Source organism: Halalkalibacter sp. HAAS-P014, from assembly GCF_056619965.1.
On the sequence record NZ_JBWQTV010000021.1, the window covers coordinates 173,014 to 227,953 of the forward strand.

A 54,940-nucleotide genomic window follows, 5' to 3' on the forward strand; every position below is an offset into this window, starting at 1 on the left:
CATCATGATCGGAAATTCCCCAGCCATAAAGTGACCCGCTGTGATTTCCACTCCATCACGCAACTGTGCAAAGAAGATGTTTAAATCTCCATATACCATATTTCCTGCGAGGGTTTGATAAGATCCAAATTCAAACCAGAATGGAGCATGGAAAATATGATGTAGTCCAAACGGGATTAATAAACGTTTTATGAAACCGAATGCAAAAACGGCTATTCCCATGGCTTCTTCCATTAAGAACAAAGAAAATGAGTTCATGCCTGTTTGAATAAACGGCCAAACGAAGTACATTGCGATCCCGACAAAGAATGCAGAAAAGGCTGTGACAATTGGGACAAAGCGTTTTCCAGCAAAAAACCCTAAAAATTGAGGTAGTTCAATATCGTAGTACTTGTTATAAGCCCAAGCGGCAAGAGCACCGATAATTATCCCACCAAATACCCCAGTTTGAAGGGTTGGGATACCAAGTACTAGTGCATGGGCTGGATTACCTTGTTCAAGAACTCCTTCAATGGTTAATCCCCCGATAACGCTCATTGTCATGTTCATGATCAGGTACCCGACTAAAGCAGCAAGTGCAGCGACACCAGAACCGTTGCTTAATCCAATGGCAACACCAAGAGCAAAAATCAGAGCTAAGTTATCAAAAATAATGCCACCAGCTGCTTCCATCATTGTTCCTAAACTTACGAAGAAATCGTTCGCTAAAAATGGCATGAGCGAAATCATGTTGTCATTACCCATCGCGTTACCAAAAGCAAGTAACAAACCAGCAGCTGGCAAAATGGCGACAGGTAACATTAGAGATTTACCAACTCTCTGTAAATTACCAAATGCCTTTTTAAACATTGATTACAACCTCCTTAAAATGACTTAAAAGTAGTATGGATGGAAAATGAAGAAAATATCAAAAAAAGGCATGAGTGACAAGGAGATCGCAGGGTTTAACCCCTTTGCAATCGTTTCCTTTTTCACTCATGCCTGCTGAACAGTAACACGTAAAAAGAATTTTATTGTTTGGATAGACGTTGAAGATGTAATGTTAAATATACGGCTTCAGCGTCGGGTATTGTCTTTTTTAATGTTTGTTGCATAATTTTCATCAGTTTCCATGCAAGATTGTAGCACACTGGATATTCTGTTTGCAACACTTGTTTTAACGAATCCTGATTATCGTAATATTCTCCCTTATTAATGCGCTCGATGGCATGGTGGAGGTGACGGACAAGTCGTAAGTAGTTCATATCCTTGCGATCAATTGAGATATTTAAGGTGCTTTCGACTATTTCAACAAGTTGACTTATTAATTGTGTATGAAGATTTACTTCCTTTAAAGACCGGCGTGTTAAAGCGCTATGAATATGTAATGCGACAAAACCGATTTCGCCAGGAGGGATCTGTATATTTAATTTTTCGTTTAAAAAATCAATAAGGTCACTTGCTACAGAATATTCTTTTGGATAAGATAGCTCAGTTTCAGATAGAAATGGATTTTTCACATCTAAGCCCTGTTTCACACGCTTAACTGCATAGTAAAGATGGTCTGTTAAACCAACATGAATATGCTCGTGGAGCGTAACAGAAAACCTATCTTCAACAATTTCTATCATATCGTTCATTAGGGCAATGAATTCTTCATCGATATAACCGAGAAGTTGTTTATATTGTTCTTGTTCTTTTTCTTCTTTTAATACAAAAAACTTTTCGGCTTGTTCATCAGCAACAAGGTCTCCAGCCTTTTTGCCAAAGCCAAGTCCTTTTCCGATTAAAATTACTTCATCATAATTTGGATGTGCTGCAACTAAGACGTTATTATTAAGCACTTTTTTAACCGATAACACGTTTTTCCCCCTATCAACGAAAACCGATAATTTTGTCGAAATATGTATCATATACGCAATAATCATATCGATAAAAAAAAAGAACGTCAATGAAAAAACACGTATAAAAGGAATGAAATAGTTCCCATTTTTAAAACGGTAGGTGTTCAAGTAAAAGCCATACTTTTTGAAGAAGATCTAAGAAGAGACAATTGGCTTAAAGACAAGGGCACTCGTAGAATAAGAGTTAGTGGTGGAAACAATTAAGTATTATCATTTTTGAAGAAATTGGAGATGAAAAGAAGCATTATACCTATGATGATTGCTGGTATTGAAAAAGAAGAGAAAACCCCAGGGGAATCTGTAATGATGCCTAGCTTCTCATTAAAACCGATTCCTAATATAAATAATAAAAAACCTAACCAATAGATTGCCTTACCAAGTGGAGTATGTTTCTTCATTCTTTCCTCCTTAGACAGAACTGTCATCCATTACTCTGTACTCTGTCACCATAATTCATTCTAATTTTACCAGAAAAACTCAAAAGTAACTTATTTAGAGAATCTTTTTTTGAGTGACCTTGTTTAAAAACGGTCGCTTTTTTCCTCGATTTCTACTAGTATAAGTGAGAATGCTGCTAAGGAGTTGTGGGAAGTGAAACAAGTTAGAACGTATGACGAGATGAAAGTAAAAGTTGAGCAAATTAATCAACGTGATTATCATTACGAAGAACCCTTTTTTGATATAGTAGATAAAGTTTTAGATGAGAGTGAAGGGAAGCATGTTCAATCCGTTTTAAACGAAGCATTTGTATCATTGCTGTCCCAAGTAAATAAAGAGATTGAGAAAATAGAAGCTGAAATGACTTTATCACCTGCCTGTCAGGCTGGGTGTGCCCACTGTTGCTACTTCCCTATTATTGTTACAAGGCTAGAAGCGAAATTGATGTTGCATTATATTAATCAGCTTCCTGGAGAAAGAAAGCAAGCGATTATGAATCAAGTAGCAACATATATAGAAAAATTTTCTTCGAGACTTGAAGAGATCGAAACTATTGATTTTCAATCTGATGAACGTTTTAAGCAAAAATATAAAGAATTGAATCTTCCATGTATTTTCCTTGATCAACAGACGAATAAATGTATGGCGTATGAAGTTCGCCCCATTCCGTGCCGAACTTATATCAATTATATGGATCCTTCTGTTTGTGAGTTGGAGCATTTTCCGAAAGAGCCAATCAGCTATGAATTTTTGTATCGCTTTTATGTTCAAGGAATGAACGAAGTAATCCTTGAAATTTTAGAGTTTGTGGAAGACAAAGATCTTGGCCTTTCCTATCCGGATGATGCGAGCGATCTAAACTTTTTACCATTGTTACTTCAAGAAGAGATTCAAATTCTACAGTCATAAAGGTCAATTCCGAAATCATTCCATTTTTGAAAAGAATTCACATTTTTGATATTACATTAATTTTCTAACTATTTTCCATTTAGTATAGGCTCTTCTCATGGTATTATTAAAGTGATATTTAATATTAATCTATTCTTTATCTAGAGAATCTTGCATAGTGTATAATGACCATCACTAAGTTCTGTAAGTTGTATTGATAACTTTAGATAAAAAGTTTATTGGGAGGGATTACAGATGGAAGAGAAAGAAATTCATGCGTATTTTGAAAAACGAGTACTAGAGGCGAAACGACAATTTGAGCGTACTGTTGATTGCAAGCACACGGAATTTGATGATCTGTATCCGTACATGACAGAGCAACCACAGTTTTTTTGGTATAAACGCTACGTAGCATGGCAGGAATTACTCACGGTGGTGAAAATTGCTGAGGATATGGAAGTAGAATGGAAAGGTCTGTTCTTAGATAAGCAAGCTACTTTCATTGAAGGAAGAGTGCTAGATGCAAAAGTTCTTGACGATTGGTATGAAGAATCAGAGAAACATGAAAAAGAATCATCAAAAAATGAGTAATAGTATCCCCCTAAGTTAATGCTCTTAGGGGGATAATTGTTTTGAAAGGAAGGAACAAATGAAGTGGTTTCAACTTATCCTAATCGCTGTTGTGGTTATTTTTGGAGCATGTCAATTTGAAGGTACAAAAGAGGAAAATGAAGAAAAAGTAGTCATTGAGGAAGAATTAAAGCAAGAGGATGAAGTGCGTGAAGAAGTTGAAGTTGAGGAAGAAGAGTCGGACGAGAAAGAGCTGGATTTAGCCCAGTTTGAAGATCGCAAGCCACAGCAATGGGGAGAAAATGTTGCTGGAGTGAAGACGCGTATTGATACAGGTGAGCAAGTGATTGCATTAACGTTTGATGCATGTGGTGGTCCTTATGGAAATGAATACGATGAAGAGCTTATTCAGTTTTTGCGTGATGAACAAGTTCCGGCAACGTTATTTATAAATGAGCGTTGGATTAAAGAGCATGAAACACTCTTTTTAGAGCTTGCCAGTGATCCACTTTTTCAAATTGAAAATCATGGTACAGAGCATGTGCCTTTATCTGTTACGGGCCAATCAGCCTGGGGGATAGAAGGGACGGCAAGCGCAGCTGATGTGAAAGAGGAAGTGGTCGGGAACCAAGAGACAATTGAACGTTTAACAGGACAAGCTCCAACACTATTTCGTTCAGGTACAGCCTTTTATGATGAAGTCGCTGTTGAAATTGTTAATCAGTTGGGATTGCAAGTTGTAAACTTTGACATTTTAGGCGATGCAGGAGCTACGTTTTCTGCTAGCGAGGTTCATCGGGCATTACTTGAAGCTTCTAACGGCTCGATTGCTCTTTTGCATATGAACCAACCTGACAGTGGGACAGCAGAGGGTGTGAAATTAGCAGTTCGAGATTTAAGAGACAGAGGTTATACCTTTGTTACATTAAGTGAGCAGAATTTAAAATGATGTTGTAGGCTGTTGAAGAGGAAAGGTCATCATAAAGCCGATGAAGACTGAATGAGAGCAGAAATGAAGAGGAAAGGTCATCATAAAGTGGATGAAGACCGAACCAGAGCAGAAATGAAGAGGAAAAGGTCATCATAAAGTGGATGAAGACCGAATGAGAGCGAAAGCGCAGAGGGAGAGGTCATCATAAAGCCGATGAAGACCGAATGAGAGCGAAATGAAGAGGAAAGGTCATCATACTAGCATCTTCCATCTCCTATCAGGGTTTGCCAAGCTACGCACATGGCACACAGCAAAGAGGCAGTTGAAAAAAGGTGAAAACCATCCTTTTTCAACTGCCTCTTTAATTCAAAGTAATGTGTGAGTCTTTGTGTTGGTAAATGCCATCTAGTTTCTCTCCGACGTCTTCTTCAATTTCTTGATTGGTTGGAAGTGAATCATAACTTTGGATAATTGAGAATGTCTTAAGACAGAGGAGATGATAAGGGAACTTTTCTCCACTGTCTTCAATTATGGCATATAGTTTATTCTTTTTCGTGCTAATAAGGTCACCAGGCTCCTTTACTGAACGTTTGCGATTGATCGTCACATCCATGCTGGATTACACCTCTTTTTAGCATCATTATTGGAACTTTTATTGGTAATTATTCACTAAATTCCAAAGTTATTTTTTATTTTTATCGTTCGCACGATTGCTGCCATTATCAATCATTTCACTTGCTACATCTTCATTTAGTAAATTTTCTTTCGGTGTTTGGTTGTTAGTGAGTGCCTTGCCTTTTTGCCTGTTGCGTTTGTTCATGCTGAACCCTCCTTTATATTGTCTAATGATGGTTTCACTGTTACTATTTCTTTAGATCAAAATCTTATGCAAAGAGTAGGTGTCGTTGTGGCGAAAAAGAAGTTTTATGTTGTTTGGAAAGGCCGGAAACCAGGAATATACACGACGTGGGCAGAGTGTGAGATGCAGGTCAAGGGTTTTACTGGAGCTCGGTTTAAATCATTTCCGACTAAAGAAGAAGCTGAAGCAGCATATAAAGGGAAAGGGAGTCCGGCTAGTCCTAAGAAGAAAGCTTCAGAAGCTGCAAGTTCTGAAGAGGTAGATTGGAACAGTGTTTCTGTTGATGTCGGCTGCCGTGGAAACCCTGGAATTGTTGAGTATAAAGGTGTTGATACAAAAACGGGCGAAGTGTTGTTTGCTCACGATGAGATTCACATAGGAACAAATAATATGGGAGAGTTTTTAGCAATTGTTCATGCGCTCGCTTATCTAAAAGAACAAGGCAGCAACAAAACAATTTACTCTGATTCGATGACAGCAATAAAATGGGTAAAGCAAAAAAAGGCAAAATCAACGTTGGACCGGAACGAAAAAACCGCCTATATTTGGTCTTTGATGGATAGGGCCGAGAAATGGTTACAAGATAATACGTATAATAACAAAATTGCAAAATGGCATACGGAAAAGTGGGGAGAAATCAAAGCTGATTACGGACGTAAATAATGCAGTGAGGGGTATCTACGTTTATATACTTACGAATTAGGAGAGTTGTCCGTGGAAGAGAGTGTCGTACAAAAACAACGAGAGTATTTTTATCAAGGACATACAAGAAGCCTAGCGTTTAGACTTCAGCAGTTGAAATTATTAAAAAAAGTGGTAAAAGAACGTGAAAAAGAGTTCTTGGTTGCTTTAAAGAAAGATTTAAATAAATCAGAAGAAGAGGCTTTTCTTACAGAATTAGGGCCATTATATCAAGAGATCTCTCACATGGTGAAACATTTACCAAAATGGGGAAAGCCTCAAAAGGTAAAAACAGCTCTTTCGCATATCGGATCTAGGGGCTATATCTATCCTGAACCCCATGGAGTAACATTAATTATAGCACCTTGGAATTATCCATTACAGTTAGCGTTCGCCCCTTTAGTTGGGGCGATCGGTGGGGGAAACTGTGCAGTGATAAAGCCTTCGGAATTAACACCCCATACGTCAATGTTAATTTCAACTGTCATCAAAGAGCATTTCCAAGAAGACTATATAACGGTAGTAGAAGGTGATGCGAGCGTGAGTCAATCGTTGTTGGCAGAACGTTTTGATTACATCTTCTTTACCGGAAGTGTGGCTGTTGGGAAGATCGTGATGGAAGCTGCGTCTAAAAGATTAATACCTGTGACGTTGGAACTTGGGGGCAAGAGTCCAGTTATTATTGATAAAAGTGCCAAGCTAGAATTGGCAGCGAAGAGAATAGCTTGGGGGAAGTATATAAATGCCGGGCAAACTTGTGTAGCACCCGATTACGCTTTGATCCATAAAGATGTAGAAGAAGAGTTTCTTTCTCATTTAACAAAACAAATTGAGAATCTATTTTATAATAAATTTAAAGAAGGACTTTACCCAAGAATTGTAAGTGAACGACATTTTAAGCGATTACTCTCATTTTTTGAAGACGGAGACGTTATCATGGGTGGGGATTCCGATCAAGAGCAATTAACAATTTCTCCGACGGTTTTAAAGAATGTTAGTTGGCAGGCCCCTGTGATGCAGGAAGAAATCTTTGGACCGATTTTGCCCATTTTTTCGTTTGAGGAGTATGATGAGGCAATTGCTTTTGTTCGGGAGCGCCCGGACCCGTTAGCTCTATATGTTTTTGCTGAAGATAGTATCGTCCAGGAAAAGTTTATCCGAGAACTATCCTACGGTGGTGGGTGTGTAAATGATACGATTATGCATTTAGCTACACCACATTTGCCATTTGGTGGGAAGGGTGAAAGTGGAATGGGATCCTATCATGGTTATGAAAGTTTTGCAGCTTTCACAAATAAAAAAAGTGTCTTAAAACAATCGACGAGTTTCGATATGCCTTTGCGCTATAAACAAGACAAAAAGACGCTTAAGTTGTTACGCAAGATTCTCCGTTAAACAAACGTTTATTTAATACCTTTTTTCAACGGGACTAAGTAAAATGAGAAAAAATAATGATACTTCCTTTTTGGCCCTATGGAATCGCAATCCATGGGGTTTTTTCTAGTTGCGACTTATTAACTTTAATTCTTAATTTAAAATAATTATCGCTTAGTGTTGACAGAGAATGAAAGGTCGGATAAAATGATAAACATAATCAATTAATAATAATTATAAATAAGGAGTTGCTATAAATGACTGATAAACGAATGGTAGCTAAACAAGCACCAAGATTTGAAATGGAAGCAGTAATGCCAAATAAAGAATTTGCAAAAGTGAGCTTAGAAGAAAATATGAAAAAGGATAAATGGACTGTTTTATTCTTCTATCCAATGGACTTCACATTTGTATGCCCAACAGAAATTACATCATTAAGTGATCGTTATGATGAGTTTGAAGATTTAGATGCTGAAATTATTGGAGTGTCGACTGATACAGTTCATACCCATAAAGCATGGATCAACACTTCAAGAGATGAGAATGGACTTGGTGAGTTAGCCTATCCATTAGCTGCAGATACGAACCATGTTGTTTCACGTGAATACGGTGTTCTTGTTGAAGAAGAAGGAGTTGCACTTCGTGGACTATTCATCATTAGCCCGGAAGGCGAATTAATGTACTCTGTTGTCAATCATAATAATATCGGACGCGATGTAGATGAGACACTACGTGTATTACAAGCTTTACAAACTGGTGGTTTATGCCCAGCGAACTGGAAACCAGGTCAAGAAACACTTTAATTATTAGTTTTTTAGAAGAGCAATCTATTTACAAATGTACTAGATGGATGATAAAAAATAATAGAATTGGAGTGGGGAAGTATGAAACTACGTGAAGAGATGCCAGAATTAACAGGTGCTACGGCATGGTTGAACGAAGAGGTAACAAAGGAAGAGTTGCTTGAAAGTGGAAAGGCAACACTTATTCACTTTTGGTCTGTAAGTTGTGGTTTGTGTAAAGAGGCAATGCCTGAGATTAACGAGTTTCGTGATGAGTATGATGATGAGTTAAACGTGGTTGCCGTTCATATGCCACGTTCGGAAAATGATTTGGACATGTCTGTAATTGAAGCGATGGCGCAAGGGCATGATATCATTCAACCGACTTTCGTAGATAGTGAACATAAATTGACAGATGCATTCGAAAACAAATATGTTCCGGCTTATTATGTATTTGATGCTGAAGGCAAACTAAGACATTTCCAAGCTGGTGGAAGTGGGATGGACATGTTGCGTAAGCGTGTAAATCGTGTTCTGGGCAAAGAAGCAAAGTAGACTATCTGTCGTCGTTGTTCAAGTGAACAACATTGCTTAGATATTAATTGACACCATATATAGAGAAAATGATATAGTTAGACTGAAAAGAGGCAGCTCAAATTTTGAGATTGCCTCTTTCTATTTTTAAAAAAGTGTACGTATTTTTGTGGAAGTGTCTAAAGTTTAAGACCGGTTCGGCTTTTGAACCGTCTTAGTAAGATGTGGCTCTCAACTCTTGTGATACCTTTTAAGGCGTACAGTTCTTCATTTATAAACTGTTCAAGCCTTTCAAAGTCTTCAACGAGTACGTGCATATGAAGGGTGCTTGGTCCAGTCATCTGATAACAGCTGGCTACTTTTGGATTTTCTGCTAATGTTTCAGCAACAGAGACAAGTGAAGTTGGTTCACAATCAACTTCAAAAAAAGCCGAGACTTTCTTTCCAACTTTATCAGAATTAATGACTACACTGAATTTTTCTATGACTTCTTCTTCGATTAATTGATTGATTCGTTCTCTTATCGCTACTCGAGAAAGACCAAGTTCTTTAGCAATATCTACATATGACATTCTTCCATTAACGGATAGGAGTTCCAATATCCGTCGGTCGGTAGAATCTATTTTCATTTCATCACACCTTTAATGTATTGTTATATACTTCTATTATAAATCAAATTAAATCATTGAAACACGAATGATGATCAAAAGGTGTGAGGATATATAACGATTAAATTTCAGTGGACTCATATAGAACGCTGATGGGCAGGCATCCTAAGGAAGGCACTCCTTAAAAACAGGAAGGAGATCATTGTGAATCTACTCGTTCAAAACGTACAAATTTATGCAGAGGAAGGAATCATCGATAATGGCTTTATAAAAATGCGAGACGGTGTGATTGTTGAAATTGGTTCAGGCGATCAACTAACGAGTGAAGATGATAGCCAAGTCATCTCCGTTCCTCCAAAATCGAAAGTCATTCCGGGGCTGATTGATATTCACATTCATGGCGTGAATGGTGCTGATACGATGGATGCGACAAAGGAAGCGTTGGAGCAGATGGCAACGTCTCTTCCGAATGAGGGAACGACCAGTTTTCTTGCAACGACGATCACGCAAGAAACATCAGTGATAGAAAAAGCCCTGAATAATGCTGGTGATTACATTGAAGTTTCTAATGCGCCCGGAAAAGCAGAAGTGATTGGAATCCATTTGGAAGGCCCTTTTATTAATCAAGAAATGGCCGGGGCACAGCCTCGCTCTTATATAAGAGAACCAAATATTGAATTATTTAATAAGTGGCAGACAATAGCGAACAACCATATTAAAGTCGTAACACTGGCACCTGAAATAAACGGTGGTATGGAATTTGTTCACTATTTAGTGCGAACAGGGGTCGTTGCCTCAATCGGGCATTCAAATGCTACATACAATGAAATGAAGGAAGCAATCGAAGCGGGGGCCTCTCAAGTGACGCATCTTTTTAATCAGATGAGAGGAATGCATCATCGTGAGCCTGGAGTAGTCGGAGCAGCCCTTCTTCATGAGGAACTAAAAACAGAGCTGATTGCTGACGGCGTTCATGTGCAACCGGAACTGTTAAGTATCGTACTTAAACAAAAAGGCCATGAAGGCGTGATTCTCATTACTGACTCGATGCGAGCAAAATGTTTAAAAAGTGGCTTGTATGAACTTGGTGGTCAAGAGATCAAGGTTAATGATGGAAAGGCGACGTTAGGGGATGGAACCTTAGCTGGAAGTATGTTGGAGCTAGGACAGGCTCTACGAAACATTCTCAGCCACACAAACTGTTCCCTTGAGGATGCGATTCGTATGGCTTCTACTATTCCAGCTAAACAATTACAGTTATTTAACCGAAAAGGCAGCATTGCTAAGGGCAAGGATGCAGACCTTGTCGTACTTGATGAAAACCTTGATATTTTGATGACGTTTTGTAAAGGTAAATTAGCTTATCGAAAGGAAGGTGAGAGCATTGAAAATAAAAGTGGTTAAGGAGTATGAGGAAGTGAGTCGAATGGCAGCTGATTTCATTATCGGTAAAGTCCATGAGAATCCTAACATAACTCTAGGCTTAGCTACTGGCAGCACACCAGAGGGAACGTACGAACAGTTGATTAAAGATCATAATGAAAATGGCACATCTTATCAAAAGGTAACAACGTTTAATCTCGATGAATACAAGGGACTATCCAAAAATCACCCGAACAGCTATCGATACTTTATGAATGAACATTTGTTTGATTATATTAACATAAAGAAGGAAAATACGTATGTTCCACAGGGTGATGTGGAAGATGGTGAAAAAGAATGCGCTAGATTTGAGCGGATGTTAGAGAAAAAGGGAGGAGTAGATCTCCAAATTTTAGGGATAGGCGAAAATGGTCACATTGGCTTCAATGAGCCCGGTACTTCTTTTTCGTCTCAAACTCATGTTGTCGAACTTGCTCCTTCTACACGCAAAGCGAACGCGCGCTTCTTCCCTAGCTTAGAAGATGTTCCCACACATGCAATCACTATGGGAATCGCAAGTATTATGAAAAGTAAAGAAATCCTGTTGCTCATCTCAGGAGAAGGGAAAAGGGAAGCAGTGCGGTGTTTATTAGATCAAAAGGTCGACGAAAGCTTTCCAGCATCTATTCTGAAGCAGCACCCGAATGTAACGGTCATTGTTGATGAAGCGGCAAGAGGGTAAGTGTTTTGTCTGTTTCATTAAAAAAGGCTGTTTTTGTAAAGGTTGTTGCTATTAGGAAGTTTTTACTCGTAGTGAAATGAAGCGAAAGTCATTCGACTCCTGTGGGATTTAGAGGTAGGGACGAGACCCGACAGGCGCAGCCGAGGAGGCTCGGCACCTCCTAGCGGGTGCGAGTGACTGAAAGCGCAATGGAACGAACATGTGAATACACATAAGCCCAAAAACAACAAAGTATGCGAGTCAGCCTTAAAAAAAGAGCGAGATACCTATGTCGGTAATCTCGCTCCTTTTATTTTGTGAGTTTACTTTCTTGTTTAGATGCTTCGCTAGTTGATCTTTCATCAATTCTCTCTTCGATTTTCGCTAATGCTTCAGGATCATTTAATAATTGCTTTTTATTTTCCATCACCAATTCTTCAAATGAAAAGGATTGTCTTCTCATGGTCTTATCCCCCTCTTATGTTCTATATGACTTTCTATAACTAGTATATCAGTTATTATATTAAATATAATATAGAATTGTTACAATCTTTCGAAAAAAAGAAAATTGTTAGAGTTTGTCGAATGACCTAATTTCAACTTAACATAACGAGGGTTATTAACATATTAATAGTGGTTATACACAGGTATCACAAAGTTATGCACAGTTCTGTTGATAAGTATGTGTATAACTTCATTGAAGTGTAAATATTTCAAACAATTAAAAAAGTGGTTTACAATAGTCTGAATTATTGTTAGAATATTTTTAACGTTAAAAAAGCGTTTTTTATTTATAACGAAAGTGAGCGACTGCTCAATCACTTATCAAAGAATAGAATAGATTAAAAGGAGAGAGTTATCATGACAGTTTCAGAAAAGAAAATGATTGAAGAGATGCAAAAGAAGTTGGATCGATTGGCTAGTGAATTAGATGAACTTAAGAAAGCAAGTCATGATGGCTTTGAGAAACTAGATACAGATGACTTTTTAACACAAGCGTATAACTAGCGCGTGTAAGAGAGAAAACATATAGTATTGTTGAGATTTATTGAGTGAATCTTTCGGAAAATAGATTCGCTCTTTTTTGCTTTCTCATTTATTAAGTGTAAAATATTGTATGCGTGGACGTGAGAAAACGTCCCTAATGAATTAAAAAGGAGGGTACATATGTGAGCTCAGAGGAAATTCATCAATTGACAATTCCAACACCATTTCTTGTAGGCCCTGTGCACGTTTATTTAATATGTGGGGAAACGTTAACTCTTTTGGATACAGGACCTCATACCGAAGAAGGAAGAAAGTCACTTGAACGTCAAATAAATCAACTCGGATTCTCTACAATGGATATAGAACAAGTGATTTTATCGCATCATCACCCTGATCATACTGGACTTACTCATTTATTTTCTCATGCTAAAATAATCGGTCATCGATACTTACAACCATGGATAACAAAAGATATGTCATTCTTAGAAAAAAGCAAGTATTATCTTAATGACTTATACAGAGTTAATGGTCTTCCAGTTGAGTTAATGAAGCAGATTATGATGGCCAATCAAAGCTATATGAACACCCTTGAACCGGTCGAATTAGATATTTTTGTACAGGATGGTGATATTGTACCTGGCCTTTCAGGTTGGAGGGTTGTCGAGGTTCCTGGGCATGCCCAAAATCAGATTATGATTGTTCGTGAACATGATCGGGTAGCAATTGGAGCAGACGTTTTGTTAGCAAAGATCTCATCGAATGCAATTATTGAAGCTCCTATGGAGGGGGAAGAACGTCCAAAAACATTGTTGCAATATCGTCAAACGTTACAAAGAGTTAAAGATTTACACTTATCTTTAATCATGCCAGGGCATGGAGGGATGGTGGAAGAAGTTTGTAAGCTGGTTGACGAAAGGTTGCAAGAGCAGTGGAATCGGGCTATGTCTATAAAAGAGATTATTTCCAACAGGAAAATGACTGTACACGATATTAGCTTTGCATTATTTAAACAAAAGCACCTGCAGCAACCAGATTTAACATTTTCAGAGACGCTTGGTCATTTAGATTTGTTGGTCGAGTCAGGAGAAATTACTGTAAAGATGGACGGTCATTATTATTTTTATCAAAATGAGTGAAATCCAACTGTAAAAGTTATATCCTATTCTTTCCTTTTCCTTACCTTTATTGATAAAATAACTGTTAAGACCGATATAAGGAGGGGCAATAATGGAGAATAAAAACAATTCATTAAAACTGATCTGGATCTTTGGCGTAATTTTTATCTCAATCGTTTTACTTAAGAAAGAGTGGAGAACGAAGATGTTGGCCGAGCTGAAGGAACTAAGAGAGGGAACAAATAACGCTGTACAGTTTATTCGAGAAAATAGAGAACAAATTGTAGACCAAGTTAGAAGTACGGCTAGTGAAGTTTCAACAGTAGTAAGAGATATTTCAAAGGATGTTAAGATCATTGGAGAAACAGCCTCACACTTGAAGGAAAGCTCTGAGGAGATTGTAAAAGCAACGAGAGAAGCAGCTGAAGATTTTAAAGGGTTAAAGAAATAGTTTACATACAATGATGAGAGGTGGTCACCTCTCATCATTTTTATGGTTCTAGTGCGTTTTGTGGAAGGATACGAATAGAAAAATGACAAGTAACATTGAACCGATAATGACAAAGAAGCTAACTCCTTCGATCGTTTGAATAAATAGCCCACCTAAGTAAGGACCTAAAAGGCTGCCGAAGCTAAAAGCGATGCCACATAGAAGGTTACCTGTTGGAAGAAGTGATTTCGGTGTTAAGTCGGTCATGAAGCTAATGCCAAGGGAAAAAGTAGATCCAACTAACATGCCTGAAATAAATAATAAACTACTTAAACCAATGAATGATTGTTCGAGAAAACTTGCTAAGAAAAACATAAAGCTTCCTGAAAGCAAAATAAAAGATAATATTTTCTTCCTGCCGTATTTGTCGCTTAATATCCCAAGTGGAAGTTGAAAAACAATCCCTCCAATTGCAAAAGATACTAAGAGAATGGATACGCTCGGAATATCGTAACCGATACGCAAAGCATAAATAGGAAAACTGCCATTTAAAGAAGCTTCTAAAAAGCCGTAGCCTAAAGCAGGTAATAAAGCTACCCATGAATAGCGTAAGGCTTTTTTGAAACGACTAGCTGTATCCCTGAAAGAGCTAAGTTCAATTGATTGCTCTGGGAAGTCATTTTCAAGAAAAAACAAAAATACCCAAGCAAGTAAACAAAGTAGAGCAGAGATGATAAAAGGTAGAGCTTCATTAATGGAGATTAGTGGAGTCATCAGTGGCCCAACAGCAAAGCCCACACCAAAGAAAAGGCCATAAATGCTAATATTACGACCTCGTCGTTCTATTGGAGATGTTGAAGTGATCCACGTTTGTGTACCGAAATGTAAGGCATTATCGCCAATTCCTATACATAATCTTAAGAAGAACCAGAACCAAAATGACTTCCATACAGGAAATAAAAGCAAAGCGATAATGACAATGAGACCACCCGTAATAATCATAGGTTTATAACCGAATTTTCTTAAAGGTGGTTCCATAAAAGGAGAGATTAAAAGAATACCTATATAGAGAGCTGTGGCGTTAAGGCCATTTAATGTTGCAGAAATTCCATCTTGTTCGAAAATAACCGAAATAAGTGGGAGAAGCATCCCTTGGCTAAATCCACTTAATGCCACAATACTTACTAAAATCCAAAAGTGAAAATGGTTCATAGAAAACCCCTTACTTTCTTTACCAGTCTGGTTTATTGTAGCTTTTTCTTATTAAAATGACTATATGTAATGTTGTTTAAAACATGACGTTCGGATGAGAGACTGATACAATAATAAGGCGTGTACAAAGAGGAGGCGATTAATGATGGAATTTATAATGAAGGAAAATAGTTTCGTTTCAGAAATTGAATTTGGACAATTAGAAATATCGGGAAATGAGGAATTTGGATTTCGTCCTTATCAACTTCTTGTGTCCTCAGTAGCTGTATGCAGTGGAGGAGTTCTCAGGAAGATATTAGAAAAGAAGCGAATGGCTTATGAAGATATCCAAATAAAAGCAAATGTAACAAGAAGTGAAACGGGAGCAAATGAAATTACCGAAATCCATCTGCATTTCACTTTAGTGGGAGTCAATGCTACTAATGAAAAGTTGGATAAGATCTTTGAGCTTACGAGAAAAAATTGTTCTATGTATCAATCAGTGAAGGATTCAATTCGAATTACAGAGACATTTGAATGTAAAAACACTCAATAATATTCTGATTTATGAAAAAAAGCATAAAGCCAAGAAGGGGGTTGTCTCGAGAATTTCTATTTTAGAAACGCAATATGATACTACTTGCGTTTTAACGAGACAATTTCCTTCTTTCCTTGTTTAATAAAGAAGGGGATACATATGCCGCAATCAAAGCAAATTGATTTCACGAGTGGCCATATAACGAAAAATATGATTTTATTTTCATGGCCAATTTTTCTTACTAACTTACTTCAAGCCTCTTATCAATTTATCGATTCTTTATGGGTCGGAAATCTTTTAGGACCAAGTGCTCTAGGGGCAATTACGATTTCGGCAACGGTTGTTTTCACAACACTTTCATTTATAATAGGACTAAATGGAGCGACTTTAACAGTTATAAGTCAAAGGCGTGGGGCAAATGATGAACAAGGGTTAAAAGACTCCCTAAATGCGTTTGTATTTGTATTAGGTGCATTAGCTATTTTACTCGGTTTAATCGGCTTTTTTTTCTCGGGGACGATATTGCGAGTTATGGGAACTCCGGATGAGATTTTACCAATGGCTCAATCGTATTTGCAAATTAACTTTATTGGGATTTTGTTCTTATTTGGTTATAATTTTATTGGTACGGTTTTAAGAGCATTGGGAGATAGCAAGACGCCGATCCGGTTTATTTTGCTTGCTGTTATGCTAAATGTAGTGCTAGACCCGTTATTTATTCATGTCTTTCAATTAGGGATTAATGGAGCTGCTTATGCAACCATTGTTTCCCAAGGAACAGCCTTTGTCTATGGATTATGGTATTCTATTAAGAAAGCCAATGTTCCGTTTCAAATACCGAAGCTACCTGAAAAAAGGTACTTCTTAGTATTGTTTAGAATGGGACTGCCAGCAGGCTTATCCATGATGGTAATATCCGGAGGGGTGTTGGCGATCATGACCGTTGTTACTGGATTTGGTGAAGAAGTTGTTGCTGGATTTGGAGCCGCACAAAGACTGGATAGCCTGATTATGTTGCCTGCGCTTACTTTAGGTTCTGCTGTGAACAGTATGGCAGGTCAAAATATCGGAGCGAATCTTTGGGATCGAGTTAATGCGATTGCCAAAAAGGCTTTATTGCTAATTACTATCGTATCACTAACAATTAGTACGATTATCTTTTTGGGTGCTGAATTTTTTATAAGAATGTTTGTAAAAGATGAGGCAACGATACAATTTGGGGCAATGTATATAAAGACAATTGCATTTTTCTACCCATTTTTGGGAATTAATTTTGTATTGAATGGAATAGCTCGGGCAGCTGGAGCAATGTTTCCCATTTTAATCTTAAATGTTATTTCATTTTGGATTTTACGCTATCCTTTAACAGTAATGTTCTCTGCATGGATTGGGGAGAGGGGAATTGCTCTGGGAATCGGTGTGAGTTTTATCATCAGCAGTCTCATTGCGGTTGGTTACTATTTCCTCGGAAATTGGCGGAAAATAGGCGTGGAAATTGGAGAAAAAACAGAGAACAAAGAAAAGGGACAAGAATGAAGAATTGAGGGTTATGTATGAAATCTTTTTTAATTAGAGCATTAAGTTATACGGGTGGTCTAATTATTGTATCTTTTGGTATTACTTTAACGATCGTTGCTGGGCTGGGAGCAGGAGCTTGGGATGCTTTGAATGTGGGCTTGGCGATTCAAACGCGTTTTTCCGTAGGGAATTGGGTCATATTTGTGGGTATTGCTTTAATAATCATTAATTCGCTTCTCACAAGGTCTCGACCGGTAATTGTTTCGTTAATCACGATAGTTATAGTTGGATTCTTTATTGATTTTTGGTTGCTTGTCGTATTTCCAAATGTTTTATTTGGTGATTTGGTTTTACAGATGGTGACGTTGCTATTAGGGATTGTGATATTAGCTTTTGGTGCATCAATCTATATGCAAGCTAAATTTGCGTTAATCCCAATAGATGGACTTATGTTTGCATTAAGAGATGTACTTGGTGTAAATTTAATGGTCGCAAAGACAATTGGTGAGGTAACAGCTTTAGTCTTTGCTTGGTTAGTGGGAGGGCCAATTGGAATCGGAACGCTTTTGGTAACATTCTTAATAGGACCTCTTATCCAATTCTTTTTTCCAAGAGTTGAAAAAAGAATTAATTGGGAAATGGCTAAATAAGTCAAAGGTCAGATGTCCAGCTCAAAAAGCACTGAAAAAGGGAAATACCCTTTTTCAGTGCTTTTCTAGTTCATGCTTCATTTTCTTTGAAGGAACTATGCTGTTTGCCCTTTTTTTAGTTTAATCCTGAATTTTTCGCATGCTGGTTTGTTGCTAGAACAGCTTTCTTAATAGTGGTGAAAAACTCATCATTCTCAAGTGACGCAATACCCTCAGCTGTTGAGCCTCCTGGTGATGTTACTTGTGCTCGTAACATCTTAGGATCTCGATGTTTCTCGAGCATAGCAGCACTTCCAATTACCATTTCAAGAACAAGTTTCCTTGCTTGGTCTGACGTGATTCCATAAGAGGTAGCGGCTTGTTCAAGAGCCTCGATAAAGTAATACAGAAAGGCAGGGGCACTTCCAGTGATCGCCGTTAGGTCGTGAACTTGTTGTTCGTCGAGTTCTTCTGAAGGTCCAATGGAAGAGACGATCTTCTCGAATAATGTTTTGTGCTTTTGCTGAACATGCTTGCCGAGTGCATAAATGGACATCGACTTTCCAACATCAGCAGAAGTGTTTGGCATCAGCCAAGCGACTGGAGTTAAGTTTGGTAAGGCTGCCTCTAGAGTTGAAGGGCCAATGCCAGCTGCTACGGTTACGACAAACTGTTCTTTATGTAAAAGTGGGTGTAATGTCGCAAGAACCTCTGGATGTTCATTAGGTGGACAAGCTAACAAAATAACATCGGCTTCTTTTACTGATTTCGTCCAGTCTTGCGTAATTTCGATTGAATATGTCTCTTTCAAATAGGCAAGTCGTTCTAAATTTTTCTGATTAGCTGCCGTAATGGACACATCAGTATTCTTGTGAAGAATTCCTGAAATGATTGCCTCAGCCATTCTTCCAGCTCCGATAAAAAGAATATGTACAGGTTCCATCTTATTCCTCCTTACGATATTCCTCTAAAACGATCCATAAGTAATTTAAACATTTCGTGTAAATTAGTAATGAACGAACGTTTTTGAAGAATCTCTTTAACGTTACCAAAAAATGAAAGCTTTCGGTAGTGAAGGATAATATTTTTTCAAGTGCTTACACTATGGTAAAACAATGTCCCTAAAAGAAATGAGGAGGTTTTAAGATGAAGCGGGTGATTATAACATTAATCGCAGTGCTGTTATTAGCAACGACTGTACAAGTATTTGCAGAAGATGAAGGGAAAAAAGGTAAGGAAAAGGATTTTAAAATCCCTGATTCTGTTGTCAAAATCGCTAAAGAAAATACGTACACAAACCCAACTCAAGATTTGCCGTACTTACAGCCGAGTGAGTTAGCCAAAGAATTATTAGCTTCAACCGATGTACCAATTGAAAATCCTGATTTGATTCGTATTTTAAATGAATCAACAATTAATGATTCAAAATTAGCTTTAGGATTTCGTGCTTCCATTTACCTTGGAGAGTGGCCTTTAGCCTATCAGTCAGAAGGTACTGAAGTGAATTGGGAGTATCAAAAAGTAAATACAAATTATTCAGATAACCGTGGAGGTCGCTCACCACAGAAGCTCACGTATAATCAAGAACAGCAAAAGAAGGTTAGTGGTGGACTAACTGCAAAAATTCCTAATAGTGAAGCTGTTAAAAAAATGATGATGATTAAAGCGACTGAGCATACGGATTTGCCGTTAGCGTTTGAGACGGTGATTGGACAAGGCACAAAAAAGAATAACACTTATAACATTGCACCAAAGCAAGTAGGGTACTTGCATAGCTTTGTGCCAGCTGCAAATGAAAAAGGGAAGGTAACTTACGGAGAAGTTTATTTGACATTTAAAGGTGGCAAGCGTAAGTTGGAAATCAAGAATGTTACACAACAAGGGATAGGAGCATGGATTCCTGTTCAAGATCACCTTAAGTTTGCCTTTGTCGCTTCCAATCAACCTAAGTAGTTAAGAAAAGTGCTGTCTCACAATCACGTACCTGAATGTGAGACAGCACTTTTGTGCTTAAATATTTGATTTTCGTTTCGTAAAGTCAACATTTTGATAATAGGCATCCTTAACCAGAACATTAGGTCCCAAACACCGAACAGATGGACAGTGACAATTAAGCGATTTTGCTAGGTCTGAATGTTTCCATGTGAAATAAGCATCAGGTAAAGATGTTGTTTGAATATTCCCTAATGCGGGGGCATCTCCAAAATCAGTCACAATGATATCCCCATCAAAAATATTAACATTTAACCTAGAGCGCCCGTCCGGGTCGTTACGAACCGTTACATTCTCACTTGAATATAAGCGCTTTTGTAAAAGCAAATCTTCTTCATTATCACTACAAGGGTAAAATGGCAAAGTGCCAAACAGCATCCAAGTATTAGGGTCTTTTGTATCTAATAGACGATGAATTCCAGAACGTATTTCATCAAGGGAGGCTACCTCTAACGCGCTTGCAAAATCGCTAGGGTACATAGGGTGCACTTCATGACGCTGGCAGCCCATCTCGACAATCTGTTCGTGTATCCTTTCAAGGTTTGGTAGCGTTCGTTTATTGATCATTGTTTCTGCCGAGACAATAACACCTTGGCTTGTAAGAGCCTTTGCGTTTTCTACCATACGATTAAAAAGCTTTGCTCGCTGTTCAAAGCTAGGTTTACGGTCCATTACGGCAAAACCGATTTCAGCAAAGTCATCAACGCTTCCGTAATTATGTGATATATGCAAAACATCCAAATAAGGGGTGATTTTCTCATATCGCTTCAAATCAAGTGTCAGGTTGGAATTGATTTGAGTGCGAACACCTCGATTATGGGCATACTGCAAAAGAGGTACAACATAGTTATCGACTGATTGCATCGATAGCATTGGTTCGCCACCGGTTATACTAAAGGCACGCAGTGTTGGAATTTCGTCGAGTCTTTTGATAAGTAATTCCAATGGTAGTGGTTCTGGGTCTTTCGGTTTCAGGGTATATCCAACAGCGCAATGTTCACAACGCATATTACATAGTGCGGTTGTCGTAAATTCTATATTGGTTAATGTTAATTCTCCAAACTCTTCTATATCTTTGTATGCTTCCCAAGGATCATTACTTGGAGTTAATTTTGGAAAAATATCAATCACAAAGGTCGTGCTCCTTTATTTTCATACTTCTTTCATCATAACGTAAAAGCCGGTGTTTCAAAAGAGGCGTTTCGATCTTTTAGGGCTCAATTGTGATGAAAGAAAGAATCTGTTACACTTTAGTGGGTTTAGCAAAAAGGTAACTTTAGTCCGTATAGTAATGAGAGTAAATATTGAATGGTATTTTTAAAGGAGCGAAAAAAGGTGAATAAACCACTATATAATAAAAAAGAACAAATGAATGAACTACACAACAGTCTTGATCAGGTGATGTCAACACTCGAGTCGATGAAACCTGAAGAAGCTGATGTTGAAGACATAGATCGTCTACTATCGATGTTAGATGAGATCGAGGTAAAGTGTAAACAGTACCGTCATGACTGGTCAGAATAAGGAGTATTAGGAATGAACTTATATTTAATCCGGCACGGAGAATCAGAAGGGAATCTAATGGGGAAGATTCAAGGCTGTATGGATTATCCTTTATCTGATTTAGGGAAGCACCAAGTAGAATTAGTTGCAGATTATATGAAGAACTTGCCACTCAACTATCTATATAGTAGTGATTTGACGCGCGCCTATGATACAGCCCAGGCGATCGGCAGAAAAACGGGTACTACCGTTCATAAATGGGAAAAGATAAGAGAAATATTTCTGGGACCGCTGCAAGGCTTGTCTCGATCGGAAATTTATGAGAAATATCCAAGCGCTTCGGAAAAGTCTATCTTAACATCAGGGGTTGAAGGTACCGAGTCGATAGAAGAATTAACGAAGCGCTGCCAATTTGTAGCCCAGCAAATGCAGCTAGCCCATAAAGATGACCATGTTGCTATTGTATCTCATGGGGGATTTATTTCTATTTTTCTCATGTACCTTTTAATAGGTGAAAATTGGCATTTATTTCATCGTCCATTTCAAATTGAGAACACAAGTATTACACATATAGAGTGGTCAAAAAAGACTAACAAACCGGTCATTCATTATACAAACAGAACCGCTCACTTAGAATCACTAGCAGAGCTTCATACAAAAAAGAATTTATCGTAAGGCCTAAAACGTTTTTGGGTCTTTTTCTTTTATAAAAATAGATCACTATTTCATGTAATAGTGAACGCGCTTCCAGTTTAGACTTTCGGAATTTTAGGACTAGCATTATAATAGTATATGAGTAGGATATGTTTGTTGGAAAGGGAGATGGATGAAATGAAGAATTTAGAAGAAAGTATGTACCAACTGATTGTTGAAACATCTACGAATCTACCAAATGATGTGCGTCGCGCTATTGCTGAAGCAAAAGTAAAAGAGAATGCGGGTACTCGTGCGGCTTTGTCACTTTCAACGATCTCAGAAAATATTGCAATGGCAGATGACAACGTTTCACCGATCTGTCAAGATACAGGGATGCCAACATTTGAAGTGAAAGTACCAGTTGGTGTGAATCAAATAGAAATGAAAAAAGCTATATATGCTGCTGTGGAAAGAGCGACAAAAGATACAAAGTTGCGTCCGAACTCAGTCGATTCCCTAACAGGAAAGAACTCAGGAGATAACCTGGGTGAAGGGACTCCTGTCATCCATTTTGAACAATGGGAGAAAGATGTTATTGATGTCCGCTTAATTTTAAAAGGTGGTGGCTGTGAGAATAAAAATATTCAATACAGTTTACCGGCAGAATTAGAAGGTTTAGGACGTGCTGGGCGTGATTTAGATGGAATTCGCAAATGTATCATGCATTCTGTGTATCAAGCTCAAGGACAAGGCTGTAGTGCTGGCTTTATCGGTGTTGGTATTGGAGGAGATCGCACAACAAGCTATTCGTTAGCAAAAGAGCAGCTTTTCCGTACAGTGGATGATGTAAATGAAAATGAAGAGCTTAAGAAACTTGAAGACTATGTGCTTGAAAATGCAAATAAGCTAGGAATCGGAACGATGGGATTCGGTGGAGAAGCGACTTTATTAGGTTGTAAAATCGGAGCTATGAACCGTTTGCCTGCTAGCTTCTTTGTTTCTGTGGCATATAACTGCTGGGCGTATAGACGTTTAGGTGTAGTACTTGACCAAGAAACAGGAGATATTCAAGAATGGCTCTATAAAGATGGAGAAAAGATAGATCTCAATGAAATTGGCAAAGAAGTCGCGGCTGCTCAAGAAGAAGATGGTGTACGTGAAGTTGTTCTAGAAGCACCGATAACTGAAGAGCAAATTCGTGAACTGAAAGTAGGAGATGTCGTCATTATTAACGGTATGATGCATACTGGTCGTGACGCAATTCACCACCATTTAATGGATCATGAAGCTCCAATTGACTTAAATGGCCAAGTTATCTATCACTGTGGTCCAGTTATGATGAAGGACGATCAAGGCGAATGGCATGTAAAGGCTGCTGGTCCGACAACAAGTATTCGTGAAGAGCCTTATCAAGGTGATATCATGAAGAAGTTCGGTATCCGTGCTGTTATCGGTAAAGGTGGAATGGGTCCAAAAACGCTTAAAGCTCTAGAAGAGCATGGTGGTGTATACCTAAATGCCATTGGTGGTGCAGCTCAATATTATGCAGACTGTATTAAGAAAGTAAAAGGTGTCGATTTAATGGAGTTTGGAATTCCTGAAGCAATGTGGCATCTTGAAGTAGAAGGATTTGCTGCAATTGTTACAATGGACTCTCATGGCAACAGCTTGCATGCAGATGTTGATAAATCCTCACTTGAAAAGTTAGCTCAATTCAAAGAGCCAGTATTTAAATAAATAATAACTGTTTAGAAGAGGCCCTTTTATATGGGCTTCTTCTTTTTTTTTGCATTTTCTACCAACACTCATTGCATACATAAACGTTTTTTTCGGTGATAAACTAACAAAAAAATGAGGGAGATTGATGCAAATGATAAAGAAGACAACGGTCGTAATGACACTCATTTTTGCCCTGTTAGTGGGGAGTAGTGTTTCTCTGGCTGCTGCTTATAGCAATACTACACATAACTGGAGTTATAAGCCAGAGAAAGACAATAAGCCGGTCACGACAGAACCTTTATATTTGGAATTACTTGAGAAAACAAATGGGTTCTTTATCGGAGATACAACAAAAAAAGAGTTATATTTAACATTTGATAATGGGTATGAAAATGGTTATACCGAAAAAGTTCTAGATGTGTTGAAAGAAAAAGAAGTACCGGCGGCATTTTTTGTGACAGGTCATTATTTAAATGATGCCGAGGATTTAGTAAAACGTATGGTTGAGGAAGGCCACATTGTTGGAAACCACTCGTGGCACCATCCAAGTTTGCCGGAAGTAGGAGATGGCCGTCTAACAAACGAGTTAAATAAAGTTAGGGATAAATTCACAGAAATGACTGGCGTCAAAGAAATGAAATATCTTCGCCCACCAAGAGGGCAATTCAGTGAGCGCTCTTTAGTTCTTTCCGAAAAGCTTGGCTATACGAATGTGTTTTGGTCTATGGCATATAAAGATTGGGAAGTAGACAACCAAAAGGGTGGAGATTATGCTTATGAACAAATAATAAAGCGAATCCACCCAGGTGCGATCATGTTAATTCATTCCGTATCAAGTGATAACGCTGAGGCTTTACCTCGAGTCATTGATGATGCAAGGAAACAAGGTTATGAATTTAAAAGCCTTGATGATTTATTATTTAAAAAGCAAACGGAAGAGTTGCCATTTCCTTAAGTACGACAAAAAAAGGACCAGTCATTGCAGTAATGACTGATCCTTCCCTTTAGTTTGCAAAGCTTTCTTGACCGATTGCTGAAGCAATCGTTTCTAGTGTACTAACATCTGTTACATCAAATGCAATGGGCTGACGGCTACGCACGACCATCATCCCAATTTCCTCTTCACTTGAATTGGTTATTGGGAATTTTAATTCTCCATTACACTCCCATTTTAGGTCATCTTCAAAGGATGAAGCAGCAACCAATTTGTGATCTAGGTTCTCATATAAATAGATGCCGACCCAATCAATATAAAGTACTTGTTCTACAAGACTTTCAACAGTTTTATTAAAAATTGATTGTAGGCTTTCTCGCTTATAAACATGAGCCATAATTTGTAATGATGCTACATCTGTAGGTATAGACAAAATAATCTCTCCTCTTCATACTCTTCTGATCCTATTTTAGCAGATGTAATGAGATTTTCGGTCTAGTAAGTTTAGGAAGAAATGTGGGATCATGCTATAATAGGGGCGCAGAAAAGGACGGAGTTGAACGTGATGAAACAAAAACGAGTAGAGCAATCAGTTACGATGAATAAAGGGCAACAATTTCCCCTTACGATAAAGAGACTAGGCATTAACGGTGAAGGAGTAGGCTATTTTAAAAGGCAAGTTGTCTTTGTCCCAGGTGCTCTTCCAAATGAAGAAGTGGTTGCAGAAGTGACAAAAGTAAATCCCAGGTTTGCTGAGGCGAAAGTGGTGAAAATCAGAAAGGCCTCCAAAGAAAGGGTTGAACCACTATGTCCTGTATACGATGAATGTGGAGGCTGTCAGCTGCAGCATATGGATTATCAAGCAACTCTTAGAGAAAAGCGCGATATCGTAAGGCAGGCCTTTGAACGACATACAAAGTTGGATGTGAAGCAATTACGAATTCATGAAACAATTGGGATGGAAAACCCATGGGATTACCGTAATAAAAGTCAACTTCAATTAGGTAAAAGAGGAGAAGAGGTTATTGCAGGTCTTTATGCAATGAACTCACATAAGTTAATTGACCTCTCGGAGTGTAAGGTACAACATCAAGCAACAAATAAAGTAACGAAAATAGTCAAACAGATCTTACAAGACTTGAATATATCTATTTACAATGAGCGTAAACATAAAGGTGATGTTCGAACAATTGTGACACGCGTCGGGTTTGCAACCGGACAAGTGCAAGTGGTTCTCGTCACAAAGGATGAAACACTTCCACGTAAAGGTGCGATTGTAGCAGAAATTAAAAAAAGGCTACCAGAAGTAACATCAATTATTCAAAACGTAAATGGCCAAAAAACATCGATTATATTTGGTGAAAAAACAGTTCATTTAAGTGGAGAGGAAGTCATTGAAGAAAAATTAGGGGACTTATCTTTTTCCTTATCTGCTCGTGCCTTTTTTCAACTGAACCCGACTCAAACCGTTAAGCTTTATAATGTTGTAAAAAGAGCAGCGAAGTTAACGGGACAGGAAAGAGTAGTGGATGCTTATTGTGGAGTTGGAACAATTGGCTTATGGCTTGCTAGTGATGCCAGTGAAGTTCGAGGGATGGATGTGATTGAAGCTTCGATTGAAGATGCCAGGGAGAATGCGAAAAGTCACGGGTATCATCATGTGAAATATGAAGTAGGCAAAGCAGAAAAGTTGTTGCCGCGTTGGCAAAAGGAAGGGTGGAAACCAGACGTTGTTGTTGTTGACCCACCACGAACAGGTTGCGATGAGAAACTGCTTCAAACCATTATTGAGGTGAAGCCAAAAAGAATGGTCTATGTTTCGTGTAATCCTTCTACGTTAGCTAAAGATGTTGACCGGTTAAGTAAAAAGGGCTACATGGTAAAATCAATCCAGCCAGTAGATATGTTTCCTTGGACTGCTCAGGTTGAAAGTGTAACGGAGCTAGTGAGAAAAAAATGATTGAACAGTCAATAGAAGAAATAAGGTTAGAGAGCAAACCTTTCGGTGAATCTTCGCGACATATCGATGTTTATAAACAATTTTATGATTTATCATATCGAGACTGTGTGCATCGATACGGTTATACGAAAGTACATGGGTATCAATTATTTGTTCAGCAGTTTAAGCCAAAAGTGAAAATTGGAACGGTGTTGTTACTTCATGGTTATTTGGACCATGCAGGGTCATTAAGTTATACAATTAGAAAGCTGCTTCAACATCAGTATGAAGTCATTTGTTACGACTTACCAGGACATGGTCTCTCTAGTGGGGAACGTATGACAATTAATCGTTTTGAAGACTATTTTGAAACATTTAGAGCGATTTATAATGAACATGTGTTACCAGAGACGAAAGAGCCTTGTCTTGTTGCACACAGTACTGGTGGAATGATAGGTCTTGAATCTCTAACTAAACATAGAAACCTTTTTAAGAAAGTGGTGTTAGTCGCTCCGTTATTTCGTCCTCACTTATGGAGAACCTCTAAATTCGGACTGAAGCTAACAAGACCATTTATAAAAAAAATCAAAAGGGTTTTCTCGCAAAATTCTTCCGATCAAAAGTACTTATCCTTTACTAAACAGGATCCATTACAAGAAAAGTTCTTACCGATAAGTTGGTTGGGGGCACTCGATGATTGGCTCTATCATGCAAAGGAAGTAAAACGAAAAGACATCACGTTTTTGATGATCCAAGGGAGCAAAGATAAAACGGTTGATTCAAGGTTTGGATTAAGAAAAGCCTCAGAATTGTTCCCAAATAGTACTATTGTCTTAATGGATAATGGCGATCACCAACTTTTAAATGAAGAGCGAGTGATTAGAGAACAAACAATGTCTCTTCTATTGAAGTATTTAGCAGATAATAAGGACGAGGTGCCCAAAAAGGTATGACTTTCACTTTTTCGGACACCTCTGTTTTGGATACCTAGTCTCTAGTGGATTGCATATTTAGTCTTTCTGCTTGGCGATAGGCATCTATCATGCCCCAAACCCACATAATGGGGTAAGTAAAGAATCCGATAATGATGATCATTAGAAGTGCGTTAATAAACTGAATTATCATAAATGCAATCCCTTTACCGATTTCACCATTGTAGATTTGCCCAAGACCACACCAAAGGGCACTCAAAACAGCTGCTAAACCAGGGCTTTTAAGAGGGTGGTTAGACATGGTTTTTCACCTCCTTAGTTGCTCTTTTAGACTATTAGTGAATTTCAAAATAAATGACTTTCTTTTAAAAAAAGTATGAAGATAATGAGGAGAGAGAAGATGCAACGTGTCGAATTAGCAAAAGATTTAAGTTTTTCTAGGCTTATTTATGGGTTATGGCGCTTACATAAATGGAACGAATCAAAACAGGAAACGCTAAAACGAATTCACTTTGTTTTAGAACAGGGCATTACCACTTTTGATCATGCTGACATTTATGGAAGCTATACGTGCGAGAAGTTATTTGGAGATGCGTTAGCATTGGAGCCATCGCTAAGAGAGAAAATTGAAATTGTGACAAAGTGCGGGATTGTTTTGCCATCGTCTAATCGACCACATCATCAATCTCATCATTACAACACAACGAAACCACATATTATTGAATCTGTTGAGAATTCATTAAGAAGCCTACAAACGGATTATATTGACGTATTATTAATCCATCGACCGGATCCGATGATGAATCCAGAAGAGGTTGCTGAAGCCTTTACGTTATTAAAAAAGCAAGGAAAAGTAAGGCATTTTGGTGTATCCAACTTTAAACATCACCAATATACAATGTTGCAGTCGTACTTGGATGAAAAGCTTATCACAAATCAGCTAGAATTATCACCCTATCAATTAGAAAATATTGAGGATGGCACATTAAACTTTTGCCTAGAGCATAAAATTTCACCGATGGCCTGGTCACCATTAGCAGGAGGGGCATTGTTTCATTTGGAAACTGACAAAAGCATCCGATTACAAAGAACTCTAGAAAAAATAAAAGAACAAGTAGGAGCAGAAATGATCGACGAGATTGTTTATGCTTGGTTACTAGCACATCCTGCAAACATAATGCCGATAATCGGTTCTGGTAAACGAGAACGAATCGAATTAGCAAGGAAAGGTCTAGATTACCAGTTGACGCTCGATCAATGGTTTGAGATTTACCAGAGTTCCCTTGGACATAAAATACCATAGTTTTTGTAGGGAGTTGGTAGTAAGGAACTCGACAAAGTGTGATGAAGTTAACATCCAATACTAAAAGGTAGAAGGATTTCCTTAGATTTTGTCGAAAAGTGTAACATACATAAGATGTCAAGTTGATCAGTGAGGAGGGGGGAAAACATGAACCTTTATAAAGCGCACATTGTTCATCCACATACTCATGTCCCACTAATTGTTTACTTTAATCAAAGTAATGGGCATGTAACGTTTGAAAAAGATAAAGAAGTAATTGAAATATTAATGAATCTGCAAGAGGACTTAGCTCAAGATAAAAAATTCCTTCAAGATATAAGCCGTACCTCGAACCTTTGTGAAACACAATATCCTGTCACGTCTTTTGATGAAGTATATGAATTCCTTGAAAAGCTTGGTGTTGAAAAAGAGCGCATATCATTTCAACAGCTTTATGTACATTAATGAAGGAAGGGGAGGAGAGTTTATGAAAGTTGTTGTTACTCGGAAACTTCCTAGCGAAATCATTAATCATTTACAAGAAAAATTTGATGTGATCATGTGGGAAGAAGAAAATATACCAATGCCACGCAAGCTTTTGCTCGAGGAGATAAAAGATGCCGATGGTTTGTTTACGAATGTAGCAGACCAAATTGATAAAGAAATAATAGATCATGCTAGAAATTTAAAGGTTATAAGTACGATGGCTGTAGGATATGACAATATTGCAGTCAAGGAAGCTAGGAAAAGAGGGATTTTAATTGGCCATACACCTGGTGTACTTACAGAAGCTACAGCTGACCTTACGTTTGCGCTTTTAATGGCAGCAGGTAGACGACTAGTAGAAGGCATGGATGTAATTCGCCAAGATGAGTGGAAGAGCTGGGGACCGTTCTTTTTAACGGGGCAAGAAATCTACGGCAAAACAATTGGCATTATCGGTATGGGCAGAATTGGATTAGGCGTTGCTAAAAGGGCGAAAGGCTTTTCAATGGATGTACTCTATCATAATCGACAAAGCCACCACCTAGCTGAGGAAGAGGTAGGGGCTACCTATTGTGAATTAGATGAGTTACTGGAAAAGTCAGATTATATTGTTTTACTAACTCCTTCGACTAAAGAAACCTTTCAAATGATTGGAAAAAGCCAATTTGAAAAGATGAAGAAAACGGCTGTTTTTATAAATACATCTAGGGGAACAAATGTCGATGAGACTGCCCTTTATGAAGCTCTTGTCTCTGGAGAAATATTTGCAGCTGGTTTAGACGTATTTGAAACGGAGCCGATTACCTCTAAACATAAACTTTTAACCTTACGTAATGTCACGGCCTTACCACACATTGGCAGTGCAGCTGTTGAGACCCGATTAGAGATGGCGAAGTTAGCGTGTGATAATTTAGTAAATGGGTTGGAGGGAAGACCGTTAGTTCATCAGGTGTAGAGAGGGGGTAAAAAAGGTTCTGACTTTTTAGTTTTTAGAAAGCCAGAACCTTTTTTATCATTACATATTGACTTTTGGGAGGGAAATAGTAAAGCAAGTACCTACTTCAAGTTTGCTATCTACTTTTATTTCTCCTCGCATTGCTTTGATAATACTAAATACGACCATTGTTCCTAGACCAGTCCCAGATGTTTTCGTTGAGTAATAAGGTGTCCCTAAACTTTGCACTTGGTCAACATTCATGCCACACCCGGTGTCTTCAATGGAAATCATAACGTTTTCTTCGGTTTCCCAAAGAGTTATGGTTAACGTACCATGGCCGTTCATGGCTTCAATGCCGTTTTTGGCAATATTTATAAAGCATTGATGCAGCTTTTGCTTCTCTCCTGCGACAAAAACATCCTTACTTGTATCCATGATAATATCAATATTACTCATCGTGGCATAGGGAGTAATAATTTTTTTGACATATTCTAATTCCTTATTTAAATCAAGCAGTTCAATATTATCTAATGAAGGCTTTGCAAATGTTAAATAATCAGAAATAATTAATTCAGCTCGCTCTAATTCGTTGAGAGAAAGTCGTATATAAAAATCCTTCTTCTCATCTGCAATATCTTTATCTAGTAGTAGCTGTAGAAAGCCTTTTGTAACAGTAAGTGGATTCCTAACTTCATGAGAAATACTTGCTGCCATTTCACTTACCACTTTAAGCTTTTCCAGTTCTTTTAACTCATTGAGGACATGATTTTCTGCTTTGGCTCTTTCAATAAAGTGAATAAAGATGACCATAACAACAACCTGTGATGCATAAAACAGCGATAATGAGACCCAGCCTGTTATCGATAAATTCACACCAAACAAGTTTGTTGTAATAAGTACGATAATAGCTGATAAAACGTTTGCAATAATTGCATAGATAACTTTAAGTTTAACCTTTGTTGTTTGTTGGAATTTAGGTATTAAATAATAAAGTATTATGTACGATAAGCTATATATAACAATCGTTGAATAAAAACCAGGTCCATGGTCAATTAAGAAACGATACGAAAGCAGTACAACTAGTAAAAACAATCCAACTTTTCGGCCACCATAGAGAGCCCCTATAATAAACGGTATTTGACGGAAATCATACAAAAACCCAGGACTAGGGGAGATAGAAAAGGTAATACAGAGAATGATCGATATCGCTGAAATGACGCCTAATAAAAGTTCATTTGAGAATTTACTAAATTTTCCTTCTATGTATTTGTGGTAAATAAAGAATAAAAGAAATACAAAAGAGAGGTTTAATAAAAAGACTTGAATGTCGAATAGCTCTGGCACAATATTCCCTCTTTTTCTACAAAGTTTTTAGGTTACTTCTACTTCTTTATTACTAGTCTGATTTCCTGCTTTTTCCTTTCGTCTTTTTAGAAGGCTGACTCGCATACTTTGTTGTTTTGGGCTTACGTGTATTCACATGTTCGTTCCATTTCGCTCCAGTCACTCGCACCCGCTAGGAGGTGCCGAGCCTCCTCGGCTGTGTACTGCGCCTGTGGTGTCTCGCCCCTCTCTAAATCCCACAGGAGTCGAGCGACTTCCGCTTCATTTCACTACGAGTAAAAACTTTCTAATAGCAACAATCTTTACGAAATAGCCTTTTAGAATAAATAAGGGATGTGCCAAAGGCACACCCCTTATTTATGATTATTTTGTTGTTTCTTAATCTTCATCAACTGGATAAACACCGTTTTCATCATGAACTTCTAATCCAGAAAGTGGAGGGTTAAATACGCATACCATGCGCATGTCGCCCTTTTCACTTGCACGAAGAAGGTGCTCATCATGTTTGTCCAAAATATAAATTTCATCTTTTTTAATCGGCCAAACTTTTCCGTCTGCTAGTGTTTCTACTTCACCTTCACCTTCAATACAATATACCGATTCAAGGTGATTTTGATACCAAATATGAGTTTCAGTTCCTGCTTTAATGATTGTATCGCAAACAGCATAGCCCATACCGTCTTTTTTCAAAACAAGGCGACGACTATTCCAGTTTCCTCCGTCAACATCATGCTCAGTTCCAATTACATCTGCTAGTTTAACTACTTTCATGTTTATTACCTCCAAGGTTTCCTGTTGTTATATTAAAAAGAGAGGAGGAAGTATCCTCCTCTAGAGAATTCCTATTATGACGTTACTAATTCTTTTGCTCCTAGAACAGCTTTTACACTGTCTTCGATGATTTTGAAGCCTTTTTCTAAACCTTCATCATCGATTGTTAATGGTGGGAATAATTTAAATACTTCATCTTTTGGTCCAGAAGTTTCCATAATAAGACCACGTTCGAATGCTTCAGCAGCAATTTGACCTGATAGTCCTTCAATCTCAGAAGCAATTCCGACCATATAACCACGGCCACGAGCTTCGCCTTCTAATTCAGGGTAATCAGCAACGATTCGTTCTAAGAAAGAGAAGATTTTCTTTGATTTTTCTTCAATATTCTTTTCGAAACGATCATCTTCCCAATATGATAGGGCAGCAGTTGCTGTTACAAAAGCATGGTTGTTTCCACGGAATGTTCCATTATGCTCACCAGGCTCCCAAATATCTAATTCAGGGCGAATGAGTGTGATCGCTAGTGGCAGTCCGTATCCACCAATGGACTTAGACATACAAACGATATCTGGTTTAAGACCTGCTTTTTCAAAACTAAAGAATGTTCCAGTACGACCAACACCTGCTTGAACATCATCGACGATAAGCAGAATGCCCCAACGCTTACAGATTTGTTCTACACGTTGTAACCACTCGAAGCTTGCAGCATTAATACCGCCTTCACCTTGGACTGTCTCGAGGATCATTGCAGCAGGGATTTCAACTCCGCTACCTCCATCCTCTAGGAAACGCTCGAGATACTCCAGAGTGTCGAGGTTGTCGTTAACAAAGTTATCATAAGGCATTGTTACGACATTTTGTAATGGAATTCCAGCACCTTTACGTTTGAAAGCATTACCTGTAACCGAAAGAGCTCCGATTGTCATACCGTGGAAGCCATTCGTGAAACTAATAATATCTGTACGTCCAGTTACTTTACGAGCTAGTTTTAAAGCACTTTCTACTGTATTTGTACCTGTAGGTCCAGGGAACATAACTTTATAATCAAGATTTCTAGGTTTTAAAATCACATCATTAAATGTTGTTAGGAACTCAGCTTTAGGAGCTGTAGCCATATCAAGTGAATGTGTGATGCCGTCACTTAAAATATAGTCAACTAATTTTGATTTCATCTTAGGGTCGTTATGACCATAATTCAATGCACCTGCACCTGAAAAGAAATCAATGTACTCAGTTCCTTTTTCATCCCACATTTTATACCCTTTAGCTTTTGTAAAAACGGTTGGGAAACTACGGCAATAACTACGTACCTCTGATTCTAGCTTTTCAAAAATAGACATATCTGTTTGACTCATCGTTTCTTTCTCCTCCTATTTACCTATACCGGGTAATGTATTATTGTCTTTTCACTTACACTTAGCTTAATCGTGTTACTATTTATTTAAAGGACCGATTCTATAAGTAAGTTCTTCTTCATGCCCTTCTTCAGGGAATAAATCTTCAGAAAAGCATTCGCTTACTTCACAATTGGTGTCATAACTACGAGCTAAGCGATGGAATAGAGCCTGTGATGCTTCGTTTGATGGAGTGATTGTAGCTTCAACGAAGTTTACATCTTTGCAACCTTCGCGTTTCACTAGTTCGTGTAACAATTTCGAAGCCAATCCTTTTCCTCGCTGAGAAGAATGAACGCCGACCTGCCAAACAAATACAACATCTTGTCGTTCTGGTGGAATAAAAGCAGTGACGAATCCAACAACTTTATTGTCTTCCTTCGCAACAACACACGTTTCTGCAAAAAACTCACACATCATAATGTATTTATAAGCAGAGTTCTGATCGAGTGTTGACTCATTTACCAATTCCCACATCGCTGCTCCATCTTCAACAGTAGGTTTTAGAAATTGTACCGAATCTGTTTTTATCGGAGCAGGAGCCATTTGACTTTTAATGTTGGTATCCCCCTTCAACCAAATTTTGTTTACTGTTTAATCATAGACGTAGTCAGAAAAGGACGCAACTTAGCTTAAATGGGATTAATTAGCGTAAGGAACGCTTAGCTGTGATTAAAGTATATAGGAGCAATCATTGCAGAGAATGCTACTGAATGGTTAAGTTTTCTAACTAATTGAAAAAGACAGACTAAAATGGAATGAAGAAAACCCTAATAGAATAGGGGGTCTGACGGATTTGAAAAAAATATGAAAAATTTAAAAAGAACAACAGCCTTTTTTTGAAAAGGTCATTGTTCTTCTTTTTGCGACAGTTTTCCTTATGATTTGCTTCTATTTGCTGCGCGATCAGCTGCTCTAAACTCTGATCCGTAGCGAACCTCTTGAGCCTTACGTAATACCCTGCGTTCTTCCTGTCCACGACGTTTTCTTTCCAAACTGATCACCACTTTCTGTAAAGTTACTATCAGTATGGACTAAATCTTATAAAGTTAATCGGTACTTACGCTTCTTTTCTTTCTATTTCATTTGTTCCTGTTCTCATCATATGAAGATGATATTGATCTTTTTCTATTTGAAAGAGGTGATAAGCATCGTTTTCTTTATTAATTTGTTTATAAAGTTCACTTCTAATTTCATTTGCAAGTGTACTATAAGGCAATTTACTAGCTGCTTTATAGGAACGTAGATTTTCTTTGCGGATTCGCATGAAAACAGTTTGAATATCACAAGAGAAGAAGAGCTCTTCAAAGAATGCATCTTTAGCTGCTTGATTAAAGCCTTTGCCGAAATAAGGTTTTCCAATCCAAGTACCTAAAAAGCCACTTTGGTTTGAAATATCAAATAGGTTAATGGTTCCAATAGGTGCGCCCCATTCATCAATGATTGTGCGAGAGATCAATTCACCACGCTCTTCGGCTTCAATCGTCTGTTTTGTTAAGAAGACAAACTCATCGTATGAATGTGCTTTGTGGCGAACAAAAGGAAATACGGCTGGGTCCACTAATAGTTCAAATAAAGCATGGCAATCAGCAACGTCTCGTTTTTTTAAGATCACAAAAAGCCCTCCTTTTGATGAGGGCAGAGTGGTTCCACCCTCGAATTTAATAATCGTGCATATCAAATTCGGGGTGGGAATCGAACCCACTAGAACCAGCATAGCTGGTGGCGCACCAATTGCCTTCCCAATGCCTATATAATTGTTTATAAAGCCATTTAAGGGATTCTAGCGTGTTTATTTCGTGGTAATTGTATAATACAATCAAAATACGTTAGTTTACTCTTGGATCCTTCTATATATTAAATGTTTTTTTCGAAAAAAGATACCTATTTAATGTAAATTTTTTATGAAAATATCTCCCGAATTTCTATTTAATTTATTAGCTTTTTAATAAGTCTTCTAGGGCCGGTTGTAAAGAGGGGAATAAATATGGATAGTTTTGCGATATAGCTTTTTGAGGGATTACTTTTTGCCCATCTAAAACAAGTGTGCTCATTTCCCCTAATAAGAATTTAAGTGCAAATGATGGTGCATGAAGGTAATATGGTTTAGCTAAGACGTCGGATAGAACTTTACCGAATTCATCCATTTGACAAGGGTGGGGGGCAGTGAGATTGAAAGGTCCTTGTATGGATGAGTGTTCAATAGCGTATATAAACATACGAATGGCATCATCTACATGAATCCAGCTTAACCATTGATTGCCTTTTCCGAGTCGTCCACCTAAAAACAGCTTGTAAGGGAGTATCATTCGTTTTAGAGCGCCTTCATCTCGGTCCAATACAAGCCCTAGGCGACAATAGACAACTCGTACACCATGTAATTTCACTTGTTCAGCTTCTTTCTCCCATTCTGATACAACATGTGAAAGGAAGTTTTCTTCACTTGGTTCTGATTCTTCGGTAAAAGTTGTCGTTAAGGAGTTACCATAATAACCAATAGCTGAGGCATTAACGAGCACACTTGGTTTAGCTGGAAGGTCTTCAATTAATTTAACCAATGACCGAGTGCTTTCAATTCGACTTTGAAGTAATTCTTGTTTGCGTTTTTTGGTCCAACGTGTTGAACCAATCGATTCCCCAGCTAAATTGATAATGGCATCAATTGTATCTAAATGTTGTTCTGGATTTGTATCAGGATGGAGCCATTCAACATAACGCACGTTAGGTTTAGCTGGTTTGTTAGAGATGTCTCTTGTTAAAATGAAAACAGAATGTCCTTGATCAATTAAGAGGTCAGTTAATTTGCTTCCAAGAAATCCTGTTCCACCTGCGATGACAATATTCATAAATTCCTCCTTATTATCATTGTTCTTACATGAGTTTATATAAATAGTGTACGTTTAGTAGTAAAGATTTTGCAAAGAGTAAGAAGTTACAGTGGGGTGATGTAAGTGGCAGTTATAGCTAAGATAGAAATTCAAAAAAGAAACAAAGGTCGTTATAACATTTTCTTAAGTAAGGGGCAGAAAGTACAATATGCTCTTAGTGTGGATGAAGATTTGCTCATTAAGCATAGTTTAACAAAAGGGATGGAAGTAGATGAAGAAACATTAATTCAGTTAATAGATGAAGATGAAAAAAAGAAAGCATACAACCTAGCAATTAATTATCTTTCTTACAGGATGCGCTCTATTCAAGAAATGAGACAGTATCTAGAGAAAAAAGAAAAAGAACCCCAGCATATCAATGCAGTAATACAGCAATTGCTTGAGCAAGGGTTATTGAATGATGAAGAATTTGCGAATGCGTATATTAGATCAAAACAAACAACATTAATGAGAGGACCATTAAAGTTGAAACAAGAACTTAAGCAAAAAGGAGTAGGGGACTCTATTATTGATACGAGCATAAACGCAATGTCTGAGGAGGAGCAAAAGGAGAAGTTGGTCTTATGGTTAGAAAAACAACAAGCTAAGCGCAGTAGTAAATTATCCATTAAGGGTTTTAAAGATAAACTTTTAAATCAGCTATTAACTAAAGGATATTCTCAACATGTAATTTCCGAAGCTTTTTCACTTGTCGATTTTAAAAATGAGGACTCAGAAGAGTGGGAGGCAATCTGTTTCCAAGGAGATAAAATAAGAAGAAAACTCGAGAAAAAATATACAGGTTGGGAGTTTAGACAAAGAGTAAAGCAAAACTTATATCGGAAAGGTTTTTCAATGGATTTAATTGATAAGTATATCGAACAAGGGAATGAGTGATAAAACCTTTTCGTGCCAAGTTGAGCTTGAAAACTTGTAATAATTGTAAGGGGTCACTCTCATACTAACGGTACATTCGTTTTGAAATGAGGAGTGCAGGATGGTAACTTTAATTGCTTTATCACCCATTATCGCCGTTGTCGTTTTTTTAGTAATTTTAAGAATGCCAGCTATGAAAGCAATGCCGATAAGCCTTTTAGTAACGGGAGTGGTTGCTTACTTTTTTTGGGAAGTACCAATCGTGCAACTTGCTGCAGCTTCACTTGAGGGAGTATTAATTGGACTATCTATTATTTATATTGTGTTTGGAGCAATTCTTTTATTAAATACGTTGCAGATTAGTGGAGCAATCGCAACGATTCGCAATAGCTTTCTTGGCATTAGCAATGACCGGCGGGTTCAGATTATCTTAATTTCATGGTTATTTGGTGCCTTTATTGAAGGGGCAGCGGGCTTTGGGACACCGGCTGCTATTACGGCTCCTTTGCTTGTCGCTCTCGGCTTCCCTCCATTAGCCGCTGTCGTGCTAGCGCTCGTTGCTGATAGTAGTCCTGTTTCGTTTGGTGCTGTGGGAACACCGATTATTGTTGGGGTTCACCAAGGGTTGCAAGAAGGAGCTGAACTTGCTCCGGTTGCTTCTCGTTATTTTCAAGAGACCCCTCCGACTGAGTATCTTAGACAGTTGGCTTCTCAAGTTATGCAAATAGACGTTATAGTTGGCACTCTTATGCCACTTATTTTAATCCTTCTATTAACTAGGTTTTTTGGCGAGAACCGTTCTTGGAAAGAAGGATTAGTTATGTGGAAGTTTGCCATTTTTGCTGGTCTCAGCTTTACGGTGCCAGCTTTGATCGTAGCTACACTGATTGGTCCGGAATTCCCATCCATCATTGGCGGCTTAACAGGGTTAGTGATTGTTTTGTTCGCTGTAAAACGAAACTGGTTTTTACCAAGTGAAACGTGGGATTTTGGAGAGCAAAAGACATGGGATCAAGAATGGTTTGGTTCATTAACAGTGAAAAATAGCGAGAAGCAATTCAAGATGCCACTTAGTCTAGCATGGTTACCATACATTTTATTAGGAGTTATTCTAGTTATCACTCGCCTTGAATTTTCACCAGTAAAAGAGTGGATGTTGAGCTTTGTAATTGGTTGGGAAAATATTCTTGGTACAGAAATCAGTGCAAATTTTGAACCTCTTTATTTACCAGGTACTGTGTTTTTGATTGTTGTATTATTAACCTTTTTCTTGCACCGGATGAAGGGTCCATCTCTTGCAAAGGCACTATCAGTTTCAGCTAAAGCTCTAATTGGAACGAGCATAACCTTATTTACAGCTGTGCCAATGGTGCGAATTTTTATTAATTCGGGAGTGAACTACGCGGGACTTGAGAGCATGCCAGTGGAACTTGCTTATCAAGCTTCAGCTAATTTAGGTGGCATTTGGCCGTTTGTTGCCCCTTTTATAGGAGCATTAGGTTCATTTATTTCAGGAAGTGCTACATTCAGTAATATGATGTTCTCGCTTTTTCAATTTAACGTCGCAGATCAAACTGGGCTCGAGCCGATGCTAACTCTTGCGCTTCAGGTATTAGGTTCAAACGCAGGGAATATGATTTGTGTTGTGAATGTTGTGGCAGCAGCTTCTGTAGTAGGGCTTGTAGGAAAAGAAGGAGTTATCATCCGGCTGTTGCTATTGCCAATGCTCTATTATGCAGGATTTGCAGGTATTATCGGCTTTCTCCTTTCCATATGGTAAAAGCTCACTAATATAGAAACGTTAGATCTTTGTCTGCTCTGGATCTTTCCTTTATAATAAAGGAGGATGCAGGAAGGGACTGAAAATGTATGGAACAAGAAAAAAGATTTAGTCAAATGACGGAGTATGAGCTAAGAACAGAAATTGCTCGTTTAAATGAAAAAGCAAAAAAGGCTGAACAGTTAGGGATGTCAAGTGAATTTGCTGTTTATGAGCGTAAAGCGCTTCTAGCAAAGGCTTATCTGCTTAATCCAGACGATTTTAAGCCTGGTAACACATATGATATTGATGGTGGATCTCGCTTTCAAATTTCTTATATGAATGGGTACTTTGCATGGGGATATCGAGATGATCAAACAAGTCTTGAAGCAGTTCCGATCTCTCTGTTTGTAAAAAAGGAAGGAGAAGCTTAGGGCTTCTCCTCCTTTCAAGTAGAAGAGACATTATCTTTGTTCTGCTTTTCTGTGCAGACGAACCTTTATACCTGTTTGGCTCATCTGTGTTTCTCCACCTATTTGTTTTGAGGCGTGCTTTGGATTTGCACGTGGTGAATCAAATGGACTTTTATACTCCTGTCCTGCTTGGAAATTCATACTCCTCTTACCCATAGACGGCACCTCCAGAAAACGTTGGATGTAATTAACTTAATTAATTACTTATGATTAATTGTTCGTATCACCATCAGAATTTCTCATACGCTCTCTAGGTTGCGTATTCATACTTAAATCTGCTCGCTTAGATTCATTGTTATTTCGAATATCCTTTGGTGAATTCCCCTCGAACTTAATATGATTTGGAAAGTCTTTTGCTTTGTTTCGCATCAGTGACCCCCCTTTCCAACGTGTTCAGTCTTATTATGAGACAGATACTGCTTAGTTATTAAACGTAATCTTTGTAAAAGGAGGAAACAGTATGGAAGACAGATTCCAGAGGTTAACAGAACAGTTGCTTTCTGTTAATTCCAATTTAACAACATCACAGGCAAGAACGTGGATTGAAAGTTTATGGGAGGATTTTGAAACGACCCGGGCAAAAGGAGGATGGTCATATAAAGGACAAGATACAACAGAAAGTATTGTATCCAAATGGATCACACAATATGGCCCACACCTCCATAAATACAACTCAAAAAAAGAAAAATTCTCCCACCTCAACAAAGACGATCAAATAAAACACTAGAGAGTTCAATGAAAAAGGTACGATTTTCACCTTTTTCATTGAACTCACAGCCATCAGCGAAGCCGCCGTATCTTTCAAGCTTTTTGAGCGACCTTCTCAAAAAGCGCACGGCGAGAGAAGCGATGGCCCTCATGAATAATCCCGGGTGCCCTTTATCTTACTCAAAAGGTACGATTTTCACCTTTTTCATTGAAATCTAAGCCATGAGCGAAACCGCCGTATCTTTTAAGCTTTTTGAATGAACTTCTCAAAAAGCGCACGGCGAGAGAAGCGATGGCCCTCATGAATAATCCCGGGTGCCCTTTATCTTACTCAAAAGGTCGATTTTTACCTTTTTCATTGAACTCACAGCCATCAGCGAAGTCGCCGTATCTTTCAAGCTTTTTGAGCGACCTTCTCAAAAAGCGCACGGCGAGAGAAGCGATGGCCCTCATGAATAATCCCGGGTGCCCTTTATCTTACTCAAAAGGTACGATTTTCACCTTTTTCATTGAAATCTAAGCCATGAGCGAAACCGCCGTATCTTTTAAGCTTTTTGAATGAACTTCTCAAAAAGCGCACGGCGAGAGAAGCGATGGCCCTCATGAATAATCCCGAATGCCCTTAACTTAAAGGTCTTTTTTCATCTTTTTGCATATACAAAGAAACAGGACTTAGATGGCTGTTCTCCATTGAGTCCTGTTTCGTGTTAGTCTACTGCGACATTTAACTTCTTTTTGAGGGTCTCTTCATTGAATACCCAACCCGTATAAGAATTTAAAATGTGAAGGTCGTTGTCAAGCTGAACGATCGCTACAAATGGATAATGACCTTTACTACGATAACGCAAATCAATAAAGCGAACTTCAGTAACGACATCATCTATATGTTCTATCTCCCACCTGTAGGAAGGAGAAAACGATAAGAATGCGGCTAGGTTTGAATCCTTTCTAGCGGCATTTATTACCGGAATATCCGGGATTGGATCAAATGTGTATTGCTCAAAATATTCAATTTTATTATTCTTTGATTCAGTGACAAACATAATTTCAGGTGTTCTGATAACAACATGCCATTGGCTCCATCTAATAGTAGGTGAAACAAATACATGTGTAGCATCTGGATGTAGTTTTTTTGCGTGATTGACCACACGTCTTTTTTCTGCAATTCTCCATAAGTAGTAACAAACTAACAGAATATATAATATTAGAAAGGTTGGACCTGGTGGAACAAGACCGAGACCCCAAATACCAAATGCAATAAGGTGGCTGAAAAAAATGAAGGGGTCAAAAATATTAATCACACCTAAAGCGATCCATCTATTTGATAATGGTCTGAGAGCTTGAGTTCCATATGCATTGAAGATATCGACAAAGACATGCAAAAAAACAGCAATAAATGACCAAAGTAAGACGATCGGCCAATTGGTTTCAGGTGTGAATAAAATAATTCCGCTTGTGATTAAAATAGGCCATATGAGAACAGCTGGAAGTGAGTGTGTTATTCCACGATGGTGTCGGATGTACACAGCGTTGTTACGAAGCTTTAAGACTGTATCAAAGTCAGGTGCTTGAGAGCCAATAATTGTTGCAATCATTACCGAAGTTGGCAGCAATGGATCATTAGCAATTGTTGGGTCAATTGTTGCTAATCCACCTAAAGCTAGCCCCATTACCACATGAGTACCTGTGTCCATCGTGTTAGATCCTCCTTATTGTTCCATAAACATGATATAGTTTATTTATACCCGAAATAGCGACCTTTAAAAAGGGGGAAAAGTGAAGAAATGACAAAACCTTTGCAAATTTTTATGGAATATAAAGTAAAAGAGGACAAGGTTAACGAATATGAACTTGTCATGGATGAAATCTTGACGACTCTTTCGGAATTTGAAGCTAAAAACATTAAATGGTTTGTAGCTGATGACCAACCTAACCTTTATGTAGAGATGTATGAAGTACCAACAACTTCACACTACCAAGTATTGAAAAAAATTCGGCGCTCAGCAGACCATCCTATCTTCAGCAAAATCATTCCTTTCATTGAAGGGGGAGAAGATAAAATTCATTGCTGGGCGTTTAAAAGGAAGGAATAGTGAGTAAGAAATTGGAACAAAAGCAACTTGAACATTTCAACATAGATGAATTCCAACGCCTGTTAGTAGGTTGGTTTCGAGAAAATCAACGTGATTTACCATGGCGAAAATCGAAAGAACCTTATAGGGTGTGGGTATCTGAGATCATGTTACAACAAACAAGGGTCGAGACTGTTATCCCTTACTATAATAATTTTATGCGCGAATTCCCAACTCCTGAAGCTCTTGCTTATGCTGAAGAGGATCGGGTTTTAAAAGCATGGGAAGGACTTGGGTATTATTCTCGAGTTCGAAATTTGCAAACGGCTGTAAAAGAAGTCGTGGAAGAATATAGTGGAACTGTTCCCGATAACCGTAAAGAAATTTCCTCATTAAAAGGTGTCGGTCCTTATACAGCTGGAGCGATTTTGAGTATTGCATACGGAAAGCCAGAACCTGCTGTAGATGGCAATGTGATGAGAGTATTATCACGAGTATTGCTCATAGAAGAAGATATAGCGAAGCCTTCAACAAGAAAGATATTTGAGGCAATTTTGTACGATTTAATTTCGAAAGAAGACCCGTCTTCTTTTAATCAAGGGTTGATGGAGCTAGGGGCTTTGATTTGTACACCGACTTCCCCTGGGTGTTTGCTATGCCCTGTAAGAGAGCATTGCCGTGCTTATCATAAAGGGGTCCAATCGGAGTTGCCGATTAAATCTAAGAAGAAAAAGCAAACAGCAAAACAAATGGCAGCCTTTGTGATAAAAAATGATCTCGATGAAGTCTTAATCGAAAAACGACCGGAAACTGGATTGTTAGCGAAACTTTGGCAATTTCCAAATGTTGAGATTGAGGAACAGACTGTGCAAGAAACGTTTGAAAAAGAGTATGGAATTAAGGTTGAAATAGGAACGCCTATTCAAAAGGTTGAGCATGTGTTCTCACACCTCATATGGAATATTACTGTATATTCGATAATGGTGAAAGGTCAACCACAAGTCGGTAAAACGACGAAATGGGTTCGATTACACGAGGTTGAAAATTACGCGTTTCCTGTATCGCATCAAAAGATAATAAAGAATTCATTATAATTGTAGGAGGAAGACCTATGGACTTAAACTTAAAAGATAAAGTCGTTCTGATCACAGGTGGTTCAAAAGGAATAGGGCTAGGTATTGCTGCGTCTTTTTTAGATGAAGGAGCGAAAGTGGCAATCGTTGCAAGGGGACAAGAAGGATTAGAGGCAGCACGCTCTCAATTAGGTGAGGTGTTAACGATTCAATCCGATTTGGTAAGCGAGAATGCTCGGAAAGAAGTAGTTAATAAGGTATTGGAGCATTACGGAACGATTGATATTCTTGTAAATAATGTTGGTGGAAGCAATGGCTCAACTGCAGAAGCGACGGAGATGGAGCTATTCCGAGAAGCATTTGACCTGAACTATTTTTCCTGTGTTCATTTTAGTAAGCTTGTATTACCTCACTTTAAGGCAAAGAAAGCAGGGGCAATAATTAATATATCCTCGATTTTCGGGAGAGAATCTGGTGGAAAAATCACTTATAATAATGCAAAAGCGGCTATGATTAGTTTCACAAAAGGACTTGCAGATGAAGCCATAAAAGATGGAATTCGAGTGAATGGAGTTGCTCCAGGTTCGATTCTTCACCCATCGGGTAATTGGCAAAGAAGGCTTGATGAAAATCCAGAGAAAATTAATAAATTTGTTGCCGATGAAATACCTGCTGGACGATTTGGTACGGCTGAGGAAATTGCAAACGTAGTGACGTTTTTAGCTTCTGAGAAGGCAAGTTGGGTGGTAGGTGCAACAATCAATGTAGACGGCGGCCAATCACAAATGAACTTCTAATGGGGTCAGACACCTCGGTGGTGCTTTAAAGTGGTAAAGAGGGGTCTGACCCCTCTAGCTTGTTATTGGTCGTCATTGATCATGTGGATTTCTTTGATCTTTTCTTTTGTTTCGGCTGTGCCTAGGCGATATAGTTCTTCGTAAACGTCGTTTAGACCTCTTTGGTATTCGTTACGGTCTTGGTCGACTTGTTCATCATCAAAATGACGGAACGAGAATAAGTTCCCAAGTTCAACATCGTGCGATTGGACTTCGTGCAGTAAATCTTCAAGTGCTTTTTTCTCTGCTGGTGTGGCTTCAATTTCATATTCAATTAATTGTCCATCATCCACTCGTGTTGGATTAATCGTATCCATGCTAATCGGATTTAAATTTACATAGAACAGTTGCTTTTCCATCATAAATCCCCCTTTTAAGTTTATTATTTCTATAGTTCCCATTTATAAAAAACTTACTTACCTTTTCCTTCTTTAGTTGCTTTCTTATATTACGTAAAAGAGGCACTGAAAAAGGGAAAAGCGCCCTTTTTGAATATCTACTAAAAGACAAGGCCACTGGGGATTAATCAGGAAGGGCCATGGCTTCGCACGCCGTGCGCGTTTTGAGAAGGTCGCTCAAAACGCTTAACAGAATACGTCGGCTACGCGCATGGCTTCGCACTGAAAAAGGGGAAAAGCGCCCTTTTTCAGTGCCTTAAGATAATGCGGCCGTCATATTTTTTTTGCTCTAGTGCTTCGTGGGATTGGGGAGCTTCTTGGTAGGAAAATACCTTCCCGATATGTGGTGTCATAACACCTTTCTTCAAGCCTTCTGAGATAAATTGGCCAGCGTTGATTAGTTCTTGAATCGGTGCAGTAAATAAAAGGACACCCGTGAGTGAAGCGTGTTTCATGTTTAATTGACGCCACATTAATGGAGGTGTGTTATCGACTGGTGAGCCAATCGTAATGATACGCCCTCCAACTTTCACGATCTCAAGATCGGTTTCCATGTTCTCGCTAAGTGACATATCCAAAATAAGTGGAACACCAATGCCGTCTGTTAAATCCTTAACTCGTGTTGCGACGTCTTCTTTTTTATAAAAGATCACTTCATCTGCTCCGGCATCTTTTGCAATAGCAGCTTTTTCTTCATTACTAGCTGTCGTTATCACATAGGCACCAGCATCTTTTGCAAGTTGGATAGCTGCGTGTCCTACAGCGCCAGCTCCTCCGTAAATTAGCACAGCTTCATTGGACTTTAATTGTCCTCTATCAAATAAAGAAAGGTAGGCAGTCATAAAAGGCATAGCAATTGCTGCTCCTGCTTCAAAATCAAAATCAGCAGGGAGAGGGAATACAAGGTCGGAAGAGATCGCTGTATATTCAGCTGAAGCACCTTTTGCGCTTGTTGCCCAAATACGGTCACCGACTCTGACATTGCTTACATTAGCCCCGATCTCAACAACTTCGCCAGCTAGATCAAAATGAGGAATGTAAGGGAAGGAGTCTACTGGACGTATACCTTTGCGAAAATATGTATCTACAGGATTAACCCCACTTGCCTTTACACTTACAAGTACTTCGTTTTCTTTTATTTCTGGTCTTGGAACTTCTTTAACAGTTAATACTGTAGGATCGCCATATGCTTCATAAACAATCGCTTTCATTTTTATCTCTCCTTATGTAGTGTCTTCCTATTTGATTCTAAATGATTTAAGGATTGAAAAACAGGTTAAAGGCAGATTTTCAATTTTAGAAGGGAAGGGGTGTGCCTAAAAACACCTCCGAAAGTCGCTACAATTATAAAAGCCTTGAGAGTCTATTTCTTCTCAAGGCGCGTACGAACATGAACAGTTTGGCAATTGAAGCAGTTTCTAGCCAAAAGTCAATGGACATCCAATCAATCGTTTGTAATTATCCCTTCGAAAGGAAGGGCTTCTTCCTCCATTTCCTCAGTCATAATGAGGCTTCGTTCCTTGGGTCCACGTAGCTTCTTGGTGAAGGCCACCTCTTGACTCAATTTCGCGAATGATTTCGCGATGGATACTAGCACCTTCAGCGTTTAAGTAAGGGGTCATTTGTTGTAATCCATGGTGGAAGTAGGCTAATTCCTTATCTGTCCATTGTTCTTTGGACATCATTGAAAGTTCCGTTATATCTCGTCCAACATACATAGAACGATTCCTCCTTGTTGTTTTTATGTTAGTGTTCCTGCTCAAGTCGGAACCTATACGATATATTGATAAGGATCAACAACTGGTTTTTAGTGACATTGTTGCTGGGGGAATTTCTCTATTAACATAAAAAAGAAACTTTCATGAATAAAGAAACGTACCTCCGGACACCTTAATAGTCGTGGAGGTGATACACATGGATAGACAACAACAACAACAACAACAAGCATCTAAAACAAATGCGCAAAAAGTACGTAAGCAAAATGCTGCTTCTGCTCAAGGCATGGACACTGAGTTTGCAAGCGAAACGAACGCTCAAGAAGTTCGTCAGCAAAACGCTCAATCTGAAGCGCGCAAACAACAGAACTCTTCTAACCAACAATAATTAAAGCATTACAAAACAAAGCACCCTTTGGCAACTCGTCCAAAGGGTGCTTGTTTTTTTATTACGAAATTTTCATGCGAATGAGTAGGAAAGTCCTTTTTAGTTGAACCCTACTTATAGAAGGGATTAACTCGACTTAGAGGTAGAAAGACACTTTCTTTTTACTAGTACTACAATATGTTTGCATTTCAAAATAAGCAACAAAACGTTATAATAAGAAGGAATGGAAGCAATTGAAGTGAATTAGTAAGAATGTAGAGTAGAGAATAGAGTAGATAAAGATTAATACTTGGCTGGAATAATGTGTACTACTCTATGCTACTGACGTCCGAAATCACGCAAGGAAGGGAGCTAAATATGAATTTTCCCAAAGTAGGTAGTAATATTGAAATCCATAGCTATAAGCATAATGGATTAATTCATCGCATTTGGGAAGAAACAATTGTGCTTAAAGGGACGTCAAAGGTTGTAATTGGAGGGAATGACCGCATTCTAGTGAAAGAATCGGATGGAAGGAATTGGAGAACACGAGAGCCGGCTATATGTTATTTTGATTCCGAACAATGGTTTAACACAATCGGTATGATTCGATCAGATGGTATTTATTACTATTGCAACCTTGGGTCACCTTTTACGTGGGATGAAGAAGCGTTAAAATATATCGATTATGATCTTGATATTAAGGTGTTCCCAGACATGACCTTTAAGCTCTTAGATGAAGATGAATATGATTTGCATCGGAAGATTATGAATTATCCTCCTGCTGTAGATGATATTCTGAAACGAAGTGTTGATGAATTGATCTCTTGGATTCACCAAAGAAAAGGGCCGTTTGCACCACAATTTGTTGAAAATTGGTATGAAAGGTTTTTACAATATCGTTAAACAATGGTCTGATACCTGAGAGTAGATAATTCGGCTCTCGTTAAGGGTCAGGCTTTTGTTTTAAAAAAGGGTGACGAAGTTGAACAGTATTAAGCGTTATATGGCATTCGTCAAGCCGTATTGGAAAGAAATTATTATAACCATTCTTATTGGAGTTATGAAATTTGGGATACCATTAATGCTGCCATTAGTGATGATGTATGTCATTGATGATATCATTTTTGCCGAAGCAATGACACAGGATGAAAAAGTTTCCCACCTGTTAATGATTATGGGAATCATGTTTGTTATTTTTGTCATTTTACGCCCGCCGATTGAATATTTTCGTCAGTATTTTGCTCAATGGATTGGCAGTAAAGTATTGTATGATATCAGAGACCGGCTATTCACTCATATCCAAAAGTTGAGTTTGAGGTTTTATTCCAATCGAAAAGTCGGGGAAATTATTTCACGTGTCATTCATGATGTTGAACAAACGAAGAACTTCGTAATCACCGGTTTAATGAATATATGGCTTGATTTAATCACCATTGTTATTGCTATTATTATCATGTTAAATCTTAATGTATGGTTAACGCTTGTTGCGATTTCAATGTTCCCGTTTTACGGGTTTTCAGTGAAATTCTTTTATGCTAGATTACGTCATTTAACGAGAGTGCGCTCTCAAGCGTTGGCTGAAGTTCAGGGGCACTTACATGAACGTGTTCAAGGGATGAGCGTGATTCGTAGTTTTGCTCTTGAAGATCATGAACAAAAGCAGTTCGCTAAACGAAATGGTCACTTTTTAAATCGTGCTATTGATCATACGAGATGGAATGCGAAAACCTTTGCTGTTGTGAATACGATTACGGATGTTGCGCCATTGCTTGTCATTTTCGTGGCTGGGTACTTTGTTATAAACGGTAGCTTAGAAGTCGGTGCAATGACAGCGTTTGTATTATATATGGAACGCCTCTATGGCCCGTTAAGAAGACTTGTCAACTCCTCAACGACATTGACTCAATCAATTGCTTCAATGGACCGTGTGTTTGAATTTATTGATGAAAAATATGACATTGAAGATGAACCGGGGTCTAAGCGTTTAGATCGTGCGAGTGGACACTTAGAGTTTAGGAATGTAACGTTTAAATACAATGATGAAGATCAACCTGTATTGAAGAATTTACAGCTCGATGTGAAAGCTGGTGAGACGATCGCGTTTGTAGGTATGAGTGGTGGAGGGAAAAGCACATTAATCAGTCTTATTCCTCGCTTTTATGACGTGACGTCCGGAAAAATTTTGTTAGATGGTAAAGACCTAAGAGAATACCAAGTCCGTACTTTACGCGATAATATTGGTATGGTCTTACAAGATAATATTCTATTTAGTGACTCTGTGAAAGAAAATATCCTGATGGGAAGGCCTGAAGCGACTGATGAAGAAGTGATTGCTGCAGCAAAGGCCGCCAATGCTCATGAATTTATAATGGGACTCAAAGATGGGTATGACACAGAGGTTGGTGAAAGAGGCGTGAAGCTTTCGGGTGGACAGAAGCAACGTGTCGCAATAGCGAGAGTTTTCTTGAAAAATCCACCTATCCTGATTTTTGATGAAGCGACATCTGCATTAGATCTAGAAAGTGAACATTATATTCAGGAAGCTCTTGAAAAATTAGCGAAAGACCGTACGACATTTATTGTTGCGCATCGTCTTTCCACGATTACACATGCTGATCGAATTGTTGTCATTGAGAATGGAGAAATTGCAGAAGTTGGAAGTCATGATGAATTGATGAGTAGAGAAGGAAGCTATAAGAAGTTGTTTGATGTCCAACAGTTACACTAAAGGAGTAACTCTTACAGTAAAAGGATGACTTTAGAACTGGCCAGATCAAGTTTGATCGGATCAGAATCAGAGTCATCCTTTTTTTAGTAATATTATAGGTCGTCTTCGGGCTCCCGAACCGTAATTTCATTTTCGGATTGATGGTAATTAAAGAAACTATCAACTAAATGATCGAGGTGCTCTAGTTGTTCTTGATATTCAATCATCTGCGAAACAGCAGGTAGCAGGTGTAACCATTGATCATAATCAATGCTGCTATCATTTTGAAGACTGATATAATGACTCATCAATTCTTCTTTCCCTTTGTTCATCGACTCGATTAAATTATCTGAATGACCAGGGTGTACCTTCCCGATGTATCGCAGTAAGATTCGATCATGATACGTAGTAAGATAATCTAATTGTGTTTCGAATTCTTTATTGGTTTCTTCGGTCATGATCGCTAACTCATCGGAACGTCTTTCAAGATTTTTAAGCACAGAAAGGGCATTTTTCGTTGTAACGACCATTTGTCTATATAAGACAACTTTACGAGCCTTTCCATATTTGTTTTTCATAAAATAATTACGTTCTTCTTTATAAAGAAGGAACAGATTCTCGAGCTTTACCATTCTTTCTTCTAAGCGACTTAAGTCTTTTTTTAATGACCTGTGATCAGCAGCGTGCCGAATGAGCAACATTGTCCATTGGTTAATTTCTTCTGTAGCTGTCACGAGCTTGTGGTAAAGTTTTGTTTCATATTTAGGTGGAATAAAGAAAAGGTTGATAATAAATGCGGCTAACACACCTAGTATGACAAGAGCAAAACGACCAGTAGCAAACTCAATAAAATTAGCTGCTGGACTTTCCATAATAATGATAACAGTAACAATTGCTAACGGGATGGTTGTCGGTTCTAATTTTACTTTTAATATAATCGATATCGCTAAAACGACAACGAGGCCGACAACAAATGGGGCGTGACCGAATGTCATAACGAATATAACAGCTAAAACAGCCCCGATAAAATTTGCTTGGACTTGTTCCAAAATGGTTTGGAATGTCCGGTATACAGATGGTTGTACGGCGATTGCTGCAGCAAGTGCTGCAAACATAGGTGGCTCAAGTCCAATCCAGATCGCTAAATACAGTGAAAGCATAACAGCAAGCCCAGTTTTAATAATACGAGCCCCAAGTTTCATGTTTGAAATAAACTCCTTCATATTGAAAAGTCATGAGTCCATTGTTACTGATAGTATAGCTGATGTATTGAATTTATACCCGTAAAATGAACAACAAAAGCGTACTATACAACGGATTCTGCAGTTAATCAAGTGTATTTAGTATGTAAAAAAGGATGATTTATGACATTCATTCAAAAGACATGAGAATGTCACCAATCATCCAACAATTAGTACGTTATTTGTTCAGAGCTGCAAATGCTTCATCAACTGCAGTGAGTGTTTCTTTTATATCATTTTCGGTATGTGCGATCGTTAAAAACCATGCCTCATATTTGGATGGTGCTAGGTTGATCCCGCGTTTTAACAGTTCTTTAAAGAAGACCCCGAATTGTTCGCCGTTGGACGTTTCAGCTTGTTCATAATTTCTAACTTTTTCAGCTGTGAAATAAACGGTTAGTGCCCCTTTTAAGCGATTAACTGTGATGGTCTGATTGTGTTTATCAGCTAAGGTGAGAATTCCTTCTTCTAACATTGAGCCTAATTTGTCCAGTTGCTCATACAGGCCTTCCTCTTGTAAAACTTCTAAACAAGCAATTCCAGCACTCATTGATGCAGGATTGCCGGCCATTGTTCCTGCTTGATAGGCAGGGCCGAGTGGGGCAACTTTTTCCATGATGTCAACACGCCCACCGTAGGCGCCAATTGGCAGGCCACCTCCAATGATCTTTCCTAATGCGGTCATATCTGGTTCAACCCCAAGTAAGTTTTGGGCTCCTCCGTACATGAAGCGAAAAGCAGTAATGACTTCATCGTAAATGACTAATGCACCAGCGTCATGAGTTAATTGATTGACGGCTTCTAAAAAGCCATCTTCCGGCTCGACAATTCCGAAATTGCCAACGATTGGTTCTACTAGAACGGCTGCGATATCGTCGCCCCATTTGTCGAGTGCTTCCTTATAAGCGTTAAGATCATTGAACGGTACGGTTATCACTTCCTTAGCGATGCTTTTGGTAACCCCGGCTGAATCAGGAGTACCGAGAGTCGATGGGCCAGATCCTGCAGCAACTAAAACAAGATCCGAGTGGCCGTGGTAACAACCTGCAAATTTAATGATTTTGTCTCTCCCTGTATAAGCTCTAGCAACTCGAATCGTTGTCATAACTGCTTCTGTTCCTGAATTTACGAAGCGAACTTTTTCAAGAGAAGGGATCGCTTCTTTTAACATTTTTGCAAATTTATTTTCAAGCTTCGTTGGCGTTCCGTATAGCACACCGTTTTCTGCTGCTTGTTGGATCGCTTTTGTGATATGTGGGTGGGCGTGTCCAGTAATGATAGGCCCATACGCAGCTAAGTAGTCTATGTAACGATTCCCGTCAACATCCCAAAAGTAAGCACCATTTCCTCTTTCCATAAAAACAGGTGTACCACCACCTACACCTTTATAAGCACGTGATGGACTATTTACCCCACCAACGATATGTTCTTGCGCTTCTTTATATAGACGTTCAGATTGTCCATTGTTCATATAGATTCCTCCTATAAATATCTCTATTGCTTCTGTTTGTATTCAACCATAGAGCATCAAGTTGGGCAAGTTTGATTATCGCATATTCTAGGAGTCACCACCTTTGCATAAGATAAAAGGACGTTTAAATCAACCTTTTCAAGCTTTGAGGAAGGGAAACTATGCTTAGACAGATAGGGAGGGGAGAAATGATTTGGCTTCTAGCATTTGCACTTTTTTTGGCGACTGCAGGTACAATCGTTAGTCTATTAATGCTTTTACGCTACCGTCCAATCAGGGGCACACACACCGTATCACTGCGCCATTTTGTATTGCTAATTCTCGTATATATAACGGTCATTTTATCCTTTTCTAATCTTTATTTAGGGCTCGAATTATTAGGGGTAGAGGTTTTGAAAGAGGGAAATTCTAATGTTGAAGGTACGGTTAATCATCTAATAGAGGATATAATCTATTTTAGTGCCGTTACGCTACTATCAGTCGGTTACGGAGATTTAGTCCCGATTGGAATAGGACGTTTCATCGCAATCGTACAGGCTTTGTTTGGATTTTTACTTCCGGCGGCTTTTGTTTTTACGGCCTTTTTACAGGTTGCTAAACGGGATGAATAATTGAGGAAACATTGTGAATATAGTTATCTCCTAATAGTTGTCTTTCGTGAAGACTTACGATACGCTTATCTTAAGTAAATATTGAAAGGATGAGTGTAGATGGCTGTTCAAGTTGGACAAGAAGCTCCTTTATTTTCGTTACCTGCAAATAGTGGTGAACCTATTTCGTTACAAGATTATCGTGGGAAAAATGTTGTCTTGTATTTTTATCCGAAAGATATGACACCTGGTTGTACGACTCAAGCTTGTGATTTCCGTGATAAGATTGAAGATTTTTTTGAATTAGATACAGTCATTCTTGGTGTAAGTCCTGATCCTGTTGCTAGACATGAGAAGTTTATTGAAAAATATCAACTTCCATTCTTATTGTTAGCAGATGAAGACCATAAAGTAGCAGAGTTATATGAAGTTTGGAAACTAAAGAAGAACTTTGGCAAAGAATACATGGGGATTGAACGATCGACTTTTATTATTGATAAAGAAGGAAAGCTTGTTAAAGAGTGGAGGAAAGTAAGAGTGAAAGACCATGTTGCTGAGGCGCTTGCATTTGTAAAAGAAGAGCTTGAATAAAAAAGCGACTCGATTGTAAGAAGTGCTATTAGGCAGGAACACCTCGCTTAAAAACGAATAAAGTTAAGTATAGATGTTGGAAAGGGTGGTGTAGCTGTGAAACTGCTTGTATGTATTATTGATAATGTTTACGCTGATGAAGTTGAAGAACAGTTAAGAGATCAAGGGTACCGTATGACGGAGTTAGCAAGTTCGGGTGGCTTCTGGAAAAAAGGGAATACGACCTTTTTATTTGGTGTTGAGGAAGAGGATGTTCAGAAGTTGCAAGAAGCTTTGAAATCAATCTGTTTAGATCTAGAGAATAGAAAGCTACGTCGCAGTAAGCAGGATCATCGATATACATCGTTTTTACTTGATGTAAAAGATGCTGCACCATTTATTGCAATGGGGTAACCAATTTGTCAAGTGAAATATTGACGGAGATCTTCTTATATATTATACTAATTATAAAGTAAGAATGGTTACTTGAGAGAGAGGTGCATGACAATGTCTGATCATCGCTTGCAAGATGCACTTGATGCTTTGAAAAGCACCCGTGTGCGTATGACGCCACAACGTCATGCGATACTAGAATTCCTTTATGAATCAATGACCCATCCAACAGCTGATGATATTTATAAGGCTTTAGAAGGGCGTTTTCCTAATATGAGTGTCGCGACTGTTTATAATAATTTGCGCGTATTCAAGGAAGCTGGCATTGTAAAAGAGTTAACGTATGGTGACGCATCAAGCAGATTTGATTCCGTAACTTCTGATCACTACCATGTGATATGTGGAGATTGTGGTAAGATAGTTGATTTTCATTATCCAGGGTTAGATGAAGTGGAAACTTTAGCGGAGCACGTGACAGGGTTTAAAGTTCATAATCACCGTATGGAAATTTACGGTACTTGTCCGGATTGTAAAGAAAAAGTAGAGCATTAATACGTAACACCTTCCAGCTGGAGGGTGTATTTTTTGTGTTGTGGGGTCAGTAGTAGAAATAAAAAAGAAGTAGAATGCTCTACTTCTTTGACTTACGATTGTAGTCTTCGTCAAACGCTTTACCTTCTAATGACTTATCCATTGTTAATGGTTCGCTGCAGTGCATACATGCATCCACACGTCCTAACATTTTAGTGGCACCATTACAACTGGGACAAATGACTTGAATGGTCTTTGTGGAAAGCATGCCAATCCAAAAGTAAACGACAGTACTTCCGATGATGAAAAGAAAACCGGCTATCATCGCAAGTGTCATAATAATATAAGATTCCCTGAAGAATACCCCTATGTACATGAC

At 38.4% G+C, this 54,940-nt stretch carries 67 protein-coding genes (2 of these 67 running past the window's edge); 39 read left to right on the forward strand and 28 right to left on the reverse strand.

The annotated features are described in order from the left end of the window. The 3 genes from ptsG to AC1FXZ_RS17350 form a co-directional block, all read right to left on the reverse strand. Positions 1-849 carry the start of a glucose-specific PTS transporter subunit IIBC gene (gene ptsG, locus AC1FXZ_RS17340; protein ID WP_480055941.1) on the reverse strand. Its footprint begins 1,191 nt before the window's first position, so the window shows 849 of its 2,040 coding nt (coding positions 1-849); it begins with the start codon at positions 847-849; its stop codon lies beyond the left edge, outside the window. A gap of 161 nt (positions 850-1,010) precedes the next feature. Continuing rightward, entirely contained in the window at positions 1,011-1,841 is an 831-nt protein-coding gene (glcT, locus tag AC1FXZ_RS17345; RefSeq protein WP_480055943.1) for a glucose PTS transporter transcription antiterminator GlcT, read from the reverse strand. A 242-nt stretch (positions 1,842-2,083) separates the two neighbouring features. Next, the gene (locus tag AC1FXZ_RS17350; protein WP_480055945.1) at positions 2,084-2,281 is read right to left on the reverse strand and encodes a hypothetical protein; all 198 of its coding nucleotides are present in this window, start codon (positions 2,279-2,281) and stop codon (positions 2,084-2,086) included. 193 nt (positions 2,282-2,474) lie between these two features. Here AC1FXZ_RS17350 and AC1FXZ_RS17355 point away from each other — a divergent pair, with 193 nt between their 5' ends. From AC1FXZ_RS17355 to AC1FXZ_RS17365, 3 genes are all read left to right on the forward strand, one after another. After that, positions 2,475-3,230, forward strand: a complete 756-nt coding sequence (locus AC1FXZ_RS17355; protein WP_480055947.1) for a YkgJ family cysteine cluster protein — start codon at positions 2,475-2,477, stop codon at positions 3,228-3,230. A 234-nt stretch (positions 3,231-3,464) separates the two neighbouring features. Then, positions 3,465-3,800 (forward strand): hypothetical protein, encoded by a 336-nt coding sequence (locus AC1FXZ_RS17360; RefSeq protein ID WP_480055949.1) that lies wholly within the window; start codon positions 3,465-3,467, stop codon positions 3,798-3,800. 58 nt (positions 3,801-3,858) lie between these two features. Continuing rightward, positions 3,859-4,728 (forward strand): polysaccharide deacetylase family protein, encoded by an 870-nt coding sequence (locus tag AC1FXZ_RS17365; RefSeq protein WP_480055951.1) that lies wholly within the window; start codon positions 3,859-3,861, stop codon positions 4,726-4,728. 343 nt (positions 4,729-5,071) lie between these two features. On the opposite strand, the gene AC1FXZ_RS17370 is transcribed toward AC1FXZ_RS17365, so the two are convergent. Next, positions 5,072-5,323 carry a hypothetical protein gene (locus tag AC1FXZ_RS17370; protein ID WP_480055953.1) on the reverse strand — a complete coding sequence of 84 codons (252 nt, stop codon included), beginning with the start codon at positions 5,321-5,323 and terminating at the stop codon, positions 5,072-5,074. A 69-nt stretch (positions 5,324-5,392) separates the two neighbouring features. Then, positions 5,393-5,530: a hypothetical protein gene (locus AC1FXZ_RS17375; protein WP_480055955.1), complete on the reverse strand. Its 138-nt coding sequence runs from the start codon at positions 5,528-5,530 to the stop codon at positions 5,393-5,395. Between the two features lie 87 nt (positions 5,531-5,617). Between AC1FXZ_RS17375 and rnhA the strand changes: the two genes are divergently transcribed. The 4 genes from rnhA to AC1FXZ_RS17395 all read left to right on the forward strand — a co-directional run bounded on the left by rnhA (position 5,618) and on the right by AC1FXZ_RS17395 (position 8,961). Continuing rightward, positions 5,618-6,232 (forward strand): ribonuclease H, encoded by a 615-nt coding sequence (gene rnhA / locus AC1FXZ_RS17380; protein ID WP_480055957.1) that lies wholly within the window; start codon positions 5,618-5,620, stop codon positions 6,230-6,232. Positions 6,233-6,283: 51 nt separating this feature from the next. After that, positions 6,284-7,645, forward strand: coding sequence for an aldehyde dehydrogenase (locus AC1FXZ_RS17385; protein ID WP_480055959.1), 1,362 nt, complete (start codon positions 6,284-6,286; stop codon positions 7,643-7,645). A 236-nt stretch (positions 7,646-7,881) separates the two neighbouring features. Then, positions 7,882-8,427 (forward strand): peroxiredoxin, encoded by a 546-nt coding sequence (locus tag AC1FXZ_RS17390; RefSeq protein WP_480055961.1) that lies wholly within the window; start codon positions 7,882-7,884, stop codon positions 8,425-8,427. A gap of 81 nt (positions 8,428-8,508) precedes the next feature. Continuing rightward, positions 8,509-8,961: a TlpA family protein disulfide reductase gene (locus tag AC1FXZ_RS17395; protein ID WP_480055963.1), complete on the forward strand. Its 453-nt coding sequence runs from the start codon at positions 8,509-8,511 to the stop codon at positions 8,959-8,961. Between the two features lie 158 nt (positions 8,962-9,119). Here AC1FXZ_RS17395 and AC1FXZ_RS17400 read toward each other — a convergent pair whose 3' ends face one another. Further along, positions 9,120-9,569, reverse strand: a complete 450-nt coding sequence (locus AC1FXZ_RS17400) for an Lrp/AsnC family transcriptional regulator (protein WP_480055965.1) — start codon at positions 9,567-9,569, stop codon at positions 9,120-9,122. Between the two features lie 180 nt (positions 9,570-9,749). Here AC1FXZ_RS17400 and nagA point away from each other — a divergent pair, with 180 nt between their 5' ends. Continuing rightward, a complete protein-coding gene (gene nagA / locus AC1FXZ_RS17405; protein WP_480056076.1) occupies positions 9,750-10,952 on the forward strand; it encodes an N-acetylglucosamine-6-phosphate deacetylase in 1,203 nt (400 codons plus the stop codon). Beyond that, positions 10,933-11,652: a glucosamine-6-phosphate deaminase gene (gene nagB, locus AC1FXZ_RS17410; protein ID WP_480055967.1), complete on the forward strand. Its 720-nt coding sequence runs from the start codon at positions 10,933-10,935 to the stop codon at positions 11,650-11,652. The genes nagA and nagB overlap by 20 nt, the downstream gene beginning before the upstream one ends. A gap of 289 nt (positions 11,653-11,941) precedes the next feature. Here nagB and AC1FXZ_RS17415 read toward each other — a convergent pair whose 3' ends face one another. Next, entirely contained in the window at positions 11,942-12,094 is a 153-nt protein-coding gene (locus AC1FXZ_RS17415) for an FbpB family small basic protein (protein WP_480055969.1), read from the reverse strand. Between the two features lie 398 nt (positions 12,095-12,492). Between AC1FXZ_RS17415 and AC1FXZ_RS17420 the strand changes: the two genes are divergently transcribed. From AC1FXZ_RS17420 to AC1FXZ_RS17430, 3 genes are all read left to right on the forward strand, one after another. Next, positions 12,493-12,639: a hypothetical protein gene (locus AC1FXZ_RS17420; RefSeq protein WP_480055971.1), complete on the forward strand. Its 147-nt coding sequence runs from the start codon at positions 12,493-12,495 to the stop codon at positions 12,637-12,639. 161 nt (positions 12,640-12,800) lie between these two features. Beyond that, positions 12,801-13,754 carry an MBL fold metallo-hydrolase gene (locus AC1FXZ_RS17425; RefSeq protein ID WP_480055973.1) on the forward strand — a complete coding sequence of 318 codons (954 nt, stop codon included), beginning with the start codon at positions 12,801-12,803 and terminating at the stop codon, positions 13,752-13,754. Positions 13,755-13,845: 91 nt separating this feature from the next. Next, positions 13,846-14,184 (forward strand): hypothetical protein, encoded by a 339-nt coding sequence (locus tag AC1FXZ_RS17430; protein ID WP_480055975.1) that lies wholly within the window; start codon positions 13,846-13,848, stop codon positions 14,182-14,184. A 48-nt stretch (positions 14,185-14,232) separates the two neighbouring features. Here the strand turns inward: AC1FXZ_RS17430 and AC1FXZ_RS17435 are convergent, their stop codons facing one another. Continuing rightward, complete coding sequence (locus AC1FXZ_RS17435; RefSeq protein WP_480055977.1) at positions 14,233-15,375, reverse strand: MFS transporter; 1,143 nt, start codon at positions 15,373-15,375, stop codon at positions 14,233-14,235. A 145-nt stretch (positions 15,376-15,520) separates the two neighbouring features. On the opposite strand from AC1FXZ_RS17435, the gene AC1FXZ_RS17440 reads away from it, so the two are divergent. The 3 genes from AC1FXZ_RS17440 to AC1FXZ_RS17450 all read left to right on the forward strand — a co-directional run bounded on the left by AC1FXZ_RS17440 (position 15,521) and on the right by AC1FXZ_RS17450 (position 18,060). Then, positions 15,521-15,910, forward strand: coding sequence for an OsmC family protein (locus AC1FXZ_RS17440; protein WP_480056078.1), 390 nt, complete (start codon positions 15,521-15,523; stop codon positions 15,908-15,910). Positions 15,911-16,012: 102 nt separating this feature from the next. Beyond that, complete coding sequence (locus tag AC1FXZ_RS17445) at positions 16,013-17,428, forward strand: MATE family efflux transporter (RefSeq protein WP_480056080.1); 1,416 nt, start codon at positions 16,013-16,015, stop codon at positions 17,426-17,428. 17 nt (positions 17,429-17,445) lie between these two features. Then, positions 17,446-18,060 carry a YczE/YyaS/YitT family protein gene (locus AC1FXZ_RS17450; protein WP_480055979.1) on the forward strand — a complete coding sequence of 205 codons (615 nt, stop codon included), beginning with the start codon at positions 17,446-17,448 and terminating at the stop codon, positions 18,058-18,060. 115 nt (positions 18,061-18,175) lie between these two features. On the opposite strand, the gene proC is transcribed toward AC1FXZ_RS17450, so the two are convergent. Then, on the reverse strand, positions 18,176-18,982 hold the full coding sequence (gene proC / locus AC1FXZ_RS17455) for a pyrroline-5-carboxylate reductase (protein ID WP_480055981.1): 807 nt from the start codon (positions 18,980-18,982) through the stop codon (positions 18,176-18,178). Positions 18,983-19,185: 203 nt separating this feature from the next. Here proC and AC1FXZ_RS17460 point away from each other — a divergent pair, with 203 nt between their 5' ends. Then, entirely contained in the window at positions 19,186-19,992 is an 807-nt protein-coding gene (locus tag AC1FXZ_RS17460; RefSeq protein WP_480055983.1) for a YfkD family protein, read from the forward strand. A 57-nt stretch (positions 19,993-20,049) separates the two neighbouring features. Here AC1FXZ_RS17460 and yfkAB read toward each other — a convergent pair whose 3' ends face one another. Next, entirely contained in the window at positions 20,050-21,162 is a 1,113-nt protein-coding gene (gene yfkAB, locus AC1FXZ_RS17465; RefSeq protein ID WP_480055985.1) for a radical SAM/CxCxxxxC motif protein YfkAB, read from the reverse strand. 177 nt (positions 21,163-21,339) lie between these two features. Between yfkAB and AC1FXZ_RS17470 the strand changes: the two genes are divergently transcribed. The 4 genes from AC1FXZ_RS17470 (at position 21,340) to pdaA (ending at position 24,844) form a co-directional block, all read left to right on the forward strand. Further along, on the forward strand, positions 21,340-21,555 hold the full coding sequence (locus AC1FXZ_RS17470; protein ID WP_480055987.1) for an SE1561 family protein: 216 nt from the start codon (positions 21,340-21,342) through the stop codon (positions 21,553-21,555). 12 nt (positions 21,556-21,567) lie between these two features. Beyond that, positions 21,568-22,209 (forward strand): histidine phosphatase family protein, encoded by a 642-nt coding sequence (locus tag AC1FXZ_RS17475; RefSeq protein WP_480055989.1) that lies wholly within the window; start codon positions 21,568-21,570, stop codon positions 22,207-22,209. Positions 22,210-22,365: 156 nt separating this feature from the next. Next, positions 22,366-23,907 (forward strand): fumarate hydratase, encoded by a 1,542-nt coding sequence (locus AC1FXZ_RS17480; protein WP_480055991.1) that lies wholly within the window; start codon positions 22,366-22,368, stop codon positions 23,905-23,907. Between the two features lie 133 nt (positions 23,908-24,040). Continuing rightward, complete coding sequence (gene pdaA / locus AC1FXZ_RS17485) at positions 24,041-24,844, forward strand: delta-lactam-biosynthetic de-N-acetylase (protein ID WP_480055993.1); 804 nt, start codon at positions 24,041-24,043, stop codon at positions 24,842-24,844. Between the two features lie 49 nt (positions 24,845-24,893). On the opposite strand, the gene AC1FXZ_RS17490 is transcribed toward pdaA, so the two are convergent. Continuing rightward, the gene (locus AC1FXZ_RS17490; RefSeq protein ID WP_480055995.1) at positions 24,894-25,256 is read right to left on the reverse strand and encodes a GAF domain-containing protein; all 363 of its coding nucleotides are present in this window, start codon (positions 25,254-25,256) and stop codon (positions 24,894-24,896) included. A 132-nt stretch (positions 25,257-25,388) separates the two neighbouring features. On the opposite strand from AC1FXZ_RS17490, the gene rlmD reads away from it, so the two are divergent. Both rlmD and AC1FXZ_RS17500 read left to right on the forward strand, forming a co-directional pair. Beyond that, on the forward strand, positions 25,389-26,783 hold the full coding sequence (gene rlmD / locus AC1FXZ_RS17495) for a 23S rRNA (uracil(1939)-C(5))-methyltransferase RlmD (protein ID WP_480055997.1): 1,395 nt from the start codon (positions 25,389-25,391) through the stop codon (positions 26,781-26,783). Further along, the gene (locus AC1FXZ_RS17500) at positions 26,780-27,715 is read left to right on the forward strand and encodes an alpha/beta hydrolase (protein WP_480055999.1); all 936 of its coding nucleotides are present in this window, start codon (positions 26,780-26,782) and stop codon (positions 27,713-27,715) included. Before rlmD ends, AC1FXZ_RS17500 begins: the two co-directional genes overlap by 4 nt. A gap of 34 nt (positions 27,716-27,749) precedes the next feature. On the opposite strand, the gene AC1FXZ_RS17505 is transcribed toward AC1FXZ_RS17500, so the two are convergent. After that, positions 27,750-27,995, reverse strand: a complete 246-nt coding sequence (locus tag AC1FXZ_RS17505) for a hypothetical protein (RefSeq protein WP_480056001.1) — start codon at positions 27,993-27,995, stop codon at positions 27,750-27,752. Positions 27,996-28,094: 99 nt separating this feature from the next. Here AC1FXZ_RS17505 and AC1FXZ_RS17510 point away from each other — a divergent pair, with 99 nt between their 5' ends. The 3 genes from AC1FXZ_RS17510 to AC1FXZ_RS17520 all read left to right on the forward strand — a co-directional run bounded on the left by AC1FXZ_RS17510 (position 28,095) and on the right by AC1FXZ_RS17520 (position 30,417). Then, on the forward strand, positions 28,095-28,997 hold the full coding sequence (locus tag AC1FXZ_RS17510) for an aldo/keto reductase (RefSeq protein WP_480056003.1): 903 nt from the start codon (positions 28,095-28,097) through the stop codon (positions 28,995-28,997). A 147-nt stretch (positions 28,998-29,144) separates the two neighbouring features. Next, a complete protein-coding gene (locus tag AC1FXZ_RS17515) occupies positions 29,145-29,441 on the forward strand; it encodes a hypothetical protein (protein ID WP_480056005.1) in 297 nt (98 codons plus the stop codon). Between the two features lie 22 nt (positions 29,442-29,463). Then, the gene (locus AC1FXZ_RS17520; RefSeq protein ID WP_480056007.1) at positions 29,464-30,417 is read left to right on the forward strand and encodes a 2-hydroxyacid dehydrogenase; all 954 of its coding nucleotides are present in this window, start codon (positions 29,464-29,466) and stop codon (positions 30,415-30,417) included. 60 nt (positions 30,418-30,477) lie between these two features. Here the strand turns inward: AC1FXZ_RS17520 and AC1FXZ_RS17525 are convergent, their stop codons facing one another. The 7 genes from AC1FXZ_RS17525 to AC1FXZ_RS17555 all read right to left on the reverse strand — a co-directional run bounded on the left by AC1FXZ_RS17525 (position 30,478) and on the right by AC1FXZ_RS17555 (position 36,757). Continuing rightward, a complete protein-coding gene (locus AC1FXZ_RS17525) occupies positions 30,478-31,743 on the reverse strand; it encodes an ATP-binding protein (RefSeq protein ID WP_480056009.1) in 1,266 nt (421 codons plus the stop codon). 378 nt (positions 31,744-32,121) lie between these two features. Continuing rightward, a complete protein-coding gene (locus tag AC1FXZ_RS17530) occupies positions 32,122-32,514 on the reverse strand; it encodes an ectoine synthase (protein ID WP_480056011.1) in 393 nt (130 codons plus the stop codon). A gap of 74 nt (positions 32,515-32,588) precedes the next feature. Continuing rightward, positions 32,589-33,872, reverse strand: coding sequence for a diaminobutyrate--2-oxoglutarate transaminase (gene ectB / locus AC1FXZ_RS17535; RefSeq protein WP_480056013.1), 1,284 nt, complete (start codon positions 33,870-33,872; stop codon positions 32,589-32,591). A 78-nt stretch (positions 33,873-33,950) separates the two neighbouring features. Further along, positions 33,951-34,457, reverse strand: coding sequence for a diaminobutyrate acetyltransferase (ectA, locus tag AC1FXZ_RS17540; RefSeq protein ID WP_480056082.1), 507 nt, complete (start codon positions 34,455-34,457; stop codon positions 33,951-33,953). Positions 34,458-34,789: 332 nt separating this feature from the next. Next, positions 34,790-34,906, reverse strand: coding sequence for a YfhE family protein (locus AC1FXZ_RS17545; protein WP_480056015.1), 117 nt, complete (start codon positions 34,904-34,906; stop codon positions 34,790-34,792). Between the two features lie 65 nt (positions 34,907-34,971). Continuing rightward, the gene (locus AC1FXZ_RS17550; RefSeq protein WP_480056084.1) at positions 34,972-35,523 is read right to left on the reverse strand and encodes a GNAT family N-acetyltransferase; all 552 of its coding nucleotides are present in this window, start codon (positions 35,521-35,523) and stop codon (positions 34,972-34,974) included. Between the two features lie 325 nt (positions 35,524-35,848). Then, positions 35,849-36,757, reverse strand: a complete 909-nt coding sequence (locus AC1FXZ_RS17555; RefSeq protein WP_480056017.1) for a TIGR01777 family oxidoreductase — start codon at positions 36,755-36,757, stop codon at positions 35,849-35,851. A 105-nt stretch (positions 36,758-36,862) separates the two neighbouring features. Between AC1FXZ_RS17555 and recX the strand changes: the two genes are divergently transcribed. The 3 genes from recX to AC1FXZ_RS17570 all read left to right on the forward strand — a co-directional run bounded on the left by recX (position 36,863) and on the right by AC1FXZ_RS17570 (position 39,847). Continuing rightward, the gene (recX, locus tag AC1FXZ_RS17560) at positions 36,863-37,675 is read left to right on the forward strand and encodes a recombination regulator RecX (RefSeq protein ID WP_480056019.1); all 813 of its coding nucleotides are present in this window, start codon (positions 36,863-36,865) and stop codon (positions 37,673-37,675) included. A gap of 100 nt (positions 37,676-37,775) precedes the next feature. Next, positions 37,776-39,434 carry an L-lactate permease gene (locus AC1FXZ_RS17565; protein WP_480056021.1) on the forward strand — a complete coding sequence of 553 codons (1,659 nt, stop codon included), beginning with the start codon at positions 37,776-37,778 and terminating at the stop codon, positions 39,432-39,434. Positions 39,435-39,523: 89 nt separating this feature from the next. Beyond that, on the forward strand, positions 39,524-39,847 hold the full coding sequence (locus AC1FXZ_RS17570; protein WP_480056023.1) for a YfhH family protein: 324 nt from the start codon (positions 39,524-39,526) through the stop codon (positions 39,845-39,847). Positions 39,848-39,877: 30 nt separating this feature from the next. Here the strand turns inward: AC1FXZ_RS17570 and AC1FXZ_RS17575 are convergent, their stop codons facing one another. Both AC1FXZ_RS17575 and sspK read right to left on the reverse strand, forming a co-directional pair. After that, complete coding sequence (locus AC1FXZ_RS17575) at positions 39,878-40,042, reverse strand: YpzG family protein (protein WP_480056025.1); 165 nt, start codon at positions 40,040-40,042, stop codon at positions 39,878-39,880. Positions 40,043-40,096: 54 nt separating this feature from the next. Next, positions 40,097-40,255, reverse strand: coding sequence for a small acid-soluble spore protein K (gene sspK / locus AC1FXZ_RS17580; protein WP_480056027.1), 159 nt, complete (start codon positions 40,253-40,255; stop codon positions 40,097-40,099). 91 nt (positions 40,256-40,346) lie between these two features. On the opposite strand from sspK, the gene AC1FXZ_RS17585 reads away from it, so the two are divergent. Beyond that, positions 40,347-40,613, forward strand: coding sequence for a YfhJ family protein (locus AC1FXZ_RS17585; protein WP_480056029.1), 267 nt, complete (start codon positions 40,347-40,349; stop codon positions 40,611-40,613). 688 nt (positions 40,614-41,301) lie between these two features. On the opposite strand, the gene AC1FXZ_RS17590 is transcribed toward AC1FXZ_RS17585, so the two are convergent. Further along, positions 41,302-42,288 carry a metal-dependent hydrolase gene (locus AC1FXZ_RS17590; RefSeq protein ID WP_480056031.1) on the reverse strand — a complete coding sequence of 329 codons (987 nt, stop codon included), beginning with the start codon at positions 42,286-42,288 and terminating at the stop codon, positions 41,302-41,304. Positions 42,289-42,378: 90 nt separating this feature from the next. Here AC1FXZ_RS17590 and AC1FXZ_RS17595 point away from each other — a divergent pair, with 90 nt between their 5' ends. Genes AC1FXZ_RS17595 through AC1FXZ_RS17605 form a run of 3 tightly spaced genes read left to right on the forward strand, consistent with a single transcriptional unit; the run spans position 42,379 to position 44,536 of the window. Beyond that, positions 42,379-42,687 (forward strand): hypothetical protein, encoded by a 309-nt coding sequence (locus tag AC1FXZ_RS17595; protein ID WP_480056033.1) that lies wholly within the window; start codon positions 42,379-42,381, stop codon positions 42,685-42,687. Next, positions 42,687-43,760: an A/G-specific adenine glycosylase gene (mutY, locus tag AC1FXZ_RS17600; protein WP_480056035.1), complete on the forward strand. Its 1,074-nt coding sequence runs from the start codon at positions 42,687-42,689 to the stop codon at positions 43,758-43,760. Before AC1FXZ_RS17595 ends, mutY begins: the two co-directional genes overlap by 1 nt. Before the next feature lie 17 nt (positions 43,761-43,777). Then, the gene (locus AC1FXZ_RS17605) at positions 43,778-44,536 is read left to right on the forward strand and encodes an SDR family NAD(P)-dependent oxidoreductase (protein ID WP_480056037.1); all 759 of its coding nucleotides are present in this window, start codon (positions 43,778-43,780) and stop codon (positions 44,534-44,536) included. Positions 44,537-44,598: 62 nt separating this feature from the next. Here AC1FXZ_RS17605 and AC1FXZ_RS17610 read toward each other — a convergent pair whose 3' ends face one another. From AC1FXZ_RS17610 to AC1FXZ_RS17620, 3 genes are all read right to left on the reverse strand, one after another. Continuing rightward, entirely contained in the window at positions 44,599-44,934 is a 336-nt protein-coding gene (locus tag AC1FXZ_RS17610) for a hypothetical protein (protein WP_480056038.1), read from the reverse strand. Between the two features lie 287 nt (positions 44,935-45,221). Beyond that, positions 45,222-46,184: an NADPH:quinone reductase gene (locus AC1FXZ_RS17615; RefSeq protein WP_480056040.1), complete on the reverse strand. Its 963-nt coding sequence runs from the start codon at positions 46,182-46,184 to the stop codon at positions 45,222-45,224. 285 nt (positions 46,185-46,469) lie between these two features. Next, positions 46,470-46,691 (reverse strand): cytosolic protein, encoded by a 222-nt coding sequence (locus AC1FXZ_RS17620; protein ID WP_480056042.1) that lies wholly within the window; start codon positions 46,689-46,691, stop codon positions 46,470-46,472. Positions 46,692-46,887: 196 nt separating this feature from the next. Here AC1FXZ_RS17620 and AC1FXZ_RS17625 point away from each other — a divergent pair, with 196 nt between their 5' ends. The 3 genes from AC1FXZ_RS17625 to AC1FXZ_RS17635 all read left to right on the forward strand — a co-directional run bounded on the left by AC1FXZ_RS17625 (position 46,888) and on the right by AC1FXZ_RS17635 (position 49,786). Then, positions 46,888-47,076: a gamma-type small acid-soluble spore protein gene (locus AC1FXZ_RS17625; RefSeq protein ID WP_480056044.1), complete on the forward strand. Its 189-nt coding sequence runs from the start codon at positions 46,888-46,890 to the stop codon at positions 47,074-47,076. Between the two features lie 357 nt (positions 47,077-47,433). Beyond that, entirely contained in the window at positions 47,434-47,961 is a 528-nt protein-coding gene (ntdP, locus tag AC1FXZ_RS17630) for a nucleoside tri-diphosphate phosphatase (RefSeq protein WP_480056046.1), read from the forward strand. 79 nt (positions 47,962-48,040) lie between these two features. Further along, on the forward strand, positions 48,041-49,786 hold the full coding sequence (locus AC1FXZ_RS17635) for an ABC transporter ATP-binding protein (protein WP_480056048.1): 1,746 nt from the start codon (positions 48,041-48,043) through the stop codon (positions 49,784-49,786). 92 nt (positions 49,787-49,878) lie between these two features. Here AC1FXZ_RS17635 and AC1FXZ_RS17640 read toward each other — a convergent pair whose 3' ends face one another. Together AC1FXZ_RS17640 and AC1FXZ_RS17645 are read right to left on the reverse strand one after the other, a co-directional pair. Then, complete coding sequence (locus tag AC1FXZ_RS17640; RefSeq protein ID WP_480056050.1) at positions 49,879-50,967, reverse strand: FUSC family protein; 1,089 nt, start codon at positions 50,965-50,967, stop codon at positions 49,879-49,881. A gap of 217 nt (positions 50,968-51,184) precedes the next feature. After that, a complete protein-coding gene (locus AC1FXZ_RS17645) occupies positions 51,185-52,477 on the reverse strand; it encodes a glutamate-1-semialdehyde 2,1-aminomutase (protein WP_480056052.1) in 1,293 nt (430 codons plus the stop codon). Positions 52,478-52,665: 188 nt separating this feature from the next. Here AC1FXZ_RS17645 and AC1FXZ_RS17650 point away from each other — a divergent pair, with 188 nt between their 5' ends. From AC1FXZ_RS17650 to perR, 4 genes are all read left to right on the forward strand, one after another. Next, positions 52,666-53,088: an ion channel gene (locus tag AC1FXZ_RS17650; RefSeq protein ID WP_480056053.1), complete on the forward strand. Its 423-nt coding sequence runs from the start codon at positions 52,666-52,668 to the stop codon at positions 53,086-53,088. Positions 53,089-53,187: 99 nt separating this feature from the next. Beyond that, complete coding sequence (bcp, locus tag AC1FXZ_RS17655) at positions 53,188-53,658, forward strand: thioredoxin-dependent thiol peroxidase (RefSeq protein WP_480056054.1); 471 nt, start codon at positions 53,188-53,190, stop codon at positions 53,656-53,658. A 96-nt stretch (positions 53,659-53,754) separates the two neighbouring features. Continuing rightward, positions 53,755-54,051: a cyclic-di-AMP receptor gene (locus AC1FXZ_RS17660; RefSeq protein ID WP_480056056.1), complete on the forward strand. Its 297-nt coding sequence runs from the start codon at positions 53,755-53,757 to the stop codon at positions 54,049-54,051. Between the two features lie 93 nt (positions 54,052-54,144). Continuing rightward, on the forward strand, positions 54,145-54,582 hold the full coding sequence (gene perR / locus AC1FXZ_RS17665; protein ID WP_480056086.1) for a peroxide-responsive transcriptional repressor PerR: 438 nt from the start codon (positions 54,145-54,147) through the stop codon (positions 54,580-54,582). A 79-nt stretch (positions 54,583-54,661) separates the two neighbouring features. Here perR and AC1FXZ_RS17670 read toward each other — a convergent pair whose 3' ends face one another. Continuing rightward, on the reverse strand, positions 54,662-54,940 hold the 3' portion of the coding sequence (locus AC1FXZ_RS17670) for a YgzB family protein (RefSeq protein ID WP_480056058.1). It continues 75 nt past the right edge of the window; the window shows 279 of its 354 coding nt (coding positions 76-354); its start codon lies off the right edge, out of view; it ends in the stop codon at positions 54,662-54,664.

What these genes read in the sequence shown, in the direction of transcription:
- AC1FXZ_RS17605 (WP_480056037.1), top strand. Translation starts at nt 43,778, where the DNA reads ATGGACTTAAACTTAAAAGATAAAGTCGTTCTGATCACAGGTGGTTCA.
- AC1FXZ_RS17650 (WP_480056053.1), top strand. Translation starts at nt 52,666, where the DNA reads ATGATTTGGCTTCTAGCATTTGCACTTTTTTTGGCGACTGCAGGTACA.
- AC1FXZ_RS17440 (WP_480056078.1), top strand. Translation starts at nt 15,521, where the DNA reads ATGGAATTTATAATGAAGGAAAATAGTTTCGTTTCAGAAATTGAATTT.
- AC1FXZ_RS17520 (WP_480056007.1), top strand. Translation starts at nt 29,464, where the DNA reads ATGAAAGTTGTTGTTACTCGGAAACTTCCTAGCGAAATCATTAATCAT.
- AC1FXZ_RS17575 (WP_480056025.1), bottom strand. Translation starts at nt 40,042, where the DNA reads ATGGGTAAGAGGAGTATGAATTTCCAAGCAGGACAGGAGTATAAAAGT.
- AC1FXZ_RS17375 (WP_480055955.1), bottom strand. Translation starts at nt 5,530, where the DNA reads ATGAACAAACGCAACAGGCAAAAAGGCAAGGCACTCACTAACAACCAA.
- AC1FXZ_RS17470 (WP_480055987.1), top strand. Translation starts at nt 21,340, where the DNA reads ATGGTATTTTTAAAGGAGCGAAAAAAGGTGAATAAACCACTATATAAT.
- AC1FXZ_RS17510 (WP_480056003.1), top strand. Translation starts at nt 28,095, where the DNA reads ATGCAACGTGTCGAATTAGCAAAAGATTTAAGTTTTTCTAGGCTTATT.
- AC1FXZ_RS17435 (WP_480055977.1), bottom strand. Translation starts at nt 15,375, where the DNA reads ATGAACCATTTTCACTTTTGGATTTTAGTAAGTATTGTGGCATTAAGT.
- AC1FXZ_RS17555 (WP_480056017.1), bottom strand. Translation starts at nt 36,757, where the DNA reads ATGAATATTGTCATCGCAGGTGGAACAGGATTTCTTGGAAGCAAATTA.
- ntdP (WP_480056046.1), top strand. Translation starts at nt 47,434, where the DNA reads ATGAATTTTCCCAAAGTAGGTAGTAATATTGAAATCCATAGCTATAAG.
- AC1FXZ_RS17430 (WP_480055975.1), top strand. Translation starts at nt 13,846, where the DNA reads ATGGAGAATAAAAACAATTCATTAAAACTGATCTGGATCTTTGGCGTA.
- AC1FXZ_RS17565 (WP_480056021.1), top strand. Translation starts at nt 37,776, where the DNA reads ATGGTAACTTTAATTGCTTTATCACCCATTATCGCCGTTGTCGTTTTT.
- AC1FXZ_RS17500 (WP_480055999.1), top strand. Translation starts at nt 26,780, where the DNA reads ATGATTGAACAGTCAATAGAAGAAATAAGGTTAGAGAGCAAACCTTTC.
- proC (WP_480055981.1), bottom strand. Translation starts at nt 18,982, where the DNA reads ATGGAACCTGTACATATTCTTTTTATCGGAGCTGGAAGAATGGCTGAG.
- AC1FXZ_RS17360 (WP_480055949.1), top strand. Translation starts at nt 3,465, where the DNA reads ATGGAAGAGAAAGAAATTCATGCGTATTTTGAAAAACGAGTACTAGAG.
- AC1FXZ_RS17590 (WP_480056031.1), bottom strand. Translation starts at nt 42,288, where the DNA reads ATGGACACAGGTACTCATGTGGTAATGGGGCTAGCTTTAGGTGGATTA.
- perR (WP_480056086.1), top strand. Translation starts at nt 54,145, where the DNA reads ATGTCTGATCATCGCTTGCAAGATGCACTTGATGCTTTGAAAAGCACC.
- ectB (WP_480056013.1), bottom strand. Translation starts at nt 33,872, where the DNA reads ATGAGTCAAACAGATATGTCTATTTTTGAAAAGCTAGAATCAGAGGTA.
- AC1FXZ_RS17570 (WP_480056023.1), top strand. Translation starts at nt 39,524, where the DNA reads ATGGAACAAGAAAAAAGATTTAGTCAAATGACGGAGTATGAGCTAAGA.
- AC1FXZ_RS17450 (WP_480055979.1), top strand. Translation starts at nt 17,446, where the DNA reads ATGAAATCTTTTTTAATTAGAGCATTAAGTTATACGGGTGGTCTAATT.
- AC1FXZ_RS17515 (WP_480056005.1), top strand. Translation starts at nt 29,145, where the DNA reads ATGAACCTTTATAAAGCGCACATTGTTCATCCACATACTCATGTCCCA.
- AC1FXZ_RS17585 (WP_480056029.1), top strand. Translation starts at nt 40,347, where the DNA reads ATGGAAGACAGATTCCAGAGGTTAACAGAACAGTTGCTTTCTGTTAAT.
- AC1FXZ_RS17595 (WP_480056033.1), top strand. Translation starts at nt 42,379, where the DNA reads ATGACAAAACCTTTGCAAATTTTTATGGAATATAAAGTAAAAGAGGAC.
- AC1FXZ_RS17390 (WP_480055961.1), top strand. Translation starts at nt 7,882, where the DNA reads ATGACTGATAAACGAATGGTAGCTAAACAAGCACCAAGATTTGAAATG.
- AC1FXZ_RS17400 (WP_480055965.1), bottom strand. Translation starts at nt 9,569, where the DNA reads ATGAAAATAGATTCTACCGACCGACGGATATTGGAACTCCTATCCGTT.
- AC1FXZ_RS17625 (WP_480056044.1), top strand. Translation starts at nt 46,888, where the DNA reads ATGGATAGACAACAACAACAACAACAACAAGCATCTAAAACAAATGCG.
- AC1FXZ_RS17350 (WP_480055945.1), bottom strand. Translation starts at nt 2,281, where the DNA reads ATGAAGAAACATACTCCACTTGGTAAGGCAATCTATTGGTTAGGTTTT.
- AC1FXZ_RS17640 (WP_480056050.1), bottom strand. Translation starts at nt 50,967, where the DNA reads ATGAAACTTGGGGCTCGTATTATTAAAACTGGGCTTGCTGTTATGCTT.
- AC1FXZ_RS17420 (WP_480055971.1), top strand. Translation starts at nt 12,493, where the DNA reads ATGACAGTTTCAGAAAAGAAAATGATTGAAGAGATGCAAAAGAAGTTG.
- bcp (WP_480056054.1), top strand. Translation starts at nt 53,188, where the DNA reads ATGGCTGTTCAAGTTGGACAAGAAGCTCCTTTATTTTCGTTACCTGCA.
- pdaA (WP_480055993.1), top strand. Translation starts at nt 24,041, where the DNA reads ATGATAAAGAAGACAACGGTCGTAATGACACTCATTTTTGCCCTGTTA.
- rlmD (WP_480055997.1), top strand. Translation starts at nt 25,389, where the DNA reads ATGAAACAAAAACGAGTAGAGCAATCAGTTACGATGAATAAAGGGCAA.
- AC1FXZ_RS17530 (WP_480056011.1), bottom strand. Translation starts at nt 32,514, where the DNA reads ATGAAAGTAGTTAAACTAGCAGATGTAATTGGAACTGAGCATGATGTT.
- sspK (WP_480056027.1), bottom strand. Translation starts at nt 40,255, where the DNA reads ATGCGAAACAAAGCAAAAGACTTTCCAAATCATATTAAGTTCGAGGGG.
- AC1FXZ_RS17475 (WP_480055989.1), top strand. Translation starts at nt 21,568, where the DNA reads ATGAACTTATATTTAATCCGGCACGGAGAATCAGAAGGGAATCTAATG.
- AC1FXZ_RS17415 (WP_480055969.1), bottom strand. Translation starts at nt 12,094, where the DNA reads ATGAGAAGACAATCCTTTTCATTTGAAGAATTGGTGATGGAAAATAAA.
- AC1FXZ_RS17480 (WP_480055991.1), top strand. Translation starts at nt 22,366, where the DNA reads ATGAAGAATTTAGAAGAAAGTATGTACCAACTGATTGTTGAAACATCT.
- AC1FXZ_RS17615 (WP_480056040.1), bottom strand. Translation starts at nt 46,184, where the DNA reads ATGAAAGCGATTGTTTATGAAGCATATGGCGATCCTACAGTATTAACT.
- ectA (WP_480056082.1), bottom strand. Translation starts at nt 34,457, where the DNA reads ATGGCTCCTGCTCCGATAAAAACAGATTCGGTACAATTTCTAAAACCT.
- AC1FXZ_RS17395 (WP_480055963.1), top strand. Translation starts at nt 8,509, where the DNA reads ATGAAACTACGTGAAGAGATGCCAGAATTAACAGGTGCTACGGCATGG.
- AC1FXZ_RS17610 (WP_480056038.1), bottom strand. Translation starts at nt 44,934, where the DNA reads ATGGAAAAGCAACTGTTCTATGTAAATTTAAATCCGATTAGCATGGAT.
- AC1FXZ_RS17505 (WP_480056001.1), bottom strand. Translation starts at nt 27,995, where the DNA reads ATGTCTAACCACCCTCTTAAAAGCCCTGGTTTAGCAGCTGTTTTGAGT.
- AC1FXZ_RS17645 (WP_480056052.1), bottom strand. Translation starts at nt 52,477, where the DNA reads ATGAACAATGGACAATCTGAACGTCTATATAAAGAAGCGCAAGAACAT.
- AC1FXZ_RS17460 (WP_480055983.1), top strand. Translation starts at nt 19,186, where the DNA reads ATGAAGCGGGTGATTATAACATTAATCGCAGTGCTGTTATTAGCAACG.
- AC1FXZ_RS17370 (WP_480055953.1), bottom strand. Translation starts at nt 5,323, where the DNA reads ATGGATGTGACGATCAATCGCAAACGTTCAGTAAAGGAGCCTGGTGAC.
- AC1FXZ_RS17620 (WP_480056042.1), bottom strand. Translation starts at nt 46,691, where the DNA reads ATGTATGTTGGACGAGATATAACGGAACTTTCAATGATGTCCAAAGAA.
- AC1FXZ_RS17365 (WP_480055951.1), top strand. Translation starts at nt 3,859, where the DNA reads ATGAAGTGGTTTCAACTTATCCTAATCGCTGTTGTGGTTATTTTTGGA.